57 protein-coding genes, 1 tRNA gene and 1 other annotated feature (1 of these 59 running past the window's edge) are annotated in these 57,671 nt (G+C 44.9%); of the genes, 40 read left to right on the top strand and 18 right to left on the bottom strand.

Annotated elements, in window-relative coordinates; translation table 11 throughout:
* The 5 genes from BN1234_RS08475 to BN1234_RS08455 all read left to right on the top strand — a co-directional run.
* Positions 1-274 carry the final stretch of an aminoglycoside phosphotransferase family protein gene (locus tag BN1234_RS08475; RefSeq protein WP_245640128.1) on the top strand. It extends 815 nt beyond the left edge of the window, so 274 of the gene's 1,089 nt are visible here — the last part of the coding sequence; its start codon lies beyond the left edge, outside the window; it ends in the stop codon at positions 272-274.
* A 75-nt stretch (positions 275-349) separates the two neighbouring features.
* Complete coding sequence (locus BN1234_RS08470) at positions 350-1,531, top strand: aminoglycoside phosphotransferase family protein (RefSeq protein ID WP_054956227.1); 1,182 nt, start codon at positions 350-352, stop codon at positions 1,529-1,531.
* A gap of 87 nt (positions 1,532-1,618) precedes the next feature.
* Positions 1,619-3,337 carry an HAD-IIIC family phosphatase gene (locus tag BN1234_RS08465; protein WP_054956226.1) on the top strand — a complete coding sequence of 573 codons (1,719 nt, stop codon included), beginning with the start codon at positions 1,619-1,621 and terminating at the stop codon, positions 3,335-3,337.
* The gene (locus BN1234_RS08460; RefSeq protein ID WP_054956225.1) at positions 3,334-3,567 is read left to right on the top strand and encodes an acyl carrier protein; all 234 of its coding nucleotides are present in this window, start codon (positions 3,334-3,336) and stop codon (positions 3,565-3,567) included. Before BN1234_RS08465 ends, BN1234_RS08460 begins: the two co-directional genes overlap by 4 nt.
* Positions 3,564-4,148 carry a GNAT family N-acetyltransferase gene (locus tag BN1234_RS08455; RefSeq protein WP_054956224.1) on the top strand — a complete coding sequence of 195 codons (585 nt, stop codon included), beginning with the start codon at positions 3,564-3,566 and terminating at the stop codon, positions 4,146-4,148. Before BN1234_RS08460 ends, BN1234_RS08455 begins: the two co-directional genes overlap by 4 nt.
* A gap of 111 nt (positions 4,149-4,259) precedes the next feature.
* Here the strand turns inward: BN1234_RS08455 and BN1234_RS21840 are convergent.
* The 4 genes from BN1234_RS21840 to BN1234_RS22225 all read right to left on the bottom strand — a co-directional run bounded on the left by BN1234_RS21840 (position 4,260) and on the right by BN1234_RS22225 (position 6,544).
* A protein-coding gene (locus tag BN1234_RS21840) for an IS3 family transposase (RefSeq protein ID WP_245640127.1) occupies positions 4,260-5,593 on the bottom strand; the annotation gives its coding sequence in 2 pieces (ribosomal slippage) (positions 4,260-5,212 and positions 5,212-5,593; 1,335 coding nt in all).
* A gap of 152 nt (positions 5,594-5,745) precedes the next feature.
* On the bottom strand, positions 5,746-5,955 hold the full coding sequence (locus BN1234_RS08440) for a hypothetical protein (RefSeq protein ID WP_054956221.1): 210 nt from the start codon (positions 5,953-5,955) through the stop codon (positions 5,746-5,748).
* 42 nt (positions 5,956-5,997) lie between these two features.
* The gene (locus BN1234_RS08435) at positions 5,998-6,189 is read right to left on the bottom strand and encodes a hypothetical protein (RefSeq protein ID WP_054956220.1); all 192 of its coding nucleotides are present in this window, start codon (positions 6,187-6,189) and stop codon (positions 5,998-6,000) included.
* Positions 6,190-6,370: 181 nt separating this feature from the next.
* Complete coding sequence (locus BN1234_RS22225) at positions 6,371-6,544, bottom strand: hypothetical protein (protein ID WP_156337176.1); 174 nt, start codon at positions 6,542-6,544, stop codon at positions 6,371-6,373.
* Positions 6,545-6,754: 210 nt separating this feature from the next.
* Here BN1234_RS22225 and BN1234_RS08430 point away from each other — a divergent pair, with 210 nt between their 5' ends.
* The 15 genes from BN1234_RS08430 (at position 6,755) to BN1234_RS08360 (ending at position 22,130) form a co-directional block, all read left to right on the top strand.
* A complete protein-coding gene (locus tag BN1234_RS08430; RefSeq protein WP_054956219.1) occupies positions 6,755-7,612 on the top strand; it encodes a 2OG-Fe(II) oxygenase in 858 nt (285 codons plus the stop codon).
* 478 nt (positions 7,613-8,090) lie between these two features.
* Positions 8,091-8,810 carry a glycosyltransferase family 2 protein gene (locus BN1234_RS08425; RefSeq protein ID WP_245640126.1) on the top strand — a complete coding sequence of 240 codons (720 nt, stop codon included), beginning with the start codon at positions 8,091-8,093 and terminating at the stop codon, positions 8,808-8,810.
* Between the two features lie 5 nt (positions 8,811-8,815).
* Positions 8,816-9,913, top strand: a complete 1,098-nt coding sequence (locus BN1234_RS21830) for a glycosyltransferase family 2 protein (protein WP_082423144.1) — start codon at positions 8,816-8,818, stop codon at positions 9,911-9,913.
* A gap of 10 nt (positions 9,914-9,923) precedes the next feature.
* The gene (locus BN1234_RS08415; RefSeq protein WP_054956217.1) at positions 9,924-10,652 is read left to right on the top strand and encodes a glycosyltransferase family 2 protein; all 729 of its coding nucleotides are present in this window, start codon (positions 9,924-9,926) and stop codon (positions 10,650-10,652) included.
* Between the two features lie 30 nt (positions 10,653-10,682).
* Positions 10,683-11,393: a sugar phosphate nucleotidyltransferase gene (locus BN1234_RS08410; RefSeq protein ID WP_054956216.1), complete on the top strand. Its 711-nt coding sequence runs from the start codon at positions 10,683-10,685 to the stop codon at positions 11,391-11,393.
* Positions 11,390-12,496 (top strand): glycosyltransferase family protein, encoded by a 1,107-nt coding sequence (locus BN1234_RS08405; RefSeq protein ID WP_054956215.1) that lies wholly within the window; start codon positions 11,390-11,392, stop codon positions 12,494-12,496. The genes BN1234_RS08410 and BN1234_RS08405 overlap by 4 nt, the downstream gene beginning before the upstream one ends.
* Positions 12,497-12,661: 165 nt before the next feature.
* A complete protein-coding gene (locus tag BN1234_RS08400) occupies positions 12,662-13,633 on the top strand; it encodes a GT-D fold domain-containing protein (RefSeq protein ID WP_245640125.1) in 972 nt (323 codons plus the stop codon).
* On the top strand, positions 13,630-14,955 hold the full coding sequence (locus BN1234_RS08395; protein ID WP_054956214.1) for a glycosyltransferase family 2 protein: 1,326 nt from the start codon (positions 13,630-13,632) through the stop codon (positions 14,953-14,955). The genes BN1234_RS08400 and BN1234_RS08395 overlap by 4 nt, the downstream gene beginning before the upstream one ends.
* Before the next feature lie 15 nt (positions 14,956-14,970).
* A complete protein-coding gene (locus tag BN1234_RS08390; RefSeq protein ID WP_054956213.1) occupies positions 14,971-15,231 on the top strand; it encodes a FliH/SctL family protein in 261 nt (86 codons plus the stop codon).
* A gap of 1 nt (position 15,232) precedes the next feature.
* Entirely contained in the window at positions 15,233-16,435 is a 1,203-nt protein-coding gene (locus BN1234_RS08385) for a glycosyltransferase (RefSeq protein ID WP_054956212.1), read from the top strand.
* A gap of 15 nt (positions 16,436-16,450) precedes the next feature.
* Positions 16,451-17,479: a glycosyltransferase family protein gene (locus BN1234_RS08380; protein ID WP_054956211.1), complete on the top strand. Its 1,029-nt coding sequence runs from the start codon at positions 16,451-16,453 to the stop codon at positions 17,477-17,479.
* A gap of 35 nt (positions 17,480-17,514) precedes the next feature.
* Positions 17,515-18,648, top strand: a complete 1,134-nt coding sequence (locus tag BN1234_RS08375; protein WP_054956210.1) for a DegT/DnrJ/EryC1/StrS family aminotransferase — start codon at positions 17,515-17,517, stop codon at positions 18,646-18,648.
* Complete coding sequence (locus BN1234_RS08370; RefSeq protein ID WP_054956209.1) at positions 18,645-19,820, top strand: ATP-grasp domain-containing protein; 1,176 nt, start codon at positions 18,645-18,647, stop codon at positions 19,818-19,820. Before BN1234_RS08375 ends, BN1234_RS08370 begins: the two co-directional genes overlap by 4 nt.
* Before the next feature lie 186 nt (positions 19,821-20,006).
* Entirely contained in the window at positions 20,007-20,990 is a 984-nt protein-coding gene (gene rfbB / locus BN1234_RS08365) for a dTDP-glucose 4,6-dehydratase (RefSeq protein ID WP_054956208.1), read from the top strand.
* Positions 20,991-21,101: 111 nt separating this feature from the next.
* The gene (locus tag BN1234_RS08360) at positions 21,102-22,130 is read left to right on the top strand and encodes a hypothetical protein (protein ID WP_054956207.1); all 1,029 of its coding nucleotides are present in this window, start codon (positions 21,102-21,104) and stop codon (positions 22,128-22,130) included.
* Positions 22,131-22,358: 228 nt separating this feature from the next.
* Here BN1234_RS08360 and nagA read toward each other — a convergent pair whose 3' ends face one another.
* From nagA to BN1234_RS08345, 3 genes are read right to left on the bottom strand one after another with little or no spacing between them, the layout of a single operon-like run.
* Positions 22,359-23,555 (bottom strand): N-acetylglucosamine-6-phosphate deacetylase, encoded by a 1,197-nt coding sequence (nagA, locus tag BN1234_RS08355; RefSeq protein WP_054956206.1) that lies wholly within the window; start codon positions 23,553-23,555, stop codon positions 22,359-22,361.
* A complete protein-coding gene (gene nagB / locus BN1234_RS08350) occupies positions 23,552-24,280 on the bottom strand; it encodes a glucosamine-6-phosphate deaminase (protein ID WP_054956205.1) in 729 nt (242 codons plus the stop codon). The genes nagA and nagB overlap by 4 nt, the downstream gene beginning before the upstream one ends.
* Before the next feature lie 5 nt (positions 24,281-24,285).
* Entirely contained in the window at positions 24,286-25,161 is an 876-nt protein-coding gene (locus BN1234_RS08345) for a MurR/RpiR family transcriptional regulator (protein ID WP_054956204.1), read from the bottom strand.
* 272 nt (positions 25,162-25,433) lie between these two features.
* Here BN1234_RS08345 and BN1234_RS08340 point away from each other — a divergent pair, with 272 nt between their 5' ends.
* Entirely contained in the window at positions 25,434-25,658 is a 225-nt protein-coding gene (locus BN1234_RS08340) for a helix-turn-helix domain-containing protein (protein ID WP_046678368.1), read from the top strand.
* A gap of 123 nt (positions 25,659-25,781) precedes the next feature.
* Here BN1234_RS08340 and BN1234_RS08335 read toward each other — a convergent pair whose 3' ends face one another.
* On the bottom strand, positions 25,782-26,294 hold the full coding sequence (locus BN1234_RS08335) for a DUF3231 family protein (protein ID WP_054956203.1): 513 nt from the start codon (positions 26,292-26,294) through the stop codon (positions 25,782-25,784).
* Between the two features lie 379 nt (positions 26,295-26,673).
* Here BN1234_RS08335 and BN1234_RS08330 point away from each other — a divergent pair, with 379 nt between their 5' ends.
* The 5 genes from BN1234_RS08330 to BN1234_RS08310 all read left to right on the top strand — a co-directional run bounded on the left by BN1234_RS08330 (position 26,674) and on the right by BN1234_RS08310 (position 32,521).
* Entirely contained in the window at positions 26,674-28,422 is a 1,749-nt protein-coding gene (locus BN1234_RS08330; protein ID WP_054956202.1) for a sensor histidine kinase, read from the top strand.
* A gap of 3 nt (positions 28,423-28,425) precedes the next feature.
* A complete protein-coding gene (locus tag BN1234_RS08325) occupies positions 28,426-29,214 on the top strand; it encodes a response regulator transcription factor (RefSeq protein WP_054956201.1) in 789 nt (262 codons plus the stop codon).
* 114 nt (positions 29,215-29,328) lie between these two features.
* Complete coding sequence (locus BN1234_RS08320; protein ID WP_054956200.1) at positions 29,329-30,645, top strand: extracellular solute-binding protein; 1,317 nt, start codon at positions 29,329-29,331, stop codon at positions 30,643-30,645.
* A gap of 96 nt (positions 30,646-30,741) precedes the next feature.
* A complete protein-coding gene (locus BN1234_RS08315; RefSeq protein WP_054956199.1) occupies positions 30,742-31,623 on the top strand; it encodes a carbohydrate ABC transporter permease in 882 nt (293 codons plus the stop codon).
* A gap of 13 nt (positions 31,624-31,636) precedes the next feature.
* Entirely contained in the window at positions 31,637-32,521 is an 885-nt protein-coding gene (locus tag BN1234_RS08310; RefSeq protein WP_054956198.1) for a carbohydrate ABC transporter permease, read from the top strand.
* A gap of 95 nt (positions 32,522-32,616) precedes the next feature.
* Here the strand turns inward: BN1234_RS08310 and BN1234_RS08305 are convergent, their stop codons facing one another.
* Positions 32,617-34,227 (bottom strand): glycoside hydrolase family 43 protein, encoded by a 1,611-nt coding sequence (locus BN1234_RS08305; protein ID WP_054956197.1) that lies wholly within the window; start codon positions 34,225-34,227, stop codon positions 32,617-32,619.
* A gap of 198 nt (positions 34,228-34,425) precedes the next feature.
* Between BN1234_RS08305 and BN1234_RS08300 the strand changes: the two genes are divergently transcribed.
* Entirely contained in the window at positions 34,426-35,316 is an 891-nt protein-coding gene (locus BN1234_RS08300; RefSeq protein ID WP_245640133.1) for an AraC family transcriptional regulator, read from the top strand.
* A 79-nt stretch (positions 35,317-35,395) separates the two neighbouring features.
* On the opposite strand, the gene BN1234_RS08295 is transcribed toward BN1234_RS08300, so the two are convergent.
* The 3 genes from BN1234_RS08295 to BN1234_RS08285 are packed head-to-tail and all read right to left on the bottom strand — an operon-like array spanning position 35,396 to position 37,729.
* The gene (locus BN1234_RS08295; RefSeq protein ID WP_245640132.1) at positions 35,396-36,706 is read right to left on the bottom strand and encodes a nucleoside recognition domain-containing protein; all 1,311 of its coding nucleotides are present in this window, start codon (positions 36,704-36,706) and stop codon (positions 35,396-35,398) included.
* A 25-nt stretch (positions 36,707-36,731) separates the two neighbouring features.
* Entirely contained in the window at positions 36,732-37,481 is a 750-nt protein-coding gene (locus BN1234_RS08290) for a FeoB small GTPase domain-containing protein (RefSeq protein WP_054956195.1), read from the bottom strand.
* Positions 37,478-37,729: a FeoA family protein gene (locus BN1234_RS08285; protein ID WP_054956194.1), complete on the bottom strand. Its 252-nt coding sequence runs from the start codon at positions 37,727-37,729 to the stop codon at positions 37,478-37,480. The genes BN1234_RS08290 and BN1234_RS08285 overlap by 4 nt, the downstream gene beginning before the upstream one ends.
* Positions 37,730-38,035: 306 nt before the next feature.
* On the opposite strand from BN1234_RS08285, the gene BN1234_RS08280 reads away from it, so the two are divergent.
* The 5 genes from BN1234_RS08280 to BN1234_RS08260 all read left to right on the top strand — a co-directional run bounded on the left by BN1234_RS08280 (position 38,036) and on the right by BN1234_RS08260 (position 44,891).
* Positions 38,036-38,782 (top strand): class I SAM-dependent methyltransferase, encoded by a 747-nt coding sequence (locus BN1234_RS08280; protein ID WP_054956193.1) that lies wholly within the window; start codon positions 38,036-38,038, stop codon positions 38,780-38,782.
* Between the two features lie 2 nt (positions 38,783-38,784).
* The gene (locus BN1234_RS08275; protein WP_054956192.1) at positions 38,785-39,804 is read left to right on the top strand and encodes an MBL fold metallo-hydrolase; all 1,020 of its coding nucleotides are present in this window, start codon (positions 38,785-38,787) and stop codon (positions 39,802-39,804) included.
* Positions 39,805-40,117: 313 nt separating this feature from the next.
* Positions 40,118-41,293 (top strand): glucose-1-phosphate adenylyltransferase, encoded by a 1,176-nt coding sequence (locus BN1234_RS08270; RefSeq protein ID WP_054956191.1) that lies wholly within the window; start codon positions 40,118-40,120, stop codon positions 41,291-41,293.
* Positions 41,294-41,313: 20 nt separating this feature from the next.
* Positions 41,314-42,417: a glucose-1-phosphate adenylyltransferase subunit GlgD gene (glgD, locus tag BN1234_RS08265; protein WP_054956190.1), complete on the top strand. Its 1,104-nt coding sequence runs from the start codon at positions 41,314-41,316 to the stop codon at positions 42,415-42,417.
* Positions 42,418-42,443: 26 nt separating this feature from the next.
* On the top strand, positions 42,444-44,891 hold the full coding sequence (locus BN1234_RS08260) for a glycogen/starch/alpha-glucan phosphorylase (protein ID WP_054956189.1): 2,448 nt from the start codon (positions 42,444-42,446) through the stop codon (positions 44,889-44,891).
* Positions 44,892-44,931: 40 nt separating this feature from the next.
* On the opposite strand, the gene BN1234_RS08255 is transcribed toward BN1234_RS08260, so the two are convergent.
* Positions 44,932-45,489, bottom strand: a complete 558-nt coding sequence (locus BN1234_RS08255) for a phosphatidylglycerophosphatase A family protein (protein WP_054956188.1) — start codon at positions 45,487-45,489, stop codon at positions 44,932-44,934.
* Between the two features lie 161 nt (positions 45,490-45,650).
* On the opposite strand from BN1234_RS08255, the gene BN1234_RS08250 reads away from it, so the two are divergent.
* The 3 genes from BN1234_RS08250 to BN1234_RS08240 all read left to right on the top strand — a co-directional run bounded on the left by BN1234_RS08250 (position 45,651) and on the right by BN1234_RS08240 (position 48,192).
* Entirely contained in the window at positions 45,651-46,706 is a 1,056-nt protein-coding gene (locus tag BN1234_RS08250) for a GerMN domain-containing protein (protein WP_054956187.1), read from the top strand.
* Between the two features lie 94 nt (positions 46,707-46,800).
* Entirely contained in the window at positions 46,801-47,559 is a 759-nt protein-coding gene (gene rph, locus BN1234_RS08245; protein ID WP_054956186.1) for a ribonuclease PH, read from the top strand.
* 3 nt (positions 47,560-47,562) lie between these two features.
* Positions 47,563-48,192 carry an XTP/dITP diphosphatase gene (locus BN1234_RS08240; protein ID WP_054956185.1) on the top strand — a complete coding sequence of 210 codons (630 nt, stop codon included), beginning with the start codon at positions 47,563-47,565 and terminating at the stop codon, positions 48,190-48,192.
* A 94-nt stretch (positions 48,193-48,286) separates the two neighbouring features.
* Here BN1234_RS08240 and asnB read toward each other — a convergent pair whose 3' ends face one another.
* Positions 48,287-50,131, bottom strand: a complete 1,845-nt coding sequence (gene asnB, locus BN1234_RS08235) for an asparagine synthase (glutamine-hydrolyzing) (protein ID WP_054956184.1) — start codon at positions 50,129-50,131, stop codon at positions 48,287-48,289.
* Between the two features lie 155 nt (positions 50,132-50,286).
* Here asnB and BN1234_RS08230 point away from each other — a divergent pair, with 155 nt between their 5' ends.
* The 3 genes from BN1234_RS08230 (at position 50,287) to BN1234_RS08220 (ending at position 52,757) form a co-directional block, all read left to right on the top strand.
* Positions 50,287-50,610 carry a hypothetical protein gene (locus BN1234_RS08230; RefSeq protein WP_054956183.1) on the top strand — a complete coding sequence of 108 codons (324 nt, stop codon included), beginning with the start codon at positions 50,287-50,289 and terminating at the stop codon, positions 50,608-50,610.
* A 13-nt stretch (positions 50,611-50,623) separates the two neighbouring features.
* Positions 50,624-50,974 carry a hypothetical protein gene (locus tag BN1234_RS08225; RefSeq protein WP_054956182.1) on the top strand — a complete coding sequence of 117 codons (351 nt, stop codon included), beginning with the start codon at positions 50,624-50,626 and terminating at the stop codon, positions 50,972-50,974.
* Between the two features lie 307 nt (positions 50,975-51,281).
* Positions 51,282-52,757, top strand: a complete 1,476-nt coding sequence (locus BN1234_RS08220) for a stalk domain-containing protein (protein ID WP_054956181.1) — start codon at positions 51,282-51,284, stop codon at positions 52,755-52,757.
* Between the two features lie 81 nt (positions 52,758-52,838).
* Here the strand turns inward: BN1234_RS08220 and BN1234_RS08215 are convergent, their stop codons facing one another.
* Positions 52,839-53,132 carry a magnetosome magnetite crystal formation protein family gene (locus tag BN1234_RS08215; RefSeq protein ID WP_054956180.1) on the bottom strand — a complete coding sequence of 98 codons (294 nt, stop codon included), beginning with the start codon at positions 53,130-53,132 and terminating at the stop codon, positions 52,839-52,841.
* Between the two features lie 150 nt (positions 53,133-53,282).
* On the opposite strand from BN1234_RS08215, the gene BN1234_RS08210 reads away from it, so the two are divergent.
* Positions 53,283-53,356: transfer RNA gene (locus tag BN1234_RS08210), tRNA-Arg, on the top strand.
* A 187-nt stretch (positions 53,357-53,543) separates the two neighbouring features.
* Complete coding sequence (locus tag BN1234_RS08205; protein ID WP_245640124.1) at positions 53,544-53,993, top strand: hypothetical protein; 450 nt, start codon at positions 53,544-53,546, stop codon at positions 53,991-53,993.
* A gap of 64 nt (positions 53,994-54,057) precedes the next feature.
* Here BN1234_RS08205 and BN1234_RS08200 read toward each other — a convergent pair whose 3' ends face one another.
* The 3 genes from BN1234_RS08200 to BN1234_RS08190 all read right to left on the bottom strand — a co-directional run bounded on the left by BN1234_RS08200 (position 54,058) and on the right by BN1234_RS08190 (position 57,569).
* Positions 54,058-55,911, bottom strand: coding sequence for an arginine--tRNA ligase (locus BN1234_RS08200; protein WP_054956178.1), 1,854 nt, complete (start codon positions 55,909-55,911; stop codon positions 54,058-54,060).
* 45 nt (positions 55,912-55,956) lie between these two features.
* Positions 55,957-56,177: a binding site (T-box leader), on the bottom strand.
* A gap of 50 nt (positions 56,178-56,227) precedes the next feature.
* Positions 56,228-56,992 (bottom strand): class I SAM-dependent methyltransferase, encoded by a 765-nt coding sequence (locus tag BN1234_RS08195; RefSeq protein ID WP_054956177.1) that lies wholly within the window; start codon positions 56,990-56,992, stop codon positions 56,228-56,230.
* A gap of 148 nt (positions 56,993-57,140) precedes the next feature.
* On the bottom strand, positions 57,141-57,569 hold the full coding sequence (locus tag BN1234_RS08190) for an EamA family transporter (protein ID WP_054956176.1): 429 nt from the start codon (positions 57,567-57,569) through the stop codon (positions 57,141-57,143).
* Positions 57,570-57,671 lie beyond the last annotated feature (102 nt).

Genomic DNA, 57,671 nt, shown 5'->3' with positions numbered 1-57,671 from the left:
CCTTTTTTTAGCATACCGTAAAGAATGGAAAGATCAAGAAGATGAGATCACCCATCGCTGTGTGCGTTTGTATGAAGAGGAGATGCGGAAAAACGGAGTGGTTTTTAACACGAATCCCATCATTTTATATGAGAAGGCGTACTTAAAAAAGATACTTGAGAAGGGTTTGTATCTTCAGCTGAATTGGGCTGTAACCGGAAAAAAAGAAGCTAGGCTGCTGCATTGTTATTTAGAGAAAGCGAAAGTGCTCGGGGAAAGATACGTACTGAATTAATCGATTAACGTTTTATGTCAAGCGGAAGGTCCTCGACATAAGTTGTAAAAAGGAATATGGAGTGGAGGACTGGATATGACAAATGTACGCGGTTCCGGCGGATATGAGCGAGGCAGAAGCGAGGGGTTTATAAAGGGAAAGCAAGATGGATATGCAAAAGGATTTGAGGACGCAAGGGAATTTTTGGAAAAACCTCCTCTTCATGATATAAGCCTGAAATGGCGAGAGCTTCATTGTGCCGATCAGTTTGGGCCGCATTTTGGTTCAACAGTTGTGTTAAACGACCGAAATATGGAATGTTTAAAAGAAACCGTGAAGAGTACGATCTGGAAGTTAGAAATATCAGCTAAAGATCAGACATACCCCGTTATTTTGAAAATTTTCAAGCCGCCGATGATTGATCAAAAGCTTGTTGAACTGAATATGTATCGAAGAGTAAGTTCGTTAATTCCGGATTTGATGCCGGCCATCTATTTGGTATTAGAGGGAATCAATAATGATGAAGTATGGGTATTTATGGAGTTTGTGCCTCCAATCAAGGGCCAGGTTATTTTCACCCCGGATCATTTTGACAAGATTATTCCTTCCCTTGCCAAACTTCATGCTCAAACTTATAACGATCATTTCTATAATAAATGGGATATATTTGAGGATTGGATTCCCCGCTATGACTCCGACTCCGTATCTGCCGAGCGAATGAAAAACCATAAACAGACTATAGAATATCTGGATAAAGCCATGGAATCTCCGGAATTAAAGGAGAAATTACGTCCCGGCTATAATGATTTGCAGCGAATTTTACAAAGAGGACCAGTTTATTTTCCAGAGCTTATCCAGGCAGGCAAGAGTATTATCCACAATGACCTGCAGACTCCGAATATGGGTTGTCATAATATCGCTGAAGAAAGCTGGAACGTTAAATTTTTGGATTGGGAGGGCGCCGGCTTTTCTCCCTGCTGGTTCGACATGTTTAATCTGATCGGTGTATTTTTTGCCTATCGTAAAGATTGGAGAAGTGATGAAAATGCAGTGATAGAGCGATGTGCACCTCTATATGCTGCGGAAATGCTGAAGTACGGTATTACTTTTGACACAGATCCCGTTCAGCTTTACAAAATGGCATATTTGCAGCGAGTGCTGGAACGAAGCCTGTATCAGCAGCTTCATTGGAAGTTAGATAACGTGAAGCCTGCCTTTTTGCTTGAATGCTATTTGGAGAAGATCAAAATCTGGGGAAAAGAACTCCGCCTGTACTGAGGAAAAGAACTGCTGTAATCATTGTGTGTATCATAAGATCAGCTATCGAGTTCAGGCTCTCTAAAATCACAAAAAGGAGGGATGTATATGAATGATGTTTTAACCTATCTGGATATGTCAGATTCATTGTTATGTTCGTTTCCTACTCGGGCGCTTATCAACGGAAGTGTGAAACGATCCACCCATAAACGTATCCAGATTAGAGTGGACAGAACGATGCCCTTTGAGTTCATCGCGAATTTGATGTCTCCTTTTTGCAGATTGTGGGAAGCTGATATAGAGTTCGATTACTCTGATTATGATGCGGCTCTGGCGAAACTGGGCGGCAAGCTAACGGCCGATGTATATATTATCTGTGTTGATTGGCGTATCATGTTAAAACGAATGTCAGCTCAGGAAGCGGTTCATTGGCTGCATGAGAGGATTAAGAAATTACGGCTATCCACAAATCAACCGATTTTTGTCAATAACTGGCCGGAATATTCGGAAATACATGATATTTTATTCAGTTATTCCGTAAGCGATAGAGGATGGATCCGGAAATTAAACTACCACCTTTCAGAGATGAGTGAACAATTGAAGGGCACCATTCTGATTGATTTGGCTGTATTATCTCAAGGAGAGGCGGCATCCTTTTACGATTACCGAAACGAAGCTACAAGCAGCTATCCGTTCTCGAATAAGGCAACGATCAGCATTGCCCGTCACCTGGGTGTGCATCTGCTCCCAGCTGCGGTTTCCCCTCGGATAAAAGCGATTGCTCTGGATCTCGACGATACACTGTACAACGGGGTGCTGGGGGAGGATGGCTTCAAAAAGATCTTACTTACGGAAGGGCATCTGATGCTGCAGAGGCTTCTGCTTCGTCTCAAACAGTCAGGCATCCTGCTGACGCTGTGCAGCCGCAATCATGAGGAAGACGTAAAGAAGCTGTTTGCCGAAAGAGATGACTTTCCATTGAAATGGAACGACTTCGCAGCAGTTGCAGCAAATTGGCGATCCAAAGCAGAAAACCTGGATCAGTTAGCACATATGTTGAATATTGATCCTTCTGCTTTTTTATTTGTGGATGACAATCCGGCCGAATTGGTCAAGATGGCAGCAGAGCGTCCTGATGTACATCTGTTTCGAGCCAGGCGAGATGGTCACGAAACGATGTATGGATTAAGTCATTATCCAGGATTGTATCAGCTTCAACACGATGAAATAGCCGCATCCAGAACCGTGGACATCCAGGCAAATCAGATACGAGAGAAAATGAGGAACAAAGCAGCAGATGATTATGCTTATTTAAAAAGCTTGGAGATGCGCGTAACCATTTATGAAAATAATCCTTCTCATGTAAGGCGGCTGCATGAACTAAGTCGCAAGACAAACCAATTTAATTTGGCTTTAAAACGGATGACAGAAAATGAAATTAACGAGTTTATAAAAAACAGAAATCATTATTTAATCGTAACGATAGCTCTAGAGGATGTATTGTCGAGCAGCGGCATTATTGGTGCCTTTGTATGCCGGATCGAACAAGAAAAGGCTTATTTGATGGAGACCTTGTTCAGCTGCAGAGCACTGGGACGGGAGATCGAGACGGTGACATTTTCCTGGCTTTTGGAGAGATTGCAAGGCTTGGGTGTTCAGTATTTATATATTGATTCAATCCAGGGACCGCGGAATGCGCCTGCATTGGACTGGTTGGGGCGCTTTGCAGCAGGAGATCTATCGAAACCTCAGATCCTCGGTGATATGCTGGGGCGTGTGAAAGCAGCGTGCAAGAATCATCCTGCCAAGGTGGAGGTGAACCCATGAATGATAAACTGCTCGATCGGTTACGGACGATTTTATCCGAGGTGTTGAATACCGGGGTATTGCCGAACGAAAGTCCGAAAAGAGAAGAATTACCCAGCTGGGATTCATTGAAGCATATGGAGCTCATTTTACGTCTTGAGGAGCAATTTGATATTCGCTTTTCGATTGAGGAAGTTGCAGGAATAACCGGATTGGATGATCTGGCAAAGATTATTGAGGTGAAGTCGTGAAGCATGACATCATTGTGGAACGCTTTGGCATTCGATTAAGACCGGTTACGATGGATGATGCAGAATTTATTTTCAAATTGCGGAGATCTCCTGAATTGTCAAAATATATTGGGGAATTGGATTCCCGTTATTCGGTGCATGAATCCTGGCTGAAGGAATACTTTCAGCGAGAGGGCGATTACTACTTCTGCATCGAACTGTTATCAGGAGAACCGGTCGGTACTATAGCGATCTACGATATCTCAGAACGGACTGGTAATTGGGGCAGGTGGATTATTTTGCCCCGTGTTTTGGCAGCGCCAGCCAGCGTATGGCTTATTTTTCATGTAGCGTTTGATATTTTAGGACTCAACAGTGTTTATTCGAACACGGTTATTGAGAATGAAAGCGTTGTGTCTTTTCACGATCATTGCGGACTGCCGCGGACCCGGATCGAACATGGTGGTTTAACCATCAATGGTATTGCCTATGATACGGTGATCCATACGGCAAGCAAGGAGCATTGGCCATTCATTCAAAAAAAATTGGAGAAACCGGCTGTTTTGGCGGAACGTCTTCTAACAGAGAATACTAAACCTTGAACTGCTCAGGACAGTGACCGGTCGCTGTCTTTTTTATGAGTATAAACTGCACAAAAATAGAAAGGCCAGCCCATTGTAAACTGTACCCTTTGTAAAGGACATTTTAAAAAGCTAGGCAACTTGAAGGAGATGCTGTCTGTACTTTGCAGGCGGCATCTTTTTTAGGTTCCACTGTCCACGATAATGATTGTAATAGAGCATATAACTTCTCACTTCATGTTTCACATCGTCTAATGTCTCACAGTTCTTTAAATCCATTTCATCTTTTAAATGACCAAAGAAAGATTCTTGTGGTGCATTATCCCAACAGTTCCCCCGGCGTGACATAGACTGTCCTAATCTCATTTCCTTTACAAGCTTTTGAAACTGGGGATTCGTATAGTGGAATCCTTGGTCTGAATGAATAAATGCATCTTTTACGAAATGCGTATGATTGCGTTTTAGATTGTGCAGTGTATTTAAAGCAATATCTAGGGTGATCTTATCAGAAACTTCATAGGCTAAAATCTCATTCGTTTCGGCATCTTTTATCGTCGACAAATAAGCACGTTTACCGCTAGCGTAAGATAGATAAGTAATGTCCGTTAATAACACCTTACCTGCGACACCTTGTTTAAACTGACGCTGTAGGAGGTTTGGACATGTACGGTGTTCGTGCGTTGCTTTCGCCATCCGTCGATAAGGATTGGCTTTTCGGATTGGACAAAATATATTGAATTTCTTCATGATGCGCCGAATTCGTTTTATGTTGTAGATGATATGATATTGGTTCTCTAATGTCATTTTAATTTGACGAGCGCCTTTTTTTCTTCGACGGAAATGATAGGCTTTTAAAATAATGTCTCTAACTATTTCATCTGCTGCATTACGTGCTTTACGCTTTCGAACTGATTTTTCGTGGAAATAATTATAGTAGCCAGAACGGGATACACCAATAATTTTGCACAAATAGCGCACTTGGCGCTTTAACTGATATTTTTCAATCGTTTGACGAATTAATTCAAACTTCTGTTTAGTTACGAGTTTAATTTCTTCTTCAACATCTGCCTTTCGAGTAGATCGAGCTTTTTTAACAGTTCATTCTCCGCCTGTAGTAATCGGTTTTGTGCTTCTAGTCGTGAAACCTTTTCTTCCAGACTTAATTCTCGCTTTAAGGGGCGACCAGAGTTTAATTTTCTTGTATCTTGTAGGCCTTCAACTCCATGTTCACGATAAGCTGCACGCCAACGCTTTCCTGCTGATTCAACACGTTTTAAGCCGATTAACTCAATGTCTAAACCTGCTTCTTCAAAAATAGTCCTGGGTAGCTTTCCCTTCTCATTTTCAGCAATAAATAGCTGTTTAAACTCATCTGTATATGTGATGGCTTTATTGCTAATGGCTTGAACATAAGGATTACACTTTAGTTGAGTTTGTTCTTTTTCCGTAAATAATCGTTTAGTCAATATAATTCACTCCGACACATTTTTTCTTATTATAAACAAAAGTACCCCACAGGGTAGACTTTTTTCAAAGTGTCTACTCTGTAGGGTACAGTTTATTGCGGACTGGCCCTTCTTTTATAATTAATCTAAACCTTCATACCCAATCCTGAAAATCAAGCGTGAGATTTGCCTCCGTTGCTGTCGCCGCCGGTTGCTTTCACAGAATCAGAATCTACATTAAGCAATTTATTATCACTTTTGTTTGTAGGATTGTTTTCGATATGAATTCTGATGCGTATTTTGCTGATAAGTTGATACAATTCTTCTACTTTGTTTTCAAGTTTGCGTATTTTTCTGCGATATTTTCTATCGCTGTCAGACATTGGATGCCCCCCCTTCGCTGCCGCTGCTTTCCAAGTGTAAGTTTAATCTACGCAAGGGCTTGGCGCTGGTGGATAACCCTGCGGGTTGCTATCGCCACCCTTAGCTTTGATATAATCCGGATCAAAGTTGACCACTTTGTTACGGATGATATTTTTTGGGTTGTTTTTGATACGGGTTCTGACGCGAGCATTGGATGATCGTTTAGATTTTGAACTGACTTTGTTTTCGCTCATTTCATTTTCCTCCCTTTTTTGAGTTGCTGTATTGTATGAATCTTTTTAAGGCCTTGTATACACTAATTCATTGATTAAATTGTACAAACTTCTCCAAGTCTACTGGATTTAAGTGATGTCTACTAAAAAAGAAAGGTCAATCGGTTAAACCGGCTGACCTTTTACCGCCTCTCAGCCGCCGTTACGCTTTTGGATACCAAGGGCCCCCATTGCCGCCATTAGCATCGCCGCCGGTAGCTTTCACGTAGTCTGGGTCAATGTTGACTACTTTGTTGCGGATAACGTTCTTTGGATTGTTTTCGATACGAGTTCTTATAGATGTCTTGTCTGAACTCTTGGATTTGTGTTTACCCATCTTGTTTCCTCCTTTGTTTGAGATAATGTAATATACGAAGTTTTCTATCATCTTGCGTATGCTATTACACTGAATCAATAGCACAAATATTCATTCCGTAAAAAAATGAAAATAATAGACAGTGGTTCAATAGTTCATACGCCGTGCCGCATACCAAAATTAGAAATATGATGTTGTAGTATTAACCAGAGGAGGGATGGTAGCTAGATTATGAATAAATTCACTTCAATCTCAGTTGAAGGCATGAATTGGATTATTGATCATCTCAGGAATGGCCGCTCATCTGATTCATTGATTCATGCCATGGTGAAAGACAATTTTGACCAAGCAGCAGCAAGTCAAATCGTGTCCAGGCTTGCCGGGATCATGAAAGCCAATACGGAAATAGGGAGCCTCAGAGATGATTTCATATATGAAACTCCCCGTTTCCCGCAGCGGGGGCCAACAATCCATACCAGTGACAGGGATATACATGTGACTGTTCGTATTAACAAACCGGTCATAGCAGTTCTTGATCAATTATTGAGTAATGAGGAGTGCGACGAGTTAGTAGAGATTGCAAAAAAGAGAGTAACCCGGTCAACCGTTGTTGATCCCGACACGGGTAAAGCAACAATAGATAAAGCCCGCACGAGTTACAGCACGTCTCTCAAAAATAACGAAAGTGAGTTCATCCGCACGTTAAACCAGAGGATTACAGAAGTCATGCGTTATCCTATTGAACATGGTGAAGACCTTCACATCATAAACTATCAAGCAGGTGCAGAGTACAAACCTCATTTTGATTATTTTCCGAAAATAAATGCTGGAAGTGAGCTCCACCTTGGAAAGGGCGGCCAGCGGGTGAGCACTTTGATTATGTATCTCAATGATGTAGAATCCGGCGGAGAAACCATTTTTCCGAAATTGGGGTTATCCATCCTGCCTAAAAAAGGATCAGCTGTTTATTTTGAGTACTGTAACAGCCTGGAGCAAGTCGATTCAATGACATTGCACGGTGGTGCTCCGGTGGTCCTTGGGGAAAAGTGGATTGCGACAAAATGGATGAGACAATCGAGGAGATATTAATATTTATATAAGCTGCTCAAGGAAAAGGCAGGCATCCAAGTCAGAGGATGGCCTGCTTTTCTTATTTTGAAAATTAATGTCTAATTTGACCGCGAATAACTCCGCGTCTTACGGTTATGCCGAATTTGGAAGGTCCGAACAAGAAGGCGACGATAGGACCATTTTGTCCGACTCTTCCTAAGTGGATATGGGCTTGAGTAACCTGGGAAATATTGTCCCTAGTAATAATGCTCTAAAATTTCTGATAAGTCTTCGCTCCCTTGCTTTAGAATACTGCAGTTTATTCGAAAAGAAGAAAATGGTTAAGGTACGAACGCCGTTACAGAAAAACAACCCATACATAAAATGATGGGAGAAGTTTCTTGAAAATAAATCCTGACAGGTGAGAAACATGCCGAAACGAATTCCTGTGCCCCCCCAAAAAAGATTAAAGATAAGGCCGTTTCCATTCGTGATCAGAAATGCGGAGAATCCTAAGGTGTCAGTTATTATTCCTGCTATGAATGAAAGAAAGACGATTGCCTCCGTGATCAAGCAAGCTTTTCAAGTGCATCCGGAGACGGAGGTCATTGTCATAGCCAACGGTTCAACAGACGGAACGGCGGAAATCGCACAGAAAATCGGTGCGAGAGTCATTCGCTTTCCTAAGGCTCTTGGACAGGATACAGGCCGAAGTATTGGAGCAGCAGAGGCGAAAGGTGATATCCTGCTGTTTACTGATGCTGATATTGTTATAAAGACGAAGGATTATGCGGCTTTAACGAAAGCGGTGGAACATGGCGTGGATGTGGCTCTAAATAAATATTTGGGACCTACGGGCAAGACGCATGTTCATAACGTTGTTCTTGCCAAACATGTGTTAAATATATTGGTCTCGAACCCCGATTTGAAAGGAGCTTCCTTAACTTCCATACCGCATGCGATGAGCCGGCATGCACGAGACCTGATTGGTACAGACAATTTAGCCGTCCCTCCGAAAGCTCAGGCTATAGCTATTTATAAGGGACTGCATGTACGCAGTGTTCATGAGATCGATGTAGGGAGAAGTAACCGGAAAAGAGGAAGAAGCAGAAGAAATGATCCGGTCGAGGCGCTGATCGTAGGCGATCATTTGGAGGCGCTTGATTGGTTTATTTCTCAGTCTGGCGAACGAGGCGGCAGGTCAGATCATACACGTAACAGAGAGAGTATGTGGTGATTGTAATGATGCATAAAAGACGACGAAGACGAACAATAAGGCGTTCTCCGTTCTCTTATAAAGGAAGATCTAGAACGCCCGGAAAATCAAAGTCAGAATTGGCCTACTGGAAGGAACGGGCTTATGTTGCGGGAAATGAGGCGGCTGCTGCGGCAGAGAATTTCCGTAGGGTTTCGGAAAACCCATATCACTCTGAAGCATCGATGAGGGGCCTGTATCGGCAAGTCAATGCGAGCTGGAGTCGCTGGTACCATTCCATAAAACCACTGTCTTGGCCGGTTTACTATGCCTCTGCTGCTAAATTTTCAGAAGGATACCGAAATCATTCAAAGGTATATTTTGACCATCGTATATGGCTGCCGACAGATAAAACCGTAGCCGCCATTGTTACAGTGATGAATGAAAAAGATACGATTCTTCAAGTCATGGAACAACTGAACCGGATGCCGCTGCACGAAATTATTTGTGTGGTGAACGGATCGATAGACGAGAGCTTTGAGATGATTCGAAATCAATCGGATGCCATTATCGTTCATTATTCGCAGGCGCTGGGGCACGATGTTGGAAGAGCGGTTGGAGCAAAATTGGCCGATTCAGACATCTTACTATTTCTAGACGGTGACTTTCCGGTAATGTCGGAACATCTGCTTCCTTTCATTGAAGCTGTTGAAAGAGGAATGGATATAGCATTAAACAACATTTCTCCATACATCGGGATATTCGCAAATCGAGATTACGTGACTATGGTAAAAGAATTTGTAAACCGGTCCATGTTACGAGCCGATCTCGAAGCGAATTCGCTTACAGCGGTTCCCCATGCCATGAGGAAAGAAGCAGCACGTCTCATCGGCTACGGCAACCTGGCTGTGCCTCCTAAAGCACAGGTCATTGCCATCGAACAAGGGATGTCCATATGCGCTCCCGCCAGTGTGGATGTCATATCCAAAAATCGGATCAGATCAAGAAATGTTGGTCCGCGTAACGCGGTCTCCGACATGATTATCGGTGATCACATCGAAGCATTAAAAACGGCAATGGATAGAAGAAGCTCAAGACTATCGTTTCCGGATCAGATTAGAAACCGCCAAATCATCAAGTTGTGAAGGTGGAAACATGAAAAAAACGAGCATTATTATTCCGACCTATAACGGCAAGGACCTGCTTAAGGATTGTATTTATTCTATTAAAAGATATACAGAAGAGCCGTATGAAATCATCGTTGTCGACAACGGATCAACCGACGGAACCGTTGATTTTTGCCGTCAGGAGGGGGTTACTTTTATTTCCCTGGCAAGTAATGCCGGCTTTCCGGCAGCTTGTAATAAAGGGCTGAAGATTGCAGCCGGAGACACGCTCCTTCTCTTAAATAACGATGTGATCGTATCACAAAATTGGCTCGGCAATATGCTGAGATGTCTGAACAGCCGTAAAGATATTGGCATTGTCGGGCCAATGACGAATTTTGCAAGCGGAAAGCAGCAGATGGATATGCCATATACCAATATAGAGGAAATGGCAAAGGAACTAAATGAACCCGACGATCGAAAGTGGAGGCAGGCGGATCGCATTGTCGGTCTATGCTTCTTGTTTAAACGAGAACTGCTAGAACAGATCGGACTGCTGGATGAACGGTTTTCTCCCGGCCATTTTGAAGACGATGATTATTGCTATCGGGCGAGGCTGTCTGGATACACGTTTAGAATAGCGGGAGATGTATTTGTCTTTCATCATGGAAGTGCCAGTTTTGGTAAACAAGATACTAGACAGATCGAAGAGCTGATTAAACGAAATCGACAGCAATTTATAGATAAATGGGGAGTCGATCCGGCAATGTACATCTAGGTTAATTTTATAGCAGAAAGGAAGGGTTATATGAAGGGCGTCATACTGGCAGGAGGAACAGGCACCCGTCTTTACCCGTTAACGAAAATTATAAATAAACATCTGCTGCCTGTGGGTAATGCTCCGATGATCTGTCACGGGATAGAAAAACTCCGCATCGCGGGCATAAAGGAGATTGTGTTAGTCATCAGCAAGCAATCGGCAGGATTATACACCGAATTGCTCGGCGGCGGGAAGGAATGGGGAGTACGTCTTACTTATAAAGTACAGGAGGAGGCCGGAGGGATTGCTCAAGCCTTGTCATTGGTTGAGTCTGTCCTGGAACCGAAAGAAAAGTTTGTAGTGCTGCTGGGTGATAATCTGTTCGAGAATTCTCTAGCTCCTTATGTTAAGGCTTTCCAGGAGCAGGAAGCAGGTGCTCGGGTACTTTTGAAAGAGGTTAAGGATCCAAGGAGATATGGGGTTCCCATACTGGAAAACAATAAGATTGTGAGTATTGAAGAAAAACCTGATCAGCCTAAATCAAATTACTGTGTCACCGGGATTTATATGTACGATACTTCTGTGTTTGGTAAGATTCGAGAAGTAAAACCGTCCGATCGTGGTGAGCTTGAAATCACGGATGTAAACAATGAGTATGCTTCCGAGGGACAACTCATCTATGACGTATTGGATGGATGGTGGACGGATGCGGGAACTTTCGAGTCCTTATATCAAGCAAGTGAGCGGTTTATGAAATGAAGCCGTATGAAGAAGGATTTAGAGATGGCTTTGAGCAGGGGCGCACCGAGGGGTTCCGGATCGGATTCTCCGATGTTGCTTTACGCAAGCTGCCGCAGGATAAAGCGCCTGTTAGAAATCTCCATGTGTTATATGTGACGGCAGGTATTGGTGTTCCTTATCCGGCATTGGATCAAGCGATTATTGACGCTTTAAAAGATATCGTCCGCAAGCTTACGGTTGCCAATCCTTCGGAAGATGTAGTCGCGTTAGCTAAAAAAGCTCAACCAGACCTTGTTCTCGTTCTGAATGGAGTTGTTGTGGAAGCTGATACGGTTAGGAAACTCAGACAAAGCAGATTTCTTACTGCAGTCTGGTTTACCGATGATCCGTACTATACGGATTGGACAGTATCCATTGCCCCCCGGTACGACTATATTTTTACACTCGAGTCCAGCTGTCTTTCATTTTACAAAAAATTAGGGTGTGAGCATGTTTACCATCTTCCGTTTGCGTCGAATCCCGCTGTATTTCGCCCGAAATACGTACCCGGTCCCTATCGATCTGATATTTGTTTTATTGGGACAGCGTATTGGAATCGGGTGGATCTGATAGATCGTCTGGCTCCGTATTTAAAAGATAAAAAAGTAGTGATTTCAGGATGGTGGTGGGACCGTCTCCAGAGCTATTCTCTCCTTTCCGATAAAATCAGGCTTGGCGATTGGCTCACACCAGAAGAAACAGCCAGCTATTATAACGGAGCAAAAATAGTAATTAATCTTCATCGCGACGCAGAGGACGATACAATCAATGCGAACGGCCCCAAAATTCCGGCTTTCTCCGTTAATCCGCGAACCTTTGAAATAGCGGGCTGTGCCACACTTCAATTGACAGATGTTCGACCCGATCTGGACCAGGTCTATTCCACGCGTTCTGAAATCGAAACCTATAGTACGCCTGAAGAGTTAATCGAAAAGATGGAATATTATTTGCAGCATGAAGAAGAACGGATGAAAATGGCTTTTAACAGCTTGCTGAAAACGAGAACTAATCACACCTATCATAAAAGATTAAGCTCAATGCTGGACATGATTTTCCCTTCACAGACCCATGAAAATGGATAAGTATCCCCGTTTCTTAATTAGTAGCCAAGAATATATTGAGTGTAAGTTGGGGTGATCACCATACGACAGCGCTTAAGGAAACTAAAATTAAGGCGAAAGAAGAAACACTTTTTTAAGAAAAAAGTGGCCAAATCCAAAAAAGTAGACTCAAGGGACTTAAATGGCTTGCCGGAGAGTAGTTGTGAACAAAAGCTGCTGAAACAGGCTTCCGCGTCATATAACCAAGGTTATGATGCCGGGTATGACGAAGCATGGATGAAAGCGATGCAGACCATACCGATCATCGAGCAGCCGCTTCCTGAAATGAATCGGGCTCATAGAGCGGAAGAGGAATACAAAAGAGGAGTGTATGACGGAGGAGACAGGATTGTAGACTCGATTCTTTCAGAACTGGATATCCTCCCCGGAATCTCCATACAACAGATTATTGAAGCTGGGATTAATCAGATGAAACCATACTATTTTAGACTCCTTGGGGCTCCGGAAGTCGCCGGAAGACTTATAAATGCTTTGGAAGCTCGTTCTCCACTATCCGTTGTTCGTTTGGGGGACGGGGAATTGCTTACCCTGGCGCAGAAGGTCGTGATGAATGAGGAATTGGTACGCAAGGAAGGGCATTTTTTAAGTTACTCCGGTGTGGATCTGCCGGATCTAGAGGCCAGAGATATGCTTATAGCTTCAATCAAAGAGGCAGATATTGTGGGCGTACCCAAATTACGGTTAGCCAATTTTCAGCCGCTGGCCTTTTCTGTAATGAAAGCTCATGGAATTCCGTATCGCGATCTCCAATTGACTTTATCAACGATTAATTATGCGCTGTATCTCGAAGGCTACCTAAAGAAGATATTAGCCAGCTACCGCGTTCTTATTGTGGGGAACTCAGCCCCGGAGTTTTCAAAAATATTGGTAAACGGCGGCATTCATGTTACTGGAGTTGTTAGCCCGGTAGAAGGCATGCGTGATATTTCCAGAGTAATGGATGAGATCTCGGCAGCCGGTGACTTTGATATCGCTCTAGTAAGTGCCGGCATACCGGCTGTCGTGATTGTCCAGCGCATTGCCACCGTGCTGGGGAAGGTAGCCATTGATTTTGGCCATCTGGCAGATTCCTTTGTTTCAGGAGATGCCAAATTATGAGTGATCACCTGAACCAGAAAGGTTACAACGATGGCTATCATAAGGGATTCAGTCAAGGTTATGCCGAAGGGTACAGCCGCGGAAGAGCGGAAGGAATCAATAGGTATCCGGCTTTATTTGAAGGTACAAGTATCATCATTCCGACATACAACCAGCTGGGCTATCTGAAAGAGTGCATCGAGAGCGTATTACGATATACAAACAAGCCGTACGAGCTGATCATTATTGATAATGCGTCTGCGGACGGGACTGCAGAGTACCTTATATCTTTGCAAGGCATCCGCTTCCGGATCAATCAAGAAAATTTGGGATTTGCGGGAGCTGTCAACCAAGGGCTTATGATGTCCAGGGGAACAACCATGCTGATCTTGAATAATGACGCTGTAGTAACCGTTAACTGGCTCTCCAACTTGCTGGCCTGTTTGCACAGCGATTCAACAATCGGCATCGTCGGACCCGTAACAAATTATATCAGCGGGGAGCAGCTCATCGAGACTTGTTACACCAATATCCATGAAATGCACCAATTTGCTCAGTTATATAATCAATCTGATGCCCGGCGGTGGTCCGTTACAAACCGTTTAACAGGGTTTTGCATGCTGCTTCGGCGCGAGGATTTTATCCGGTTAGGGTATTTTGATGAGGGCTTTGAAGTAGGAAATTGTGAGGATGATGATTACGGGCTGCGTGCCCGGCTATTGGGGATGCACCTTGTGATCGCAAGGGATACGTTTATCCATCACTATGGAAGTGTCAGTATGAAATCACTAAATGACAAATTCGATGAAGTGTATGCCAATAATCTCAGCTTCTATTCCCAAAAATGGAGTGATCCTCATGGCTTGCTGCATCTTGGTTGGCAGCATAACATGACTCGGAGCCATCTTAAAATGATTGATTTGTATCCAACATGTATTGTTGTGCAGGGAGCAGGATCGAAAAAGTATTGGATCGAGAACGGGAACCGCCATCTGATTGTCGGCGAACATCGTTTCCGAGCTGTTCGGATATCCCAGGTTGATCTTTGCAGCTGGCATCCTGCAGGCGAAATTTCAGCAGAAGAAGTGGATCGCAGAATGAAAGAAGGGTTTTGCTCCTCTGACAATGGCATCATTCCTGAAGGCAGGCTTATTCAAGGAAGTGATGGCAGCTTTTTTCAGTGTAAAGGGAGTACATTACACCGGTTTATAAACAGGCATTCCTTAACGGCGTGGCAGCTTGACTCCTATAAATCATTGTTGGCCGATTCTGCTGAGCTGCGGAAATATGAAGAGGGCACCCCGGTCATTCCGCCGCCGGTAATTAAGGCAAATAACATTTAATAGAGGGTGGTTCTCATGAGAACAACAAAAAACAAACGTAGTGTCCGTCCGAAATCAAGAAGAGCGATGAAAACGAGAAAGCCAATCCGAAAGAGAAGAAGAGTGACTGGAAAAAGAATGAGTAAAGGAATCACAGTTATACCGAAGCATCAGTCTGACAATTACAACGAAGCCTATAACAAGGGATTTGATGAGGCTTACAATGAAGGATTCGATGTTGGTTATGCGGAGGGTGTGGAAGCCGGCCACCAAGAGGCTTATAAAGGAGAAGGATAATATGGTTCTGAGAAAAAAACAGCGGACCCGTATTAAACTGCGCCAAAGAGAACAGCCGACGGTTTCGTTAAGAGGTTATCAAAAAGGACGTATCGATGGTTATCAAAAAGGGAGAGAGGAAGGTTTTCAGCAGGGGCGCACAGCAGTTCAAGTCATTTCTAATAGCGCTGTGGCGGTTTTAGAGCCGGAGCTGCCTAAGTTAGATTTACTAGTGATCACAGCAGGGATCATTCCATCACTTGAAATCGGAGTTATTCAGCCATTTAATGAATTAAATAAGCGCGAGAACTTGCAGTTTGAAGTGAAACTCGAACAAGAGGTTAGTCCCGAGATGATTGCCGCTGCTGGAACTATCGTGTTTGTCCGCAATGTTGAGCCTTCTGCATATGCGCTGTTAGAGTTAGCTCATCAACTGAAAAAGCAATCGGTATATGTCATAGATGATAATTTCCTGGAAATTCAGCCAACAACCCCGGTGGGGCAATACTATTGCGACCCGGTTCGGAGAGAGACGTCTATCAAGTTTTTAAAAAACGCCAAAACTATCAAAGTAGACTCGCCCGAACTCGGCACCTATATCCATGAGCGTTTCAATAAAAATGTTATCTATTTTCCGGGCAGCGTGGATCTGGAGTGGCTGGACCGGCAAAGCCGGTCTGACACGGAAGAGGAACAAATCGTAATAGGATATGCCGGTGGCGAAAAAGTGGAGGATTTTGTTCCTGTCATACCAGCTCTGCGCGAAATTCTTGATTACTACGGGGGTTTTGTAAGGTTGGAATTTTTCGGATATCTCCCTGCAGATTTGGCTAATCATCCAAGTGTTAATTATGTAGGCGGCGGAATGGAATATAAACAATTCTTGAAAAGACTGAACCGGTGTAACTGGGATATAGGGATTGCCCCTCTTGCTGACAATTTATTTAACAGGGGGAAAACCAACAATAAATTCCGAGAATACGGTGCATGCCGGATTCCGGCCATTTACTCTAATTCTCCTGTCTATACGCCATGGGTCACACAGGGGGTATCCGGTTATCTTGTTGAACACAATAAAAAGGCTTGGTATGAAGGAATTAAAGCTATGATCGAGGATCCACCGATGCGGCAGCGCATTAAAGAAAATGCGGAAATGTTGGTGAGGCAGCATTTTTCACTGAGCACGTGTGTTGACAGTTGGAAGAAATATATACTCAAAACTTGAGGCGGTGACAGGGGGATGAGAAGGAAAGGAGATCTCAATGTTCTTATTATTGGATCGGATAGAATCGCTTCCTATAAAATCGGGTTAGAGCAGCCGCTCCGTTTCCTTGAAAAAAGTGGAATTTGCAGCTTTGAGATCAGGCCGGACCATGAGGTGGATAAATCAAAACTGGCAGAAGCAGATATCATCATGTTTTTTCGCACCGTTCAACCGGAGACGTATAAACTTTTTGAAATGGCCCGCGAGATGGGGAAAAAGACGGTTTATGTCATTGATGATCACTTTTTGGCAATAAATCCGGGTTCGGATATGGGCAGATACTATCATGAGTCATCACGAAGAAAGACATATGTGAAGTTTCTTAAAAATGCTCAAATCGTGAAAGTTGCTTCAGCCTTCTTTGCTAGGCACCTGGATACGCATTTTAAACCGAATAAAATTGTTTATTTTCCTGGCAGTGTAGATTTTTCTATCATATCCCGAGTGAAAAAAAACAAAAAACCGGATGACAAAATCGTTATAGGTTATGAAGGTGGAAGAAAGCCGGTTGCCTTTGAACCCGTAATTCATGCGCTGGATAGGATCATGCAAAAGTATGGGGATAACATCCGGATGGAATTTTACGGATATGCTCCAGAGGAACTTAAAGACAGCCCTCAAGTATATGCTGAGCCTCATGATGAAAATTATAAAAAATTTCTGAAACGTCTATACCGCACCAATTGGGATATTGGATTGGCTCCGCTGGAGAGAACACTGCTGCACGACTGCAAGAGTAATAATAAATTCCGAGAATATTCAGCCTGCCGGATTCCTGGCATATATGCTTCGTCCCCGGCTTATGAAGAATGGGTGAAGCACAAAGAAAACGGTCTGATTATTTCTGGGGGAACTGAAGAATGGTATGAAGCTATCGTCCAAATGATCGAGCATCCGGAACTCCGCCAGAAGATTGCGGATCAGGCAGAACAAGATTCATTAAGAAATTTCTCTGTAGATGCATGTGCGGATAAGTGGAAGACGCAAATTCTGCTGGCCGAGTGATTTAGGTTTTTCAATTAACGAAAGGAGAGGTTCTTTTGGAACATAAACTGATCCCCGTTCTTCAACCATGCATCGGTCAAGAAGAAATTGATGCGGTATCAGAAGTACTGCGTTCCGGATGGCTTGGTCTCGGTCCCAAAACCGAGCAGTTTGAACAAGAGTTTGCCCGTTTTGTTGGCAGCCGTTTCGCGGTAGCTCTCAATTCAGGCACGGCGGCGCTCCATTTGGCTGTGGAAATACTAGGAATTGGACCGGGAGACGAGGTTATCGTACCGTCCATTACTTTTATATCCACGGTTCATGCTGTCAGTTATGTTGGTGCAACTCCGGTATTTGCGGATATTGATAAACATACAATGAATATTTCTCCGGCGGATATCGAGCGTAAAATTACGGATAAGACCAAAGCCATTATTGCCGTTCATATGGGAGGACATCCTTGCGATATGGACGCTATTCATGAACTGGCAAAATCAAGGGGGATTAAAGTTATAGAAGATGCGGCGCACGCCTGCGGGGCAGAATACAAAGGAAGCAAAATCGGTTCCGTCAGTGATCTTACTTGCTTCAGCTTTCATGCTGTCAAGAATTTGACCAGCGGGGAAGGGGGAGCGATCACCTGCAATACAGAGTGGATGAACCGTAAACTCCGTGAGAAGCGATGGGTTGGAATTTCACGTGATACGTGGATACGGTCATCCAATGAAAGAGTTTACGCATGGCAATATTTTGTAGAGGGTGTAGGATACAAATACCATATGAGCGACATGCAGGCGGCCATAGGGCTGGTTCAGCTCCGCAAGCTGGATGCCCTGAATGGAAGACGACGGGAAATCGCGCAGTGTTATCTTAGAGAACTCAAAGATTTGGAATGGATTGAGCTTCCGGAGGAACAACCGGAATCCCGAAGCTCATGGCATTTGTTTCAAATTAAATTCAAGGAAGAAAGCTTTAGGGATCGTATGATTGTTCATTTACAAGAACACAATATTGCTACAGGAGTTCATTATTATCCTTGTCATCTTCATCCATGCTACCTTCACTTAAAAGCGGTTGTTCCTCTCTCCTCTGAAATCTGGAAAACGATTCTCACCCTTCCTATCCATCCGAATATAACAGAAGAAGATCAAGAACGGATCATAAACCGTATCAGGGAGTTTAAACCATGAAAAAAATAATGATATTAGGTGCGGGCATCTCCCAATCTCCGTTAATCAAAACGGCTAAAGATATGGGGTTTTACGTCATTGTCTTGAGCCGCAAAGGAAACTATCCTGGCTTCACTTTGGCGGATAAAGTTTATTATGAAGACACAACAGACATGGATAAAGTAGTTGAGATTGCCCGATTGGAAGATATTGACGGGATATGTACAACCGGTACGGATGTGGCAGTAAGGTCTATTGGAAAGGTAGTTGAAGAGTTGGGAGTCAGCGGGCTCAGTTATGAGTCCGCCCAGCTGTCATCAAATAAATGGAAAATGAAGCAGGCTTTCATGGATTTTGGTGTAAGAACAGCCAAATTTGTTAAAGTCACCAATAAAGAAGAGGCGATGAATGCTTTTAAATCCCTGACGCCGCCTCTCATGTTCAAAGCGGTAGACGGCGGAGGAAGTAAGGGAATTGTGAAGGTTACCGATCCGTCTAAAGTGGAATATGCGTACGAAATAGTGAGAAAAGATACAAAACTTGATTTTTTTATCATAGAAGAATTTATAGAAGGAACGGAGTTTGGTGCCCAGAGTTTTGTGTATGATGACAAAATTCAGTTTGTGATGCCGCATGGTGATTTAGTGTTTTATGGAGATACAGGCGTGCCTATTGGTCATTCTGTACCTTACGAATTGCCGGAGCATGTGCAGCAGGATCTTGTTTTTCAGTTAAAACAGAGTGTTCATGCGCTGAAGCTCAATAATTGTGCGATCAATGCAGATTTTATCCTTAAAGATGAAAAGGTGTATGTGCTTGAGATCGGAGCGAGGGCTGGGGCTACATGTTTGCCGGAACTCATATCGATTTTCTATGGTTTTGATTTTTATGAACAGATTATTAGGGCTGCTCTTCATATGAATCCTAAGTTTCCTGCCCAGACACTGCAGCCCTGTGCCTGTGAGCTTTTGATATCCGGTTCGGAGGGAGAAATTACTGGAATTGTGAATGGAAATGCCCCTCATGAAGATATTATACAAATTTCGTTTGATTATAATATCGGAGATAAAATCAATAAATTTCGGGTCGGCACGGACCGGATCGGACAAATTATCGTCAAAGGCACTAATATTAACGAGGCTATGAAACGGTTAGAGGAAGTAAAAAACAATATACACATTCAAATAAAATAATGAAACTGTGGAAGTCTCGATCCGTTAATGTGATCGGGATTTCTTCTGTATCGGAGGATGAATACTCAAATTATCCGGCATAGAGGCCGCTTTTATTCAGGATAATTATTCCCTATCGGATTAAGAAGCCAAACATCCGCCTTTATCTGAAGCGGAAATCAATTTCGATTACATGAGGTGAGCGTATTGAAAATCATGGTAACCGGAGGAGCGGGATTTATAGGCAGTAACTTTATTCGTTATTTTCTCAAACAATACCCGTACGATGAAATCATAAATGTAGATTTATTAACGTATGCGGGGAATTTGAACAATCTTGCGGATATAAGTGAAGGGCTGCGTTTTATAAAAGCAGATATTGCGGATAAGGCATCGCTAGAGCCTCTTTTCAAGGAGGGGCTGGATGCCGTCATCAATTTTGCTGCCGAATCCCATGTGGACCGGAGTATTGTTCAACCTGAATTATTTGTAAAAACGAATGTGCTGGGGACGCAGACAATTTTGGATTTATCCAAAAAATATGGAATTCATAAATTTATTCAAGTATCTACGGATGAAGTATATGGATCGCTGGGGAGTACCGGATTATTCACTGAAGATACCCCGCTCCAGCCGAATAGTCCATATTCCGCAAGTAAGGCTGGTGCAGATTTACTCGTCCGCGCTTATTATGAAACATATGGATTGCCGGTTAATATTACACGCTGCTCAAATAATTACGGTCCTTATCAATTCCCAGAGAAATTAATTCCGCTTATGATTTACAATGCCATGAACGGCCGCCCTCTTCCTTTATACGGAGACGGAATGAATGTTCGAGATTGGCTGTACGTGGAAGACCATTGCAGGGCAATCGATATAGTCTTACGCAATGGCAAGAACGGAGAGGTATATAATATTGGCGGTAATAATGAAAGAAATAATTTGCAGGTTATCCGTACAATTTTGGAATTGCTTAATAAGCCAGAATCCTTAATAACACATGTTGCGGATCGTCTAGGGCATGACCGCCGTTATGCTATCGATTCGAGCAAAATTCGTACACAGCTCGGTTGGGTTCCAAAGTATAGCTACGAAGACGGAATCCGCTGCACCATACAATGGTATCAGGATCATTTGGATTGGTTGGAACAAGTGCTCACAGGCGAATGCGATCATTCTGCCGGGTGACTAGCCTAAAGAAACGGCTGAGTGCCAAAACCTTTCAGCATACCTCAAGCTGCGCGCGGTCATCCTATAAGGTGTCAGAACATCACCTATTATAGAGATGGAGGATGAATTATGATCAAATCAAAAGCCCTCAGCTTGACTCTGTCGGCAGCAATGATCGCAAGCTTAGCTGGATTGGTGGGTTGCGGCTATAACACTAACGGGAATACAACCCGGACGCACAATGTTGGCATGAACAATAATGGCCGTATGGATGGGAATTTGCTGCGTAACAACAGTTATGGCCGGACGGATGGAAATATGCTGCGTAACAATAACAATAACAATGTTGGAACACAGCATGATTTAACAAACGTGAAGTACAGTAAAACATTGTCTGAAAAAATCTCAAGAGTGAAGGGCGTACGTGATGCGCATGTTTTTGTAACTAAAAATAACGCTTATGTATCCTTATCCCTCGATGGTCAAACCAAGAACCACGTGACAAATCCCAATACGACAAGCAATATGAGAAGTATGGGGACGGACGGCACAACGCTAGGTATGAACGGCCGTTATGATGGGATGTACGGCAACTCCGTAACAGGTGGTGGTCTTCTGCGTGGGATGAGTGATCCGCGTGGTACACTCGATAACAATACTGGCCTGGGTACAAGCGCAGGTACTGGCCGATTTGGAGTTAGCGGTAACACCATGAGAGGAACTGGTCTAATGGGAATGAACAATACGGGTACCTTAAACCGTACAGACGGAAGATTTGGAACAATGAACAATCAGTCTGCAAATGACAATGTTAATACTGTAAACAGTGTTCCAAAGCATGTACGTGATGAGGTAAGCACTAAGATCCGAAAGACACTCCCTAATGTAAAAGAAGTGTATTGCTCCAGCGATACAGGTTTTTATGAACATGCAAGAGGATATAGCGGGAACAACATTGGTGGAGGTGCCGGAAACCGGGATGGTAATATCGTCGGTAACACGATCGGTACGCTTGGACATGATCTGGGTGCATGGATTAACCGCCTTTTCCCTTTAGGGAACGATGGGATGAACACTTACGGAACGGGTCACCCTAACCGCGTGAATGATAATGGTTATAATGACGGACTTTTTAATATGAACAGAAACAGACGATAGTATATGATTAAATAAGGCTTTTGCCAAATGCATGTGGTTATGCATGGCAAGAGCCTTATTTCTGCAAACCAAGATAAAGGTGATTATTGGTATGTTCCAACGTAAAAACACCTTCAAGGTTGTCTCCATATTTTACGAGATGGTTTTGTCTCACGTTATGGTGCAGTTCCGTCCCCGATAGGAAACGAAAGATTTTTTACGTTTATTTTTTTTGCTATTAAATGTATATTATGCCTTGCGGTTACCCTGAACCCATACGCTATTAATATCCAGGTTGGAGTTAAGCAGGAGTACGTCTGCCTGATAACCAGCTTGTAACGATCCGGTACGGTTATCGATGCCGATTCGTTTAGCCGGGTTGCGGCTCGCGATTTGCGATGCTCTTTCGATATCCAATCCGATTTCCTCAATGAGGAATTTGAAGCCCTTGATCATGGTAAGTGTGCTACCTGCAAGACTGTCACGATTACTCTTCAGCGTTGCAATACCATTCTCAACAACAACGGGCAGGTCACCGAGCGTGTATTCTCCGTCTGGCATTCCCGTTGCAGACATCGCATCTGTAATGAGGATTAGATTATAGTCCTGCTTCATTCGCGCCAGGATACGTACTCCGGCTGGATGGACGTGAATACCGTCAGCAATAATCTCGGCACTTAAACGGTCATCGCTAAGCATAGCGCCTACAGTTCCCGGCTTCCGGTGGTGAAGTCCAGTCATGGCATTAAACGTGTGAACACCGTGGCTGAGGCCTGCATCAATGGCTCTCAATACTTCATCATACGTAGCGTCCGTATGGCCGAGAGCGGCTACAATATCATGGTTCTTGAGCCATGTAATAGCTTCAAGAGCACCCTCGCGCTCCGGTGCCATTGTAACTTGCTTCACCAGTCCTGGATAGGAGGATTCCCATTCCTCCAGCCAGTCAATATTTGCATGAACGATATGCTCCGGATTTTGGGCGCCAGGCCATTTAGGACTGATAAACGGACCCTCCAAATGCACGCCTTCAAGTCGGGTAAACGGCATTTCGTGCTGCTTATATTCGTTCACTTCTTTAAGAACGGAATCGATCGCTGCTTTCGGTGCAGTCATTGTTGTAGCGAGCATGGATGTCGTACCTTGAGAGCAATGATAGGAAGTGATGGTATCCAGCACTTCCTTGTTCGAATCCATGAAGTCTTCACCATTACCACCGTGAACATGGATATCGATAAAGCCAGGAATAATGTAACCATCGTTCTCGCGGATCGTTTGTGCATCTGAAAGGTTCAGATCTGATGGAAGAGCCGCAGCATCGCCGGCATAGACGATATATTCGCCGCGCATAGCGAGAACACCGTTCTCTTGAAGCCCTTCAGGAGTCAACACTTTACCATACAGCAGAGTCAATTGGTTATCTTGGTTGTCTGTTAATTTACTCATTTGAATAATCTCCCTGCTCCTTGATCTAGAAGTACAATAACATTCGGGTGACATTGCAGTAAGGACGCTGGACAATCTGTAGAAATCGGACCGGTCAATGCACGTTTAGCAATTTCAGCCTTATCTTCGCCGCGGATCAGCAGCATAATCTGACGGGCTTTCATGATGGAGCCTACACCCATGGTAATCGCATGTGTCGGAACATCATCAATAGAAGGGAAGAACCGTGCGTTAGCTTCACGAGTCTTTGCCTGCAGCGTCGTAATATGTGTGCCGCTGGTGAGGCTGTCTCCAGGTTCATTAAAGGCAATGTGTCCGTTGTGGCCAATGCCAAGCAGCTGAAGGTCTACAGGACCATTCTCTTCCAGCATTTTATCATAGGCACGGCATTCTTCTTCAGGGTCTGCTGCATTCCCGTTCGGAATATGAGTATGATCGATATTGATATCAATATGATTGAACAATTTCTCGTTCATGAATGTTCGATAGCTTTCTGCATGATTCTCAGGAAGCCCAACGTACTCATCCAGATTGTATGTGGTTGCCTGAGCGAAGCTGACAAGACCTTGACGGTGCATTTCGATCAGCCTTTTATAAAGCCCAACAGGTGTGCTGCCTGTTGCCAGACCAAGCTTAGCATACGGATTAGCATTCAATAAGCTGGTAACCTGACTGGCAGCGGTCTGAATGAAATCTTCTTCGTTTTTAAAAATATGGATGTTCATTGTAACTATTGACCTCCTCGGCTTTTGCGATAATTTTGTACATTCAGATATGACTGCTCCAGACGGGGAACATAGGTGGAGAAGTCCCGGCTGGCCATTCCCATAAATAAGATATCAATGATATGAAGCTGGGCTATGCGTGAAGCCATATCTCCTCGCCTCATTCCTTCTTCAAGTGAAGAAGAATACAGCGCAATATTGGATAAGGATGCCAACTGGCTGTTTCGATATGAGGTGATGCTGATTGTAAAAGCTCCTGCATTCTTGGCACAAGACATTGCGTCAATCGTCTCAGGCGTTTCCCCTGAGTAGGATATAGCGATAGCAGCGTCATTTGACGTGAGCGTTGAAGCAGAGGTGATTTGCATATGGGAATCGCTAAATGCAGTACAGTTTTTGCCGATCCGAATCAGCTTCTGATAAAAATCCTGAGCAACAATCGATGAGGTAGCGATACCGTAAAGATCGATCCTTTTAGCCCGGCATAAAACATCCACTGCCCGTTCCAGCTGTCCCAAATCCAGCAGAGAAGTTGTATCCTGGATGGAAATCAAATGATTGGCTTCAATCGCCTGCACGATGTCTGTCAGCGGATTTCCGGCTACGATATCCTGGTATTTCGTGTTACCGGAGCGGGAGGCCATTTCAGCTTGTGCCATCTCAGTTGCCAGTTTGACCTTAAAATCAGGGTATCCTTTACAATCAAAATGTTTGCAAAATCGGGTAACGGTTGCGGCACTCAAATCGCATTGTTCTGCTAATTCTTTAATACCCATATGAACGATTTCTGATGGGCACTCCAGAATAAACTCTGCAAGCCGCCGCTCCTGGCGAGGCAGACGTTCCTTTTCTACGGCGATAATATGCAGAATAGGTGCCATTACTAACCTCCTTTGCAGTTGAATCCTTCAACTTATCTGGAATAATCTGTAGTGAAAATAATTTTGTTATTATTCCACTTAAGAAGAAAATTATTTTTATATTTTCATCATAGTTGATGAGAGTGCAGGAATCAAGGATAAAAACGATTAGTCCGATTTTTGCCCAATTTCTATATGCTCCGCACCTTCATTCCTTCATTGACATACTATGATTTGACTGTATCCCTATACCTTGTTAGACCACACATACCCGGGCAAGGAGGGGTGACACATTGAAGGGGAATGATCATAACAGCAAGTTTTTGCTAACCCACCGTGAACGCGAAGTGTTTGAACTGCTTGTTCAGGATAAAACCACTCGCGATATCGCCGGGCAGTTGTTTATTAGCGAAAAAACAGTACGGAATCACATCTCCAATGTCATGCAAAAGTTGAACGTCAAGGGCCGTTCTCAAGCTGTTGTAGAATTGATTAAGCTGGGAGAGCTAAAGATCTGACTTCTCTTTTTGCAGATGAAAACTGCACGACGAAAGCCTTCTTTCCCCGCAGGTGCGGAGGGGGAAGGTTTTTTTATGCACTAAAAAATCCCGCTCAAAATGAGCAGGATCAAATCGGTGAAGCTACTCTTCTTCAGGTCTTTTCACTTGCAGCGGTGGAGGAATAATCCAGCCTTTCTCTTTTAACAATTTAAGAATACGCATTCCCAAGGCTGCCATCTCGAGATGGTATTTGGCGAATAAAGCACCAACATCTTCCCGAAGAGATTGTCCCATCACCTGACTGCATGCTACCAGGCTTAAAGAGGTCTCTGCCGCTATTTTTGCAGCGATTTCCGGATCTGTAAACCGGGCACCCACCGGGATATCTGCAAGCTCAGCTGGCGGTCTTTCGGGTAATACTGGTGCCGGTGTAATACCGTTGCTTATGAGCAGTTCATCACATTCTGCAATTTCTTTCTTAGCCTGGTCAATAAGGTCTTCAAGAATTTTCTTAAGATCTTTGTCGCCAGCATGGTAAAGGTAAGCCTGGTAACACGATACTGTACCTTTAGCTAATGTAGATGCTTGCCATACACTATAAATTTCTCCATAATGCATTGGTTCGTCTTTTGGATTGCCACTTAAAATTCCCATGATCTGGTCTCCTTTTGCGTTATGAATTTTCTTGATGATGTTAGGTTCAAGGCGGTTCAGGTATCATAAATTATGATTCCCATCACCCGGGTAACTATCCGTAAAAATCAATAGCCTTCTTACCGCCGAGTGAATATCCATACCCGTTACACCACAGCCAGATCATTTAGAGGTTACATCGTTTTTGTTAACATGAGTTGTCTTTGGGTTGCAATTCATTGATTTTAACAGTTAAATATTCATTCTTATCTAGGGTGGAAAAAACAGAAAAGTATACCTTTATTTACTTTCCTGCTTTCACGAAGCTGACATCCTCATCATTCACTTTATTGTGTATAGTTTAATTACACAGCAGTATAAAGAAGGGGGAGTGTTGGGATTGAACTGGCTAGGCAGATTGAACACGCTCCGAAATCAAATTTTTATCGGGTTTATGCTGGTTATGATCATTGTTCTCGCCTTGGTGGGAACTTTAGTATACGATCAGGTATCCGTATTACTGCGTAATAGTGCCGAGAAGCATATTCAGCAGACCGTAGTGCAGGCAACAGGTAAGTTGGACGCATTGCTGCAACAAGTGAATACGCTTTCGGCTCAGATTGCAACGAATGCGAAAGTCCAGAGTTTTTTGGCACAAGAGACGCGGGAGAAACAGGTCAGCTTTGAAGAGCGGCAGGGACTCCAGCAGGAGGTTCATAAATATGATGCATTTGCAACAGGCATTCGCTCGTTTGAATTGTATACAACGGATTATCAGAGGCTGCTTCCGCTCGACGATGGTAGTCTAAGAAGTCGTGTATCTGATAAATGGATTGCCCGTGCAGACGAAGGGATGGGGCGTCTTATTTGGTTTGGGCTTGATCCCAAAAATCCCGATGTTGTGGTTGCTGTTCGTAGAATTCGTCTGATCAATCACTCCTTTGCACATGGGGGATATCTGCTTATTCGAATGGACAGGGAATACTTTGAGCTTGCTGATTCGTCTGTCGGAAATTCGGGTGAAGTGCGCGAACGTATAGGGCTGTTTGATGAAAGTGGAAGAGAAATCTCATCTGCTTTTGCAGGGTTAGTGGACTCGCGAACACTCCTGGATAACAGGGGGCAAAGTATTAAAGTTGAGGGGGAATCCTACATTCCTATCCAGAGACAGTCAGAAGTGAACGGCTGGAGGCTGGTTATTTTGACCCCGATGAACTATACGGCTGAAAGCATTTCTATTCTTCGAACCGCGATATTTATATCCGGTTTGGTCGGTGTTTTATTATTTCTGGTTTTCAGTTTCATTTTGACGACCATGATCACAAGACCAATACTGAATATGATCAAGGCGATGCGCGGCGCAAGATTCGGAACGCTGAAGCGAAATAAGATGACTTCAAAGACGATGGAGATTAACGAACTGAACAATACATATAATCAGATGGTAGATACTATGAACGAATTAATAGAGGTCGTCTATCAGAAAGAGATCATTCAGAGCAGAACCGAGCTGAAGGCACTGCAGGCTCAGATCAATCCACACTTTCTGTTCAATACGCTCGAGGCATTCTATTGGGCGCTGGATGATAAGGGGGAGGAGGAACTCGCACAAATCGTTGTGGCGATGTCCGGGTTATTCCGTTATGTCATCAATCGAAAAGATGAAGATGAGTGGGTGAGCATCGGTGATGAGCTCGACCATGCGGAAAGATATTTGACCATTATGAAGATGCGGATGCTAGACAGGCTCTCCTGGCAAATTGAATCAGATGAGAAGAGTCGAAGCATTCCGATACCGAAGCTCTTGATTCAGCCTATCGTAGAGAATGCTATCCTGCACGGTGTGGAACAGAGGATAGAAACAGGAACGGTAGTTTTGCGTGTAGAACCGGCAGAACGGCCTGGATATACCCGAATCTCAGTCACGGACAACGGTCCCGGCATGAGCGCAGACAAAATAGACTCTCTGTACTCAGCAATGAGAGAAGGGCATGCAGCTTCAGCCAAAGGAAGCGGTGTGGGGATTGCAAACGTGGATCGGAGAATCAAACTGTATTACACGATGGAACAAGGTCTTTGCATTACGAGCGCAGAGGGAGAAGGTACAACGGTCTCTTTTGAAATACCGAATGAGTACAGGAGGTTATGACAGATGAAGACAATATTAGTTGTTGATGATGAACCTAGAACAAGAGAGGGAGTTCGAAAAACACTTGAGGCATGGTCTTCCGGTCAATATCACATCGAGACTGCATCAAGTGGAGTGACAGCTCTTGACTGGCTGCAGCATCATCATGCGGATATTCTGTTGACTGACATTCGAATGCCCGAAATCGGAGGTTTGGAACTGCTTGAAAGATTAAATAGCTTGAGTCATCAGCCGGTCGTTATTATCATGTCTGGCCATTCTGAATTTGATTATGCACGTCAAGGGCTTCGATACGGGGCAGTTGACTATTTATTGAAGCCGCTCGATAAACGAAAGATGATTGAGGCTGTTGAGCTGGCCCTGAAGCGCGGGGATAAGCTGGGACGAATTGAGCAGATGGAGAAGCTTGTGGATCCGAAGCTGCTTGAAGCGGTCCAGCAGGAGAAGGTGTGTAATGTACAGGTTAAAGAAGCGCTTCGATATTTGGATGATCATCTGAATGAGACGATATCCCTGAGAGATATCGCTGACCATCTGCACTTGAATTCAAGCTACTTCAGTGTGCTGTTTAAGGAACAGGTAGGACTTACATTCAGTGAATATGTAACCCGGCGAAGAGTGCAGCGTGCCAAGGAACTGCTTGCAAACACAGCGTATTCCATTACTGAAATCGCAGAACAGGTCGGGTATTCAACACCTAAGTATTTTGTAAAGGTATTTCGAGACCATGAGAATATGAGTCCAGGGCAGTACAGACATCATGTTGCTTCAGATGCTCAGGAGAAAATCTAATAAAAGTGGTATTAGTCCCAATCAGCATGGCCTTACGGTATAATCCCTGCACTGCTACAATTTAAATAAAGCGGTTACATTACGCGAATACATCCTAGAAAAGGGGTTGTAAACATGTTCAACAAGAAATGGACGATTGTGTTTTTAACATTATGTCTTGCTCTGGTCACTGCTGGGTGTGGTCAAAAAGGCGAAGGAACCGGCGATTCTCAAGGCAGCAGTGATGGCGGAAAAGTTACCGTAAACTTTATGCATCTATGGCCAGCAGGTGTTTCAGCCGGTCAGAATAAAATAGTCAACCAGATTATTGAAGAGTATCAAAAAGAAAATCCGAATGTAACGATTAAACAAGAAGTGCTTGATAATGAGCAGTACAAGAACAAGCTGAAGGTTCTCTCTGCTTCCAATGAGCTTCCTGATGTTGGTGTAACATGGGCCGCAGGCTTCTTGAAGCCTTATGTTGATGGGAATTTGTTCGCTCCAGTAGATGATCTGCTAGAGGGTGACCTGAAAGGGAAATTTGTAGCCGGTACAACAGAGGCTTACGCGGTCAACGATAAGACTTATGCACTTCCAATTGAGTTTAACATCGCTCCGGTTTATTACAATAAAGCGATTTTCGAGAAATATAATCTTGAAGTGCCAGAAACATATGAGCAATTTAAGAATGTTGTGAAAACATTGTCTGAGAATGGTGTTGCGCCAATCGCACTGGGCAACAAGGATCGGTGGACCGGCTCACTGTGGTATATGTACCTGGCAGACCGTATTGCTGGTTCGGAAGTGCTTTCTAACGCAATCAGCGGATCCGGGTCCTTTAAGGATGAATCTCTGGTCAAAGCAGCTTCTGAAGTCCAATCGCTCGTAGATGGTAATGCCTTCATCAAAGGCTTTAACGGATTGTCCAACGAGGAAGCAAAATCCGAATTTTTGAATGAGAAAGCTGCAATGTACATGATGGGAACATGGGAACTGCCAAACTTTACGACAAATGAAGAAATTCCTCAAGAGTTCCGCGACAATGTCGGATTCTTTAAATTCCCAACGGTTGAAGGCGGCAAGGGAGATATCAACAGCTGGGTAGGCGGCCCTGGCGTAGGCTTGTTTATCTCGGAAAATTCCAAAGTTAAAGAAGAAGCGAAAGCGTTTGTTGAATATTTCGTAACCAAATGGGGTGAACAGTCGGTAACGGGAGCAGGTGTCATACCGGCAACGAAGGTGGATACTGCTGCAGTTGAACTTCCTCAGCTATACATTGATCTGTTCAACGAAATGAACCAGGCGAGCAACATCACCTTGTTCGCAGATGTTCAAATGCCGGCAAATGCTGCGGAAACACATCTTAATATGATTCAGGCGCTTTTCGGAAAAGCAGTAACACCGGATAAATTCTCAGAAGAGCACGATACAGCGATTTCCAAAGATAAATAATAGGCTTCGACAGCGACATGGATAGGAACTCAATTTATCCGGCAGTACTGCCGGATAAATTGTTCCTCTATACATATATGAAAGGAGTCGGACACTTTGGATAAAGTGATGTCTAACAAAAAAGTAATTGCGTTGTTTGTGCTCCCTGCTCTGCTTCTGATCCTTGGCATCGTATATATTCCGATTATTCTTACCGCTTATTATGGATTAAACAAATGGAACGGAATCGGTCCAATGACATTTATCGGGCTTGAAAACTATCAGGCTTTGCTGAAGGATGGGACATTCTGGAGCAGTGCCTGGCACTCACTTTTATTGGCGATTTTCTCGGCTTTAAGTCTTGTGGTCTATTTGATCGTGGCGATGGTGCTGGCTACCAAGATCAAGGGAGCCAATCTGTTCCGTAAAATATACCTGATTCCGATGCTGCTGTCTTCGGTTGCGATTGCCCAACTCTGGCTTCGAATTTATCATCCGACGAACGGGATTATAAACAGTATGCTGGAGTCCTTCGGAGTTACGAATCCGCCGGCATGGCTGGCTGAGCCTTCGCTGGTATTGTTTGCTTTATTTATACCGATCCTGTGGCAATATGCAGGCTTCTATATTTTGATTTACTATGCTGCGCTTAAGAATATCCCGACTTCTCTGGAAGAGGCGGCAAAGATCGATGGCGCAAATTCTGTGCAGATTGCTTGGAAAATCAAGCTTCCTCTTGCCATGGAGGTAATCAAGGTTACGATCGTACTTGCTGTGGTCGGCTCCTTGAAGTATTTCGATTTGATCTACATTATGACAGATGGGGGACCAAATGGTGCGAGTGAGGTAATGGCTTCATACATGTATCATGAGGCTTTCAGGGCGTATGATTTCGGTTATGGCAGTGCAATCGGATTCTTCCTGCTTGTCATCTCTCTTGTCGTTACATGGCTCATTCGCAAATTAACCGCATCAAAAGATTCGATCCAATACTCATAAGGAGGAATGCCTCATGGTGTCAGGGACTGCAGGACAGATTCAAGATACAAGAACACACAGCGGGTCGGGTATAGCCCGAAAGATCGGCTACGTGCTTCTGTATGTTGTACTTATTGCCGTTGCGGCATTTCAGCTGTTCCCGCTTGTATGGCTGATGTTGTTTTCGCTTAAGAATAATCAGGAAGTATTCAACCTTCCTCCGTTATCGCTTCCGACATCTCCACGATGGGAGAACTATGAGAAGGTGTGGAGTGCAGGGAATATCAATGTGTACTTTTTTAATAGTGTGTGGATTACGGTTGTGTCAACGCTTTTGACTGTTATTCTGGCCAGCCTCGTTACCTTTGCCATTACAAGAATGAAGTGGAAGGGAAGCTCCTTTGTACTTGGTCTGTTCATGGTGGCTATGATGATTCCGGTCCATTCTACGCTGATTCCTTTGTTCAGTATCTTTAACAATGTTGGCTTAACAGATCATCCTTTGTCACTTGTATTGTCATATGTAGCGTTTAACATGCCGATTACCATTATGATTCTGCTTGGCTTTTACTACGCTTTGCCGAAGGAAGTTGAAGAGGCTGCTGTAATCGATGGCTGCTCTGTTCAACGGGTGTTTTTCCAGATTGTATTCCCGATGACAAGCTCGGTATTGGCTACAACCGCCATCATCAATATGATTTATAACTGGAATGAATTTATTTTTGTAAACACGTTTATCAGCTCGGATGTATACAAGACACTTACGGTAGGGGTTCAGAATTTTATCGGACAATATACTACGGATTGGGGTGCGATTGGCGCCACACTGATGATTAGTATTTTGCCAATCCTGATCATGTTCCTGTTCCTTAGTGACCGGATTGTTGAAGGAATTGCTGCCGGTTCGGTAAAAGGCTAAATCGCTCAATTTATCGATGCTATGAACTTATAAAGGCCTGAAATCCTCATTGTTCGAGGATATCAGGCCTTTATTCTTCCAAGGGGTGCTGCTAATCAAGACATGCTTTTATATATGAAGTAATCGAAGTCGGCATGTAAGTTTCGTCCGGATGTGTCCTGACACTGCATCCCAACAAAAGCACCGGTAAAGAAGCCTCCGCCTTGAATATAATCATCGGACAGCTTGTAGGATTCGAACGTTACCGGAAGGGTGTTCCAGTTCGTTCCGTCAAAGGAATAAGAGTAACGGTACACCTCTGTTTCCACATCGACACGCAGATAGACATCATCGACATGATCAGGTATTACAATTTCCTGACCTTGAAGCGGCTGGGAGAATGTGAAATTATCGCAGGCTGTCAACTCAAGAATTCTTCCTTTCTCTTCATGCCATGAAATCTGGCAGGCCGTCCAGTTCTGAGTGTTGTAGTAATTCACGAGACCAGCTGATTGCTGAAAGGTTGTTGGGTTAAAGGAAACCTTGGTCTCCGCTCTAAAGTTAAAATGCTGCCAGCGTCTTGCAATGAAAGCTTGTGTGAATTTAGATGTCAGGGATTCCTTGCCGTATAGACGAAGATGTCCTGGACGGTCAGTCAAAGATACGGTATTGCTGCCGAGTGGAATACGCAAGGACTGAAAGTGGAGGTTCAACGCCTGTTCATTAAAGTCATCTTTCTCAGGGAAATCCGGTTCCCATGCCGTCTCCGGAATGTTAGGGCCTTCAATACTCAGCGAAGGTTGATTGCCTCCTGCTACGTACGGCCAATCGTTTCTCCACTCCAGCCGCTGGATCGCAGTTTCTCTTCCAAGCGGACAATAGCCGCGCGGGTCAAGCAGGGGCTGGCCTGTTCTCGGCAGTGGTCTTCCGGTAAGATGAACCAGAAACCATTCGTCGGTATGTGTTTTGACCATGGAAGCATGACCTGCCTTTTGAAGCGGGTTCCGCGGTGATCCAAAGGACGAGATAAGCGGATTGTCAGGGTGAACCTCATACGGTCCGCGCAGCTGCTTGGAGCGGGCAATGGTTGCTTGATGATCATATTTCGTTCCGCCTTCTGCGGTAAGGAGATAATAGTATCCGTTTATTTTGTATAGATGAGGAGCTTCGGTTAACATGACATCGGTGCCTTTAAAAATAATCTCTGCATCGCCTATAAGCCGCTCCTCCGCAGGACTGTATTCCTGCAGTACGATACCGTAAAAATTGTGATGCTTCACGCGGTGGTCCCACAGCATGTTGACGAGATATTTCTTACCGTCATCGTCGTGGAATAACGACGGATCGAAGCCGGAGCTATTTAGACGAATAGGTTCTGACCATTCCCCGTCGATCGTGTCGCAGGTCACCAAGTAGTTGGTGCAATCCTTCCATTGTCCTTCTGTTACTTTTACATCGGTAAAGATCAGCCAGAATTGGTTGTCACTGTAGGACAGGTGAGGGGCCCATACACCACCGGAATCCGGGTTGCCCAACATGTTCAGCTGGCTGAGACGGTTCAGTGGTCTGGAAACCAGGCGCCAGTTCTTCAGATCCTTGGAATGATAGATGCCAACACCGGGAAACCATTCGAAGGTAGAAACGGCAATATAATAGTCTTCACCCGCACGACAAATGCTGGGATCGGGATTAAAGCCAGTTAATATCGGATTTTGTATTACGCTCATGCTTTCTCACTCCTCTAGTAATAGTTGGTTCTCTGGCAGAGAATTACCCATCTATAGTAATATTGTAAGATAGGCTATAGCTTAATAATAACAACATTAACCCGCTAATCACATATCCATAGTTTGTTAGAATTTACCCAAATCAATCATGTTATTTAACAGAATAGATTATGTAAGGATAAGGGGGACTTGAGTTTGGTGACATTATCAGATCGAAAGAGAAAAGAGTTCATGCTTCCGGACGTGGATTCTACCTTCCGGATGTTTGCCGCCCACTGGCGTACTGTTGAACCTGACTGGAAATACCCGGTCCATAAACATTCCTTGTTCGAGGTGAATCTGGTATTGACAGGAACGCAGGAGATGCGGGTCAATCGCCAGATATACAAGCAGGGACCAGGAGATCTGCTGCTGCTAAATCCAGGGGATGAGCATGAGAGCCGGGTGATCGGTGAAGAAGAAATGACTTATTATTGCCTGCATTTCGATGTGGATGAACGCTCTTTCCGAGAACTTCTATGTCGTAATCAAGAGTGCTATCATGCAGAGGAAAGCCAGCTTGCAAAAGCGATCCGCCCCGCGCTCGATAAGCTGATTGCATTAACAAGAGAAGAGTCGTCAGTGCGGGTTGAATCGAGGATGAGTGTTCTTTCTGCACTGTTTGAGCTGTTTGCCGGAATCAGCGGGACCCTATCCTCCTCCGTAAACGGTGAGCAGGCTGCTTTGGGAATGGGGATAAAACAGTCAGCTTCGCGTATCGCCTCCCAGATTGAACGCTCCATTGAGGATAAGGTAGAAGGTTATTCCGAGGCAGGGGAGCAGGATACGATAGCAAGAATAGCAGCGGAGATGGGATACAGCACTTCATCCGTCAATCGGATGTTTACCCAGGTTTACGGGATGTCACCGCGGCAGTATAAATCGACCCTGATGCTAAAAAAATCAAAGCTGCTGCTTATGGACCCCGAACTATTAATCGAGGATATTTCAGCCAGGCTGGGATATCAGAATATGGCTCATTTCAGCCGGCAGTTCAAACGATGGACCGGCGAATCCCCCAGCAGCTTTCGCGGAAAATTCTATGATTAATCCGGGTACCTATCCCTATACAAAAAGCAACCATATCTCCGTAACCGGATACTATGGTTGCTTTTATTATTGCTAACGATTAGACCCAGCCCAATGCTCTTACAGTCTGGGCAACGATAAAAGTTACAATGATGGCAATGGCCGTTGGTATAGCAAAGGACAGGAACGTCCATTTCTTACTCTTGGTTTCCTTATAGATATTAATAAGCGTTGTACCGCAAGGATAATGCAGCAGGGAGAAGAGCATCATATTCAGAGCCGTCAGCCAAGTCCAGCCTTGATTCAGAAAAATTTGCTTCAGGGCAAACATATCCTCAACCTCAGTTAAAGAACCGGTAGCAAGATACCCCATCAGTAATATCGGCAGTACAATTTCGTTGGCCGGCAGACCGATAATAAAGGCCATCAGGATGAATCCATCCAGCCCAAGCGCCCGAGCGAACGGATCAAGGAAGCCGACAAAATGAAGCAGGATGCTCGTGTCGCCAATATAGATATTAGCCAGAATCCAAGTAAGCACACCTGCTGGAGCGGCCACGATCACGGCTCTGCGGAGAACATACACCGTTTTATCCAGCGTTGACCGGATGATCGTGTTCAGGATTTTAGGCTTCCGGTAAGGCGGAAGCTCGAGCGTATAGTGAGAAGGAACTCCTCTTAAAGCCGTCTTGGACAGCATCCAGGACACGCTTAATGTAACGACAACCCCGATCAGAACCATACCCATCACAACGGAAGCTGTAACAAGTGTTTGCACTCCTCCGGCAAATCCTGCAGCCATAAACAGGGAAGACAGCAGGATTAATGTTGGCCAGCGCCCGTTGCAGGGTACGAAGTTGTTCGTTAGAATGGCCAGCATACGCTCCCTGGGAGATTCAATAATTCGGGTTGACATGATTGCGGCTGCGTTACAGCCAAACCCCATCGCCATGGTCAATGACTGCTTGCCATGGGCACCGCTTTTCTTAAAGAGACGGTCCAGGTTAAATGCCACTCTTGGCAAGTACCCATAGTTTTCAAGAAGGGCGAATGCAGGAAAGAAGATAGCCATGGGGGGCAGCATAACGCTTATTACCCAGGATGTACCTCTGAACAGTCCCAGAATTAGTATGCCGTGAAGCCATGCCGGTGCATGCACAGCCTCGAAGCCGAGTGTTAAATATCCTTCGATCCAGCCGAAGAAGCTGGCCAGCATGGAGGACGGGACGTTAGCTCCCGCAATTGTAAGGTAAAACAAGATGCCAAGCAATCCGAGCATAATAGGAAAACCCCATATTTTCGAGGTGAAGATGCTGTCCAGGCGTTCTGAACGATACAGGCGGTCCTTGTCTGTGATCGTAACGGCTTCATTACAGAGCTCACGGGACTTTTTGAACAATTCTCCAACCATGCTTTCCCGTACTTCATCGATTTGATTAGCAGGTATGGTGGCTGTTAGAGCTTCTAAGCGCTGCAGCTGCTGGCTCAATGGACACACCTCCCTTTGCTTGCGATGTGATTCTGGTCTGAAGTGTAGACATCAGCTTCTGATCTCCGTCCAGAAGGCGGATTGCCAGCCAGCGCGCAGGATATTCATCACCAAAGATGTTTACGATTTCCGATTCCAGCTTGGAGATATCCGCTTCCAGCTCCTTATTGTATTTCATATGATATGGAGTCGTGGTGATTTCGCCCAAGCACATTTGGAGCAGCTGATCTAATAAGACATCCAGACCTTCCTTGTTTCTGGCCGAGATTGGAATGACAGGAACGCCGAGTTTTTTTGACAGTTTACCGGAATGGATTGTGATCCCTTTCTTTTTCGCTTCATCCATCAGGTTTAAACAGATAATGACCCGGTCTGTCATTTCCAGAACCTGAAGCGCAAGGTTAAGACTTCTCTCAAGTGCTGTGGAGTCGAGAACAAGCAGTGTAACATCAGGCTTTTCGAATACGATAAAATCACGCGCGACCTCCTCATCAGCAGAGTTGGAGAAGAGGGAGTAGGTTCCGGGCAGATCGACAAATGTAAACCGTGCATCCTTATACTCATAATGGCCGCTGGCGAGACTAACGGTTTTGCCTGACCAGTTGCCTGTATGCTGCTTAAGCCCGGTCAAAGCGTTGAACAGTGTGCTTTTGCCGGTATTCGGATTTCCTGCTAGCGCAACAGTAAATGACCTCATGATGACAACACCTCCCCATAAATTAACTGACTTTCTTCTTTCCGTAATGCGATGACTGTGCCTGCGACTCTATATGATGTGGGGTCTCCGAGCGGACTTGTTTTTAGCACCTCAATGATAGAATTCTGTACAAACCCGAGATCCAGAAGCCGGCGTTTTAATTCGCCTCGAATGGCTACTTTTTTCACCAGAAATTTATCACCGATGGTTGCCTGATGTAGATTTTGAAAATACTTTGTCTCGTCCATAAAGTTTAACCTCTCCCTATTTAATTGGTCCGAGCTCATAATGTTTCCCTAACGCAACTTTAAGGTTATAATATGCTCAACCTCATTTAATGTCAACGGGGAAAATGCATTTTTACTAAAATTTGTTTGTGTGTTTGGTAAATACATGTTATACAATACGCGCGAACATTTATTTTGAATTGCGTTTAAAAATCCTTTACTCTGGTTAATCCGGTTGAAATATAAATTTTCCGGATAACTAATTAATAAAGATAAGTCTTATGAACACCATATAAAGATCATTTGAAAGACAGGAGGGTGAAACAGATGGCGGAATGGTACGAAGAAAGCTTTGGCGAGGACTACATGCTCATCTACAAACACAGGGACGAACAAGGAGCTGCGCTTGAAGTGCAGAAGATGGTTTCTTGGCTTAAGCTGCCATCACAATCGAAGGTTCTGGATTTATGCTGCGGTGCGGGTCGTCATTCTCTGGCCTTATCGGATGAGGGGTATCAAGTAACAGGTATTGATCTGTCCGATGTTCTGCTTGAAGAAGCCAGGGAGCTGGATCAGGAAAAGGCAGTTACATGGATCGCCTCAGATATGAGGCAGCTGCCAGTAGAGAATAGTGTTTTTGATGCTGTGCTGAATTTATTTACTTCATTTGGTTATTTTACGAGGGATGAGGAGCATATCAAAGTGCTGGAGGAGATTTACCGTGTTCTGAGGCCGGGAGGACGTTTTATTATTGATTTTCTCAATCCTTCATATGTAAAACAGAATCTTGTGCCGGAATCCTCCCGAGAGTCGGAAGGGCAACAGATTCATGAACGACGGCAAATTGAGAATGGTTATGTCAAAAAGGAAATAACGATCACGGATGCAGACGGTGGAGAAGCACGTCATTACGAAGAACGGGTGAAGCTCTATACGCTGGATGCATTTAAATTCATGGTAGAAGAAGCAGGTCTCTGTATTGATCAGGTGCACGGCAGCTATGATGAAGATCAATATGAGCCTAAAACGTCTCCGCGAATGATTTTTGTCGGCCATCGTCCGGTGGAGCATTAATTATGGGACAATGGCTGAACGGAAATCATATGGCGGCACTGCCCTTGAATGAGGATGGCCTGCTGCGGATTAAGATTACACTTGACTCCCCGCTTCGGTGGGTCAACAGCTACCTGCTGCAGGACGAGCATGGAATTACCTTGATCGATCCTGGTCCGAGGACAGAAGTCACGGAACAGGAATGGAAGGAGACGCTGGCCTCCCTTCAGATTAACGAAGAGCATATTACGTCGATTGTGCTGACCCATCATCATCCGGACCATTACGGTCTTGCCGGCTGGTTCCAGGAGCGCACAGGTGCGAAGGTGTGGATGTCGGAGCGGGCTCATAAGGAGGCTCAACTGATGTGGGGAGGCGGCGGACATGCATCGGATATGAATGAGAAGCTGCCTGCATTTTTTGCCGAGCATGGCATGCCGCATGAATGGCTTCGGCAGATCCCGGAGCATTTGAACCGTTTTTTCTCCCAAGTAAATCCGGAACCCCAAGTATCGTATATTGACGAAATGATGCCTGTACGTATGGGAGGCCGTATTTGGCTCCCCGTACAGACTGCAGGTCATGCACCCGGACATCTTTCCTTCTATCAAAAGGATAGCGGTGTAATCTTATGCGGAGATGCTGTATTACCGCAAATCTCACCGAATATCAGCCTTGTTCCGGGCAGCGACGATGAGCCGCTTCGATTATACCTGGACGGGCTGCGCCGTCTTCGGGAACTGCATGTCCGTGCTGCATATCCCGGACACCGCGGTCCATTCATGCATTTCAGTGAACGGATTGACGCCCTTCTTCTTCATCATGAGGAACGTCTGGCGGAGATATCGGGCATGCTGTCTGCAGCCGGTGGTCTTACCGGATATGAAGCTTGCATAGCCTTATTCGGTAACAAGCTTGGTGTTCACCAAATGCGATTCGCCATGTGTGAGGCGCTTGCCCATCTCGCTGAACTTGTACGTCAAGGACAGGCAGAGCTTGAGAGAATGGATACCGAAACGTTCCGTTTTAAACCTGCGAAGTAGATTCTCTTCTTACATACCCTTCTGTTTTTCAGGCTCCCGTCTTACAGAAATGGAGCCTGGGGGCAGATCCAGCCATCATCTTATATTTTTTACAATCCCCTCCATTTTCATCGACGGCTTACACCAATTTTCTCCTTCAGGATTATGTAGTAAATTTCCCGTTTAAATATAAATAGTAGAAGTGTGCATTTACCCTTTTTTTGATGAGACGCATCTTTGCCATGACATCCGCTGATCCATCTCAATTGGGTATATTCGCATGGTTTAAGGATGAGCTGTCTTATCCTTACTATGAGAAAAGGAGGATTTGCCGATGAAGAGAAAAGAGGTTGTGGCGATGCTGCTTGCCGGTGGCCAGGGTAAACGTCTTAAAGATCTGACAAAGACGCTTGCAAAGCCTGCGGTTTATTTTGGAGGTACATATCGGATTATTGATTTTCCACTTAGCAACTGCTCCAATTCAGGCATTGATACGGTCGGCGTGCTGACACAATATGAACCACTTGTACTGCACTCCTATATTGGAGTCGGAAGCGACTGGGATATGGATCGAAGAAACGGAGGCGTGTATGTCTTACCGCCATATGAGCGAGAGGACGGAACAAGCTGGTACCGGGGGACAGCTGATGCGATATACCGGAATCTGAAATTTATTGAACAGTATGATCCTGAGCATGTGCTGATCTTATCAGGCGACCATATTTACAAGATGGATTATGAACGAATGCTGGAATACCATAAGGAAAAAAACGCTGATTGTACCATTTCAGTCATCAATGTAACCATGGAGGAAGCGACGCGTTTCGGAATTTTAAACACAGATGAGAAGCTTAAAATCTATGAGTTTGAAGAGAAACCGGCACATCCGAAGAGCACCCTGGCTTCTATGGGCGTGTATTTATTCAAATGGGATATGCTAAAAAAATATTTGCTTCAAAATGTGAAAAATCCGGATACGAGCCATGATTTCGGCAAGGATATTATTCCACTTATGCTTTCCGAGGGAAAGACCCTGTATGCTTATCCGTTCCAAGGATATTGGAAAGATGTTGGTACGGTTGTCAGCCTGTGGGAGGCGAATATGGATCTGCTATCTGAGAATCCAAAGCTGAATTTAAATGATCCGTCCTGGCGTATCTTCACCAGAAACCCGAATCAGCCTGCTGAATATATTGCACCGGGTGCAAAGGTACACAATTGCATGATCAACGAAGGCTGCTCTGTTCATGGCGAAGTGAGCCATTCGGTCCTGTTTTACGGTGTTGAAGTAGGAGAAGGCAGTAAGATTACAGATTCGGTGATCATGCCTGAGGTGAAAATCGGGCGCAATGTACGGATTCACCGCGCTATAGTTATGGAGGACATGATTATTGAAGATGGGACCGTGATTGGCAACGATCAGGATCCTAACAGCGAGATACAATTGATTTCGAACGACTGTGATAGCGCATCGAAATTCAAGATATCCTCTTCAGCTCCTATTATTTAAGAAAAAGGGCGGTGCGTTTTATGAAGAAACTCATGGGAGTTATTAATCTGGATCATGAACTTGATGTATTGAATGAGCTGACGTATTTCCGGTGTGGTGCAGCAGTACCATTTGCAGGCAGATATCGGTTAATTGACTTTGTAATGTCGAATATGATGAATGCAGGCATACCGGATATCGCTCTGTTTGTCCGGCGTAAATACCGTTCCTTGATGGACCATCTTGGTGAAGGCCGTCCATGGGATTTGGACCGAAAAAGAGGCGGGTTGTTCATTCTTCCTCCGGACTGGAATGACCCATCGGATGTTTCCGCCGGGGAACTTCAGCATATCTATAATAATCAGGATTTTTTCGAAAGAGGATCAGCTGAGTATATCGTATACACCGGGAGTCAGCATTTAAGCAATGTTGATTTTACTAAGGTCTATAAATACCACTTGGAGCAGGGAGCAGACATAACCTTAATCTACACAAAGGTTGATCAGCTGAAGCCCGAGCATCAGCCGTGCACACGTATAGATGTAGATGAGGGCGGCTGGGTTACGGATATACATCACGAACGCGACCATACCCATATTTACATGGATATGTTTATAATGGGGAAGGAAAGGTTCCTCCAAATGGTAAACCAGTGCATCGCCCATGAAGAGAGCCATTTCTTCCGGGATGCAATCCAGAAAAATCAGCACAGACTGAAAATCGCAGGCTACGAATACAAAGGCTATCATGCTGTTATCAATTCAATTGAGAGTTACTATCGCAACAGTCTAGATTTACTTAATCCCGAGAAGTATCACTCACTGTTCCGTGAACAACAAGTCAACACGAAGATTAAGTATGAGGTTCCAGCCAAGTATCTTGAGACAGCGGAAGTAAGCAATTCTTTAGTGGCGAACGGATGTCAGATTGGCGGGGCTGTCGAGAACAGCATCTTGTTCCGCGGCGTGCAGGTCAAAGAGGGTGCCAGGGTTCTCAACTCGATCATTATGCAAAAATGCGTGATCGAAGAGAATGTTGTGCTTGAAAATGTCATTTTAGATAAAGATGTAACCATCTCTAGCGGCCGCAAGCTGAAGGGCGACGTAAAGAAACCGTTTGTTGTTGCTAAAGACACTGTTATTTAATCTTTTGAATCGGGAGGACATTGCTTTTGTTCTACAATAAGGAGTTATTTAAATTTACATTCAAGGAACAATTGGTCAGTCGGTTAGGAATAAGTGTTGAAGAGGCTACAGCTGAAGATATTTACAAAATCCTGGGCTCTCTTATTCGTGAATACATCGGCCGGGAGTGGGCTAACACTAATTTCTCTTATAAGGAACAGAAAGAGAAGCAGGTATACTATTTTTCGATGGAGTTCCTGATCGGCCGGCTGCTGGGTAATAATCTCTTGAATTTGGGTATGCTTAAGACGGTTCGTGAAGGACTGCAGGAAATGGGCTGGAATCTGGAGGATATTGAAGAACAAGAGCCGGACGCTGGTCTTGGGAATGGAGGATTAGGACGCCTGGCTGCATGTTTTCTGGACTCTCTCGCTTCACTGGGATATGCGGGCCATGGCTGTGGGATCCGGTATAAGTATGGTCTGTTCGAGCAGAAGATTATCAATGGACATCAGGTAGAGCTTCCGGATGATTGGCTTCAGAAGGAATATGTCTGGGAAGAGAGACGGGCTGATAAAAGAGTTGAGGTTCGCTTCTGGGGAAATGTCGAGGTATCGGAGGAGAACGGAAGAACGATCTTCAAAACGGTCAATTACGAGAAGATATGGGCTGTCCCTTATGATGTGCCGATCATCGGCTATGGCGATTCTCATGTGAATACGCTTCGGTTATGGAGTGCTGAATCTGCCATGGACCCGTCCAGAATTAAAGTAGAAGTACAGAATAATTATTATAACTTTTTGAATTATAACCGCTCAGTTGAATCAATCTCTGAATTCCTGTACCCGGATGACTCGGGATATGAGGGCAAGCTGCTGAGACTGAAACAGCAGTACTTCTTATGTTCCGCCGGATTACAAAGTGTGCTGCGTACATTTGAGAAGCTAAAGCTTCCGTACAGTGAACTGCCTGAGAAAGTAGCTATTCATATTAATGATACGCATCCTACACTCGTTATCCCGGAGCTAATGCGAATTCTGATCGATGACAAAGGATTTGGCTGGGATGAGGCATGGGAACTGACGACCCGTACTGTATCCTATACGAACCATACCTTGCTGAGCGAAGCGCTTGAGAAGTGGCCGGTTAAAATGGTTCGTGATCTTTTGCCAAGAGTGTATATGATCATTGAAGAGATTAACAAGCGCTTCTGTGGTATGCTGCTGAAACGTTTTCCAGACCGGCAGGATCTCGTTTCACAGGTGGCTATTATTGAGAGCGGACAATTGAAGATGGCTCATCTGGCGATTGTCGGAAGCTACAGTGTGAACGGAGTGGCCAAAATCCATACCGAACTGCTGAAGACGAATGTAATGAAGCCGTTCTATGAACTGTTTCCGGAACGGTTCAACAACAAGACAAACGGAATCACTCATCGGCGGTGGCTGATGCATGCCAACCCGGAGCTCAGCGAAGCGATCTGCGAAGCGATTGGAACGGACTGGATCAAGCATCCGCATCAACTGCTTGGGCTGAAGACCTTCAAGGATGATCCGGCGTTTCAAGACAAGATCATGAATATCAAGCGCGGCAACAAGCTGCGATTGGCGGCTTATATTAAAGAGAAGCAGGGGATTTCAGTTGATCCCGATTCGATCTTTGATGTTCAAGTGAAGCGGCTTCACGGGTACAAAAGACAGCTCATGAATATCCTGCATGTCATGCATCTATACAATGAGATCAAGGATCATCCAGAGGCAGATCGAATTCCGCGGACATTCATATTCGGTGCAAAGGCAGCTCCAGGGTATTATTTGGCGAAAAGTATTATCAAGCTGATTAATGTAGTTGCAAACGTTGTGAACAATGATCCGCAGGTAAGCAGCAAGCTAAAGGTATTGTTTCTGGAGAACTATTCGGTGTCTCTGGCAGAGAAGATTATTCCGGCTGCGAATGTCAGCGAGCAGATCTCTACAGCAGGCAAGGAAGCTTCAGGAACAGGTAACATGAAATTTATGATGAACGGTGCGCTTACGATCGGTACGCTGGACGGAGCGAATGTGGAAATGCATGAGATGCTTGGTGACGACAACATGTTCCTGTTTGGCTTGCGCGCGGAAGAGGTGCTGAATTACTATCAGTACGGCGGGTATCTGGCTCGAGAAGTATATAAGCAGGACCCGCGGATTAAGCGCGTTATCGATCAATTGGTTTCTCCTGGTCCGTTTTGCTGTCATGAAAGGGAGTTCGGGATGATCTATCAATCCATCATGGAACATAACGATGAATTTTTTGTGCTCCGGGATTTTGATAGTTATACCAGAACGCACGCCTCTATTGATCAGGTATACTTGAAACCGCAGGAATGGGTATCCAAATCAATTGAGAATATCGCCCATTCCGGTAATTTCTCCAGTGACTGTACCATCAATCGCTACGCGACAGATATCTGGGATATTCGCCCGGTGCGTTCTTCACTGCATATACGAAAATAATAAAAACACCCCATTTGAATGGGGTGTTTTTTATATTGCTTTATAAGTTTTTATCTTCTTCTGTTGTTCCGGTTACTTCAATTTCCAGATCTGCTTGCTTTCGATGAGCTATTCTGCTGCTTGCTGCAGCCGCGACTGCTCCCACGATATCGTCGAGGAATGTATTGATAACACCGCTGGACTTGTCGTTCAACCGCTCCAATACACCGGGCTTCAGCTTATCAATATAGCCATAGTTCGTAAATCCGATGCTGCCATAAACGTTGACGATAGAGAATGCGAGGATTTCATCTACACCGTATAACCCTTCATCATTGGCGAGCATTTCCTGAAGCGGCGAGAGGAGATTGCCTTCTTCTGCAAGCTTGTCCAGCTGTATGCCTGTTAGAACAGCATTCTGGACCTCCCGCTTGCTAAGTACTGCATCAACATTTTCAAGACATTCTTCCATGGTAAGGTTCGGGTAGTATTTCTTCTGGAGGATCATAACCAGTTCGGCAATCTCCGCCAGTGTAACTCCGCGTTCGTGGAGCAGACTTCTAGTCGCTTCTGCGACATGCTTACTGTTCAGGCTGTAAGGTATATTTGCGTCAGCCATGATCTCACCCCGTTTTCTTAGTTGTTGTAATGCCCTACATATAGATTGTACTTTTTTCATAAGGGCTTTGTCCAGAAATCGTAAAAGAAGGGGCATGTTTTGGAAAAGAGCCCGTATACATAAGAGTACAACCTGTACAAAATGTAGGGAGGAACAATTCAATGACACGTAAACGAAATATTCGCGGGATTTCTGCTGCCGGACTTCTGGCTGTTCCGATCATGTTGTCCGGCTGCGGCCCTTTGGGCGGGAAAGAGTCAAAAGCCATTGATCCGCCGCCGGCTCAAGTGGAGAACCAGATGCTTAATACGGCTGCAGGCAAATCATTGCAAGGGCAGATTGGCTTGCAGACTACGGTATACTTATCTGATCAGAATGGAAAGCTCGCACCTGTTACACTTGGTATTCCCCAAGTTGAAGGAAAAGACCCTGTTGTAAGTGCACTGGAAGTGATGATTGAAGGCGGCTCATATTCCGGTTATATCCCTGTCGGCTTCTGGGGTGTGCTGCCAGCTGGAACGGAGATCAAGCAAGTAACCGTTGATAAGGAGAACAAGCTTGCTGCTGTAGAGTTTAATAAATCCTTTAGTGAATATAAAGAACAGGATGAACGAAAAATCTTAGAGGCTCTTACATGGACTCTGACAGGGCACGAGGATATTGATAAGGTACAGTTGTGGGTGGAAGGCGCCAAATTAAATGAAATGCCTGTTAATCATACTCCGCTGGATCGTCCGTTATCCCGTACGATGGGAATCAATCTGCAAAAAGCCGATGATACCCAGTATTCTCAGTCATCCCCAGTAACGGTTTATTTCTCGGGTCTATCGCCGTCAGGTATTCAATATTATGTTCCGGTAACACGGCTGGTAGCCTCCGGCCAAGATACAGTGACTGCAGCACTGCACGAACTGATCCGAGGACCGCAGCACGGGGACGGGCTAGAGCAGGTTATGACAAGCGAAACATCTGTGGCGGAGATTAAAAAGAATGAAGACGGGTCACTTACGGTTTCCTTAAATGAAAGCATGTTTGAGCAAGGAGACGAAATACCTTCAGAAATGCTGCAGGCTGTTGTTCTTACGGTTTCTGAGAATTCCAACAACGCTAAAGTAAAGATCCATATGAATGACCTGGCTGAAGTTAAGGGAGATGACGGTCGTAATTACAGCGAACCTGTCAGCAGACCAGAGCATATTAATGAGATTCCTATATAAGTGAAGGCGTATCCGGAAGGGTGCTTTTATGCCTGTACTTTGGTAGAATAGGGGTTGCTAAACAGGACGCGATAAGAAGTAGGAGGCAGAAAACATGAGATCTAACGGACGCAAGAGCCACGAGCTTCGCCCGATGAATTTATCGACCCATGTGAATAAATATGCGGAAGGCTCCGTGTACATCGAAATGGGAGAAACGAAGGTGCTGATCACAGCTACCGTAGACGAGAAAGTTCCCCCATTTCTGAAAGGACAAGGAAAGGGCTGGGTAACAGCGGAATATTCCATGCTGCCGCGGGCAACGCAGTCTCGTAATCAACGGGAAGCGAACCGGGGAAAACTCAGCGGCCGGACGATGGAAATTCAACGGCTGATCGGTAGAGCGCTAAGGTCTGTTGTGAATCTGCATGCACTGGGTGAACGCACGATTACGCTGGACTGCGATGTCGTTCAAGCGGACGGCGGTACCCGGACCACCTCTATTACGGGTGCATTTGTGGCACTCGCTTTTGCAGTGAATAAAATTGCTGAACAGCATAAACTGGCGGTATTCCCCATTACCGATTATCTGGCATCGGTAAGCGTTGGAGTGGCCGGAGGGCAGGCACTTTTAGATTTGAATTATGAAGAAGATTCCAAGGCTAAAGTGGATATGAATTTGGTTATGACTGGCAGCGGTAAATTTGTTGAGGTTCAAGGTACCGGTGAGGACAGTCCTTTTTCACGTCAAGAGCTTGATGAGATCCTGGAGCTTGGTGAAAAAGGAATTCGTGAGCTGATTGTCCGCCAGCAGGAGGTTCTTGGACCTATTGCGGCCAAGATTGGCACCGTTAATTCCAGAAGCGGAGTGTAAACGATGAACCTTCAAAGTAATGTTGTTATTGTCGCTACCCGGAATAAAGGAAAGCTCAAGGAGTTTTCCCATGCATTTGAGCCGTTCGGAAAAACCGTTGTAAGCATGTTTGATTATCCTGAACTTCCGGATGTTGTGGAGGATGGTAAGACTTTTGCCGAGAATGCGATGAAAAAAGCCAAGACTGTCGGCGACGCCCTTGGTATGCCTGTCCTTGCGGATGATTCAGGTCTGTGTGTAGAGGCACTAAACGGAGAGCCTGGTGTTTATTCAGCGCGGTATGCGGGGGAGCATGGCGAGGATCACGATAATAACCTCAAGCTATTGGCAGAGCTCGCAAAGCTGAGGCTTGGTGAGGATACTGAGCAGCCTCTTCTGAGTCCGGCACAGTTCGTCTGTGTACTCGTTCTGTATGACCCGGCAACGGGACAGCATATCGAGACAAAAGGGACTGTTGACGGATGGATAACATCCCAGCCCTCTGGGAATCAGGGCTTTGGATACGATCCATTATTCTATCTCCCTCACTTGGAGAAGACCATGGCGGATCTGACACTGGAAGAGAAACAGGAGATCAGCCATCGTGGTGATGCCCTTCGCCAGCTGGTGGAGAAGCTCCAGACCGAGACTTAATAGAAGCAGGATATCTTTTGGCCATTCATAATTGAATGGTGGAAGATATCCTGCTTTTTTTAGTGAGATTTTTGACCATGGATATCTGTACTTGTCAGCGGATCGCTACATTGTAATCCTTCAGCCAATGATTCACCTGAGTCAAATATGCAAACAATTGGGGTCCCGACATCAATTGACCAAACCAGGGCAGATTGGAGGAAGCCTCCGGAGAGGAAGCAAGCTCCCGGATTTTAACGGTATCCACAAGCGGGATAAGAGGGGATGAGGAATCATCCAGAATGGAAAGCAGCTGCTGCTTTACGGCTGCCAGGTAGTTTGGATTGTGGGTTTTTGGATAGGGACTCTTTTTCCGATACAGCACATCATCCGGAAGTACACCTTCAAGTGCTTTTCGGAGTATACCCTTCTCTCGGCCTCCGGCCATTTTAATATTCCATGGTATGTTCCAAACGTATTCGATCAGACGGTGATCTGTATATGGAACGCGAACCTCAAGTCCAACGCCCATACTCATTCGGTCCTTCCGATCAAGCAATGTAGGCATGAAGCGGGTGATATTCAAATAGGACATGACTCTCATTTTCGTTTGCTGGTCGCTCTCTTCCTGCAGAATTGGAGTTTCCGCGACTGCATCACTGTACCGGTCACCCAAATATTCAAGCGGAGAAATCCATTCTCTTATTTCAGAAGAGAGCAGCCCTGCACGCATGCCCGGGGCGACAGACCAGGGGAATGTTCCGGAATTCAGCATCTCTTCCCTGTGGAACCACGGATATCCGCCGAATATTTCATCCGCGGCTTCACCCGAAATAGCTACCGTTGCTCCTTTTTTAATCTCCTCACAAAAGAGAAGCAAAGAACCGTCAACATCGGCCATTCCTGGCAAATCTCTTTTTTGTGTGGTTAAATCAAGGGCTCGAACCAGCTCCGGGGTATCAAACTCAATCCAGTGGTGCTCGGTTCCGAGCTCTTCATGCATTCGCTTGATCCAGGGAGCGTCAGCCCCGGGCTGGAATGAATGAGACTGAAAGTGCCGGTCGTTATCTACATAATCAACGGAGTACGTATGGATTTGACCCTGCCCTGTCTGCCGGTAGTAGTTTACAGCAATGGCCGACAGAGCGCTCGAGTCCAGTCCTCCTGACAAAAGAGAGCAGACAGGAACATCCGATACTAACTGTCTTTCGACAGTATCGAACAGCAGCTCCCGAAGATGGGCTGCAGTTTGCTCAATATTATCCTCGTGGAATCTGCTTTCAAGCTTCCAATAGGTATAAGTCCGAAGCCCTCCACGATTAAATAACATGGCATGCCCTGGTTTTAGTTCAGAAATATCCCGGTAAACCCCGTGTCCCGGAGTTCGGGCGGGCCCGATGATGAACACCTCTGCCAAGCCTTCCGGTCCGACTACAGGCTCTACCTTAGGATGTTGAAGCAGCGCCTTAGGTTCAGAGCCAAAGATGAGCGTTCCATCCAAATAGCTATAGAACAGAGGCTTTACCCCGACCCGGTCCCTGGCTAAAAACACCTGCTCCTTTACACTGTCCCAAATAGCAAATGCAAATATGCCATTCAGCCGATCCAGGCAGTCCGGACCCCATTCGATATAGGAGACAAGGAGAACTTCAGTATCACACTTCGTTCTGAATCGGTGACCTCTCTGGATCAATTCCTCTTTCAAATCTGCAGCATTATATAGCTCTCCATTATATACAATGGCGTAGACGTCTTCCTCCTGATGAATAATCATGGGCTGAGCGCCGTTCTCTGGATCAATTACACTTAGTCTCCGGTGTCCAAAGGCACAAGGATTGGATATCCAGGTGCCTGAGCCGTCAGGACCACGGTGTGCAATGCTCTCTGTCATTCGGACCAGCAGCTGAGAATCCTGGGTTAAATCACGGTTCCATTGTATAAATCCGGTTATTCCGCACATGACGGTTCATCCTCTCTCTTGTCTATATCGCACGTTGTCCTTCTATTTGATCTAAATCGCCAAAGTGATACAGATATATGCTGAAGCAGGGCATAAAATGTATGTCCTTTACCGAAAACTAAGGACGAATTCAAGTGTGAAGGGGTGAGAACGGCATGGATAAGTCAAGATACTATGTCTCCGTTCAGGGTCGCTCCGTGTTGAATGAAAGGGGAGCAAGCTCATATGAATGGGAGATTGAAGCGACCCCGGAGGAAGCAGACCAAGTACGGATTGAGCTGGATTTAATGCAGGAGAAAGAAGAGGAAGCTTTTCCGGGCTACGTTTTTCCGTGGCCAGACACACCTGAACAGAGTACGAATGCATTATTTCAAAATGCGCTTGATCGGGTATATTCAACCATTTACCGCTTGGGGACGCCGGGTACCAAACATCAAATGGAGCAGCTCCGACTGCTTTCCCATTTTACAGATCAATGAAAGGAGGAGAAAAATGTATTCAATTAAGGATGCTAAGATCCGGCGCATGACGAACGTAAATGGAACACCTTGCGCCGAAGTGGAAGTCTATCCTGCTTCCGAAACGGACAAGGTGGTTCTTGCCTATCTTGTGCCATCAGCACGTCTTGGTGGTTATGATCTCGTCAAATTGGTCCGTAGCGACGCATCCTTGGAGCATGATTGGTTCGATAACAGCATGCATGATGCTTTTGAGAATGCAACAGATATCGCTTTTGAAAGCAGTGCCCTGGCTACAGCAGAAGAGGAACGTGAACATTTCAAACAGCAGCTTTTGTCCATGGGGACGCTGAGCCAGCAGTTAAACGGGCGTTTTTATTGCTAGATTATTAATTGCCAGATCACATGGTCTGGAATGTCAGGAGACCTATGTCGATATAGACAGGGCCTCTTTTTTTGTGTCGATTGATGTCTTGTGTAGCGGGAATTGTTCGTTTATTCGCAAGTTAGTCAGGAAATCAGGCCTTTTTTTAATTTTAATATATGGATATATAAGTGGGTTGAAGGTAACAGGAATGAACCTATTTACGAAGTTACCGGAAATAGGCCTTCGACTCTATATGCTTATTGGTTAAGCATCCCTATAATATTGGCTTAGTGTTACAGTGCTAACCAATACTTCGTGAGGAGAGATGAGATTGAACAAGCGTTTTCTTCAAATGATCGGGGCAGGGATGCTGGCGGCAGCTATGGTATTCGGTCCAGTACAGCCATCAGTTATGGCTGAGGAATCCAGTATTACTGTAGCAGAAACATCACACGAATTAGTCAGCGGAAAGATGAAAGTCAGTTTTGATGTTCGTAATGGAGGGTCAAGCACAGTAGCTGGCTTTGTAGTGGTCGGTTACGATGAAAAAGGCAAAGCACTCGAGGTTGTGGGCGATTCAGCTTATCTCATTAGTAATGAGATTGAAACTTTTGAAGTGAATCTGGAAAGTGGAAGTAAAGTGAAGGATGTAAAGGTATTCCCGGCAAAAGCCGCTGGCAGTCAGGCTGTATTGCTGGAATCCGGTTATAGGACAGAGAAGAATAGCATCAAAGTCACGGGTGCTGTTCAGAATGCAGATGCGTCAGGCCGTGTAGGCATGCTGGTTGTAGGTTATGATGGAGCCGGTAAAGCTGTGGAAGTAAAATCTGCGAGCAGTTATTTAACAGCAAGTGAAGTCGCTACTTTTGAGATTCCATTAACAGCGGTAAAGCTGATTAAAGATGTGAAGGTTATGGCTGTTGATTCGCAAGAGGATGCGGTCAAGCTTCTGCAGACAGGAAGCCGGGTGGAGAATGGGAAATTGGTCGTTTCAGGGGCAATTCAAAACCGGGATGCAAACGGCAAGGTAGGCGTTATTGTTGTTGGCAGCAATTCCAGTGGAAAAGTGCTTGAAGTGAATACGACTAGAGGATATCTGACAGCGAAAGAGATTGGAAACTTCGAGGCAAAGCTTGATTCAGGAAAGGCTGTTACTAACGTAAAAGTATACTTAACAGGTTCTAGCGAGATACCTAAGATTATAGCAGAAGGCAGAACGCGCATTAACAATAAGCTGGTTGTGACCACAGGTATCGAGAATGGTGCTACTATGCAGAAGATTACCGTGAAGTCCACAGCTTATGATGCGAAAGGCCGTTTATTGGGAACGCAGACAGACTCTCTTTTTATGTCGGATCATGATACAACAACGTTCAAAATTACCTATGACAGCCGTGTAAGCAGTGTAAAGCTGAAGTATTACGATGAATCCGGAAACGAGATTGGCACAAAGCCAATTCGTATCAAAATCAATGGTCAATTGCAATCCTATGCACAGGCACCGGTAATGGTGAATGGAAGTGTACTCGTTCCGATGCGTCCGATCTTCGAGTCTCTTCAGGCATCTGTGAAATGGGATCAGAAATCCCAAACAGTTACTTCTGTAAAGGGTGCTGCCAATATAAAGCTAAAAATGGGATCCAAGCAGGCGACAGTGAATGGAAAGGCTGTAGCGCTTGATTCCGCACCGCGTTCCGTTAAAGGCACTACTATGGTTCCACTGCGGTTTGTGGCAGCGGCACTCGGCTGTGAAGTGAAATGGGATAAGAATGAACAAATGGTGTTAATTACGACGAAGTAATGACACAAAAAAGGATCAGGCTAAATACGCCTGATCCTTTTATTCATTATTTCGTTAGACTTTTGGGAAGTACTCGGGTGATCAAGCATACTCCCGTAATACCTGGATACCTTTCACTACATTATAGACAAAAGCACCAAAGTAAATGATTGCAAAGAGGATCACGTATCCTATAACCGCGCCGAAGGAGCCTGATCCGATAGCCATGAATAAGAGTATGATCCCGGCAATCACGGGGAATACATGAGATATCAATGCTCGCTTTGCGTGTAGTTCCACATAGTTATCGTTAGAGACGATCCACACAATGACCGGAAAAATAAATGGTGCGAAAAATATACTGAAATATGATAGTGAGGATAATAACTGCCGCATATAGAGGGCCCCTTTCTTATCTCATGATGTGTTATACATTACCCTTTAGCTTGCTTGCTGATTCACTAATTATTGTATTCCTATAAATTGTTCTTTGAAAATTGACGAAGATGTTATATAATATATTTCGTTACTGTTTTACATAGCCATGTCCCAGTAGCTCAGCTGGATAGAGCAACGGCCTTCTAAGCCGTCGGTCAGGGGTTCGAATCCCTTCTGGGACGTTGAAAAAGTCGCCATGCTGGCGACTTTTTTTCGTATTCCAGAAGGTGAGAACCCTAAGGTGGGGGTTCGTCGGAGCATACACTTCGAGAGCCTATGCTTCGCAGTCGGTCCGAAGGACCGTATCCCGACCTGGGACGATAGCATCCAGTATGGCGACTTTTTTTCGTATTCCAGAAGGGGGAGAACATGATGCCAGAAACAAAAATTTCACAGCATACCGCGATACTGTTGGAGCATGCACGAAAATGCGGGATTCAGGAAGATGCGCTTCTGCAAGCGATCCGCACAGGTAAAGTCGAAGCATTCCAACCGGCACAAAACGGTCATTTTGATTATGCAGAGCTGTTTAGTTATGCCCAGGAGCATGAGGAAGATTTAGAAAAGGCCGCCCAGGAAGGCTACCGAATTACTTTTAACACGCGAAATGGTTTGAAGATCTGGCTTGAAGAAGCATTCCGTTTGAGCTCTGAATCGGATTTTACAGTCGGAGAAGGAGTGATCGAGAATCTATTTTTGCAGGAAGAGCAGCTGGATAAGTTAAAAATGACGCTGGCCGTCAACTGGACGATCGCTGAAATTACTCTGGACGACCAGGGATACAAATTGAAACTGACCCTTCGTGGTTTGAAATCTTAATATAGAAGAATTAAAATCCCCATTTCTCATGGTTAGCGAGGAATGGGGATTTTGTTATAACGGATTACATTCTGCTAGGTGTCGGCAGACCAAGAACTTCTAATACTTCACCTAACGTATCTTTATAGACTGAGGTCAGCCATACGCGGAAATTCAGTGCTTCACCTTCAGCTTTGAGAATTGGACATGCGGCATAAAAATTGTTGAACAGGGAAGCCAGATCATAAGCATAATTGCATAATGAGCTCGGCGTAAGCTCCTTGCTTGCCGTGTAAAGTGCATCCTTCCAAGTGCTGATATGTCTTAGCAGGGCATGCTCGGCTTTTTCAAGCTCGGGGAATTGCTTTGGCACTACTGGCAGAGCTCCCTTCTCTTGAGCTTTGTTCAGAACACTTAGAGCCCGTGCATAGGAGTAGAGCAGATAAACACCCGTATTCCCGGATATTTCTGCAGCCTGCTTCAAATCGAACACGACCTCGGTTTGCAGAGCAAAACGCAGCAGATAGTAGCGGATGGAGGCGATTGCGATTTCCCTGCTGGAGAGGCCGTTTTTGTCAGAACGTGATTCCTCGATAACATTTTCCATCAGGTCGATCAGCTCTGTGATTTTGATGCCGATTCCTTGACGACCGGACATGGCGTAAGAGGATTTACCGTCAGAGATATCAATACCAAGCTCGGCTGCCGCCGAAGGACTTAATGATACGACTCCATAACTGACATGACGGAGCTTCTCTGCTTCTTCGGTAAAGCCGAGTCCTTCCAATGCCTGCTTAACCATCATTTGAGGATATTGCTGTCTGTAATCGATGACATTGATCACGATATCGGCTTTTCCGAAGGACTGTTGTTTACCATGGGAGCCTGTTGTCCACACCTCATCCGTAAACTTTTTATATACAAAATCATTGGGAAGCAGTCCGTATTTCCATAAGTGGTACGCGATATCTTTGGCTGTGTAGGTCAAAATGCCGTTGGAACGAACCAGCACTTTATCGATGCTATGCTCTGTATCCTGATCATCTGCAGAGTCATTGCTTGACTGTTTTAATACCCAGCAGCCCGCAAGCTTGCCATCGGTTTCTTGATGGAACAGGGATGTCTGCTTCAGCAGCCCAAATGCGGACTCCCAGAATCCTTCTCTAACGATGCTGCTCTCCCAGACGAGAAGGTCATACGAAATACCGAACTGCTTCATCTCTTCAACATGTTCCCTGACGATCCGCTCCGCAACGAGCAGGCCCATCCATGAAAGATTTTGATTGCCTTCTTCCAGAGCATGAAGAACTTTCGTTCTTTGCTCTGTCAGGTTTGGGTCATCTTGATAAGCCTTGTTAATGGCGGCGTAAATATCCCAGCAGTAATCACCGAAACGGAGATGCTCTTTGGATAAGGAAATGTTCTGAATGCCAACCACGGTATCTGCCAACTGATTACCTAGATCATCTATGTAATTATGAACCTCCACCTGGTATCCGATTTTTCTCATCAGCCGGACGAGAGTATCTCCGATACAAGAGTTTCTTAAATGTCCGATATGTGCAGATTTGTTCGGGTTGATCGAGGTATGCTCAATGACTACCTTGTGCGAAGGAATAACCGGCAATTCAAATTTCATTTGAGCCCAGGCAGACCAATCAATATAGAAGTTAATAAAGCCTGGCGGCACCACTTGAATGCTGTGAATAAGCGCTGTGAAAGAATCATTTTGCTCAAGCTGGGCTTTGATTTGCTCTGCAATGTGCAGAGGTGCTTTACGCAGTGTTTTGGCAAGCTGCATCGCAATATTTGTGGAGTAATCCCCATGCTCCATATTGGCAGGCTGCTCGATCCTCACCTGAATGCCTTCCGGTGCATTCGCTCCTGGCGCGGATAAAACCGCTTGCTCGATTCCTGTAATGATGAATTGACTTAACATGTGTGAGTTGCCCCCTTTTTAGAAAATAAAAAAAGCCCTCATCTCATAAGAGACGAGGACTATAGCTCGCGGTACCACTCTCGTTGCCAGACCCATTGGGTCCAACCCCTTGATTACATTAACGGTGTAAGCCGGGACTTCCTACTGTGAAATTCAGAAGACCATCTCATGGGTCCGCTTCATGATCGCATCCGTACCGGTTTCCACCCTCCCGGCTCGCTTGGACATCGATGTCTGATCATTACTCTCCCAATCATTGAGCGTTGTTATAAGAATTTTTTCATATTATACATGAATTTATTACAAAAGCAACGCTTTATTTATAAGCAATGATTCGAAGTCTTTTATAATCTGCATAAAAAGAATCTTCCTTCCATAGGGTTCGTTCAGTGAGCTGACTTATTTTTTCGAAAGCGGTAGTCTTCTCCTCGGGTGCAAGTTTTGTAAAGAAGCTATCCCCAAAATGAGTAAGCCAACCCGTGATCCCGTTTTTCCCGCCATGAAGCCGAGTGGGCCGGTTAAAGTGATGAGCTAGAGTGACACGAAATCCTTTACTCTCGAGCAGTGAAGTATATTCGCCGATGCTTGGAAAGTACCATGGATTATGGGTCAGTGCATCCATGTTGTAACCGGTTGAGAGGACTTCATATATGCTGTTCACAATCGTTTCGACATTTCCTTTTCCGCCAAATTCAGCTACAAAACGTCCAGCCGGTTTTAGAGCACGATAGATTGATGATACAGCATCCTCGGCATTTGTCATCCAGTGCAGCGCTGCATTTGAGAACACGGCATCAAATGGTACCTCTGTGCTGAAACTCTCTCCGTTTTCTTGAATGAACGTGAGAGAGGGATGTTTATCCTTCGCTCTGAGAATCATCTCCTTGGATTGGTCCATCCCAACAACAATAGCACCGGATTCAGCGATTTCACTTGTCAGGTCGCCGGTGCCGCATCCGAGATCCAGAATGCGTTCTCCTTGGCGAGGAGCCAAGTGCTCGATTAGTCCTTTCCCGTATGCCGATACAAAAGAGAGCTGGTTATCATAATCTTCGGGCTTCCATACTTGGATTGAGTTCATAACACCACTCCTTGACGATTGATTGCTTTATTGTGGCATGACCGGAGCTATAAGTGAAATATTTAATCATTATGCATTTTATAGGAGTTATCTATGAAGAGCGGAGAAAAAAAGACCGTCTTAGGACGGTCTTGCTGGTATATCATGTTTACTTTACAGCAACGAGCAGAGCACCAACAGCTATCATGGCCACGCCAGCTGCATTAATCCAGGAGATTTTTTCTCCAAGAAATACAAAAGCAAGGAGGACCGCAATGACCACACTGAGCTTGTCAATCGGGCCGACCTGCGAGACTTTGCCGTATTTCAAAGCTAGAAAATAAAACAGCCATGACAATGCGCCGGCCACACCGCTGAGTACGATGAAGCTGAGGGCTTTTTTCTGAACTAAAATCTCACCCAGCTGTGCAAACTTACCCTGAACTGCCACGACACCCAGCAAAAATAAAGCCATAATCACAGAACGGATCGCCGTTGCTGAGTTCGCATCAATATTTTGCAGGCCAATTTTACCGAATATGGCTACGAGTGCAGCAGTTCCGGCTGAGAGCAGGGCGTATATGAGCCATAAAGGCATTCCGGTATCCTCCTGAACCTAAAGTTATATAATCTTATATGTAGTATAGAGCAAAATAATAAATCCTAATATAGAGAAGCCTATGCTCTCGAAGTGTATGCT

The organism is Paenibacillus dakarensis, assembly GCF_001373415.1.
Classification (GTDB): domain Bacteria; phylum Bacillota; class Bacilli; order Paenibacillales; family Paenibacillaceae; genus Paenibacillus_AQ; species Paenibacillus_AQ dakarensis.
This window is presented reverse-complemented; position numbering and strand designations above follow the sequence as displayed.

What these genes read in the sequence shown, in the direction of transcription:
- BN1234_RS08390 (WP_054956213.1), top strand. Translation starts at nt 14,971, where the DNA reads ATGAGAACAACAAAAAACAAACGTAGTGTCCGTCCGAAATCAAGAAGA.
- BN1234_RS21830 (WP_082423144.1), top strand. Translation starts at nt 8,816, where the DNA reads ATGATGCATAAAAGACGACGAAGACGAACAATAAGGCGTTCTCCGTTC.
- BN1234_RS08230 (WP_054956183.1), top strand. Translation starts at nt 50,287, where the DNA reads ATGGATAAGTCAAGATACTATGTCTCCGTTCAGGGTCGCTCCGTGTTG.
- BN1234_RS08335 (WP_054956203.1), bottom strand. Translation starts at nt 26,294, where the DNA reads ATGGGAATTTTAAGTGGCAATCCAAAAGACGAACCAATGCATTATGGA.
- BN1234_RS08320 (WP_054956200.1), top strand. Translation starts at nt 29,329, where the DNA reads ATGTTCAACAAGAAATGGACGATTGTGTTTTTAACATTATGTCTTGCT.
- BN1234_RS08325 (WP_054956201.1), top strand. Translation starts at nt 28,426, where the DNA reads ATGAAGACAATATTAGTTGTTGATGATGAACCTAGAACAAGAGAGGGA.
- nagA (WP_054956206.1), bottom strand. Translation starts at nt 23,555, where the DNA reads ATGAGTAAATTAACAGACAACCAAGATAACCAATTGACTCTGCTGTAT.
- BN1234_RS22225 (WP_156337176.1), bottom strand. Translation starts at nt 6,544, where the DNA reads ATGGGTAAACACAAATCCAAGAGTTCAGACAAGACATCTATAAGAACT.
- BN1234_RS08345 (WP_054956204.1), bottom strand. Translation starts at nt 25,161, where the DNA reads ATGGCACCTATTCTGCATATTATCGCCGTAGAAAAGGAACGTCTGCCT.
- BN1234_RS08215 (WP_054956180.1), bottom strand. Translation starts at nt 53,132, where the DNA reads ATGCGGCAGTTATTATCCTCACTATCATATTTCAGTATATTTTTCGCA.
- BN1234_RS08305 (WP_054956197.1), bottom strand. Translation starts at nt 34,227, where the DNA reads ATGAGCGTAATACAAAATCCGATATTAACTGGCTTTAATCCCGATCCC.
- BN1234_RS08205 (WP_245640124.1), top strand. Translation starts at nt 53,544, where the DNA reads ATGATGCCAGAAACAAAAATTTCACAGCATACCGCGATACTGTTGGAG.
- BN1234_RS08435 (WP_054956220.1), bottom strand. Translation starts at nt 6,189, where the DNA reads ATGAGCGAAAACAAAGTCAGTTCAAAATCTAAACGATCATCCAATGCT.
- BN1234_RS08280 (WP_054956193.1), top strand. Translation starts at nt 38,036, where the DNA reads ATGGCGGAATGGTACGAAGAAAGCTTTGGCGAGGACTACATGCTCATC.
- BN1234_RS08270 (WP_054956191.1), top strand. Translation starts at nt 40,118, where the DNA reads ATGAAGAGAAAAGAGGTTGTGGCGATGCTGCTTGCCGGTGGCCAGGGT.
- BN1234_RS08240 (WP_054956185.1), top strand. Translation starts at nt 47,563, where the DNA reads ATGAACCTTCAAAGTAATGTTGTTATTGTCGCTACCCGGAATAAAGGA.
- BN1234_RS08220 (WP_054956181.1), top strand. Translation starts at nt 51,282, where the DNA reads ATGAGATTGAACAAGCGTTTTCTTCAAATGATCGGGGCAGGGATGCTG.
- BN1234_RS08395 (WP_054956214.1), top strand. Translation starts at nt 13,630, where the DNA reads ATGAGTGATCACCTGAACCAGAAAGGTTACAACGATGGCTATCATAAG.
- nagB (WP_054956205.1), bottom strand. Translation starts at nt 24,280, where the DNA reads ATGAACATCCATATTTTTAAAAACGAAGAAGATTTCATTCAGACCGCT.
- BN1234_RS08385 (WP_054956212.1), top strand. Translation starts at nt 15,233, where the DNA reads ATGGTTCTGAGAAAAAAACAGCGGACCCGTATTAAACTGCGCCAAAGA.
- BN1234_RS08225 (WP_054956182.1), top strand. Translation starts at nt 50,624, where the DNA reads ATGTATTCAATTAAGGATGCTAAGATCCGGCGCATGACGAACGTAAAT.
- BN1234_RS08255 (WP_054956188.1), bottom strand. Translation starts at nt 45,489, where the DNA reads ATGGCTGACGCAAATATACCTTACAGCCTGAACAGTAAGCATGTCGCA.
- BN1234_RS08405 (WP_054956215.1), top strand. Translation starts at nt 11,390, where the DNA reads ATGAAGCCGTATGAAGAAGGATTTAGAGATGGCTTTGAGCAGGGGCGC.
- BN1234_RS08440 (WP_054956221.1), bottom strand. Translation starts at nt 5,955, where the DNA reads ATGTCTGACAGCGATAGAAAATATCGCAGAAAAATACGCAAACTTGAA.
- BN1234_RS08415 (WP_054956217.1), top strand. Translation starts at nt 9,924, where the DNA reads ATGAAAAAAACGAGCATTATTATTCCGACCTATAACGGCAAGGACCTG.
- BN1234_RS08275 (WP_054956192.1), top strand. Translation starts at nt 38,785, where the DNA reads ATGGGACAATGGCTGAACGGAAATCATATGGCGGCACTGCCCTTGAAT.
- BN1234_RS08250 (WP_054956187.1), top strand. Translation starts at nt 45,651, where the DNA reads ATGACACGTAAACGAAATATTCGCGGGATTTCTGCTGCCGGACTTCTG.
- BN1234_RS08190 (WP_054956176.1), bottom strand. Translation starts at nt 57,569, where the DNA reads ATGCCTTTATGGCTCATATACGCCCTGCTCTCAGCCGGAACTGCTGCA.
- BN1234_RS08310 (WP_054956198.1), top strand. Translation starts at nt 31,637, where the DNA reads ATGGTGTCAGGGACTGCAGGACAGATTCAAGATACAAGAACACACAGC.
- BN1234_RS08195 (WP_054956177.1), bottom strand. Translation starts at nt 56,992, where the DNA reads ATGAACTCAATCCAAGTATGGAAGCCCGAAGATTATGATAACCAGCTC.
- BN1234_RS08360 (WP_054956207.1), top strand. Translation starts at nt 21,102, where the DNA reads ATGATCAAATCAAAAGCCCTCAGCTTGACTCTGTCGGCAGCAATGATC.
- asnB (WP_054956184.1), bottom strand. Translation starts at nt 50,131, where the DNA reads ATGTGCGGAATAACCGGATTTATACAATGGAACCGTGATTTAACCCAG.
- BN1234_RS08380 (WP_054956211.1), top strand. Translation starts at nt 16,451, where the DNA reads ATGAGAAGGAAAGGAGATCTCAATGTTCTTATTATTGGATCGGATAGA.
- BN1234_RS08290 (WP_054956195.1), bottom strand. Translation starts at nt 37,481, where the DNA reads ATGAGGTCATTTACTGTTGCGCTAGCAGGAAATCCGAATACCGGCAAA.
- BN1234_RS08370 (WP_054956209.1), top strand. Translation starts at nt 18,645, where the DNA reads ATGAAAAAAATAATGATATTAGGTGCGGGCATCTCCCAATCTCCGTTA.
- BN1234_RS08470 (WP_054956227.1), top strand. Translation starts at nt 350, where the DNA reads ATGACAAATGTACGCGGTTCCGGCGGATATGAGCGAGGCAGAAGCGAG.
- BN1234_RS08295 (WP_245640132.1), bottom strand. Translation starts at nt 36,706, where the DNA reads ATGGTTGGAGAATTGTTCAAAAAGTCCCGTGAGCTCTGTAATGAAGCC.
- glgD (WP_054956190.1), top strand. Translation starts at nt 41,314, where the DNA reads ATGAAGAAACTCATGGGAGTTATTAATCTGGATCATGAACTTGATGTA.
- BN1234_RS08200 (WP_054956178.1), bottom strand. Translation starts at nt 55,911, where the DNA reads ATGTTAAGTCAATTCATCATTACAGGAATCGAGCAAGCGGTTTTATCC.
- BN1234_RS08465 (WP_054956226.1), top strand. Translation starts at nt 1,619, where the DNA reads ATGAATGATGTTTTAACCTATCTGGATATGTCAGATTCATTGTTATGT.
- BN1234_RS08460 (WP_054956225.1), top strand. Translation starts at nt 3,334, where the DNA reads ATGAATGATAAACTGCTCGATCGGTTACGGACGATTTTATCCGAGGTG.
- rph (WP_054956186.1), top strand. Translation starts at nt 46,801, where the DNA reads ATGAGATCTAACGGACGCAAGAGCCACGAGCTTCGCCCGATGAATTTA.
- BN1234_RS08430 (WP_054956219.1), top strand. Translation starts at nt 6,755, where the DNA reads ATGAATAAATTCACTTCAATCTCAGTTGAAGGCATGAATTGGATTATT.
- BN1234_RS08285 (WP_054956194.1), bottom strand. Translation starts at nt 37,729, where the DNA reads ATGGACGAGACAAAGTATTTTCAAAATCTACATCAGGCAACCATCGGT.
- BN1234_RS08410 (WP_054956216.1), top strand. Translation starts at nt 10,683, where the DNA reads ATGAAGGGCGTCATACTGGCAGGAGGAACAGGCACCCGTCTTTACCCG.